The following is a 57,671-nucleotide window of genomic DNA, read 5'->3' on the forward strand; positions in this document are numbered from 1 at the left end:
GCACTGGCTTTCCAAACACCCTGTTGAGTTCTCAAAGAACAACCACACACCATCCGAACCCCCAAAGGGCCCATCCGGAGGCAACCGCTCCAGCCCGCCACTCTCGCGTCAGGCACTTTTATTACTTTACCTCACCGTCTCCGCCGTGTCAAACCGTTTGTCCCGGTCTGTCGTGCTTCGCACGGTTCAGCTCCCGCTGAGCACGCACGAGGTTGCCCGCGTGTGTGTTCCTCGGATTTGGCAGACCGGCCGCCCGCGGTCTCCCGCTGGCTCGCCCGGTTCCTGCCGGCTGTTACCTTACCCGGCCGGTTTCGCCGCACCAAATCGGCCTCTCGGCGGACTCGGCGGGCACCGCCCGCCCGGCGACTCGAAAGTGAAGCTTCTTGTCGCCGGTGCCGCTTGGATCGGGCCTCAGGACTTTCGCCCTGTTTGCCCCGTTCCGCGCTGGCAGAGAGAAAGTTACGCGGATTCGGGTTCGCACGTCAAATCGAGCGGCTGCGGCCCCCGTCACACCCGCCCTCCGGGTGGCTGGGCAGGCGCAAGCTGCGGCAACCGGCACCGCACCCCGGGAACTTCGAGGGATACAACCCCAACCCTGCCGGCAATTCGGGCTAAAAACCGATTATCGGCTAAACCGGCCACTAGTCTGCGTACGGGTGACGACCTGAGGTGAATGCGAAGAGACCAGGAGGGGGATGGGTCCATGACGGTGCAGACCAGACTCATCGTGAACGGTCAGGACCGGGAGTGGACGCTCGATGCCCGAACGACGCTGCTGGACGCGCTGCGAGATCACCTTGGCCTCTACGGCACGAAGAAGGGGTGTGACCATGGGCAGTGCGGCGCCTGCACGGTCCATGTCGACGACCGGCCCGTGGTGGCCTGTCTGACCCTCGCCGCCCAGGTCGCCGGCGGTGCGGTACGGACCGTCGAGGGGCTCACGGAGTCGCCGGGCGACCTGCATCCGATGCAGCAGGCGTTCCTCGACTGTGACGCGCTGCAGTGTGGCTACTGCACCCCGGGACAGCTGATGTCGGCGATTGCCTGTGTTGACGCGGGCTGCGCCGGGTCCACCGACGAGATCCGCGACTTCATGAGTGGGAATCTCTGCCGCTGCGGTGCCTACCAGGGCATCGTCGAAGCGGTCGCCAGGGTTCACGCCGCCGGTCAAGGGCGGTCCTGATGCGAGCCTTCACCTACACCCGGGCGCGCTCCGCGGCGGAGGCGGTATCGACGTTCGCCACCTCCCACCGCGACCAGCCCCACTACCTCAGTGGTGGCACGACCCTCGTGGACCTGATGAAGCTCGACGTCGAAGCCCCCGGTCTGCTCATCGACCTGACCGACGTCCCGGACCTCGACTTTGTCCGTAGGGAGCAGGGTGACCTGGTCATCGGCGCGCTGACCCGGATGAACGACGCCGCCCACCACCCGCTGGTCGCTGCCAGCTGCCCGGTGCTCGCGGAGTCCCTCCTGGCCGCGGCCTCCCAACAGTTACGGAACATGGCAAGAATCGGCGGCAACCTGCTGCAGCGCACCCGCTGCGGCTACTTCCGATCGGTCGAGTTCTCGTGCAACAAACGTCAGCCCGGGTCGGGGTGCTCCGCGATGGAGGGCGTCAACCGCCACCACGCCGTCCTCGGTACCAGCGACCACTGCATCGCCCTCTACCCCGGTGACCTGGCGGTGGCGCTGACCGCGTTCGACGCGAACCTCTCCGTCCTCGGACCCGACGGCACCCGCACCATGTCGATCCATGACCTGTTCGTGCCGCCGGGCGACACACCGCACCGGGAGACGACCCTCGAGCCCGGCGAGTTCATCACGGCCGTCCGGGTGCCGATGACACCGGCGGCGCAGTCGTCCAGCTACCAGAAGGTGAGCGACCGGAGTTCGTACTCGTTCGGCCTCGCATCGGCAGCCGTCGGGCTCCACCTCGACGCGGGGGGCACCACCAGCGAGGTACGGATCGCCCTCGGTGGTGTGGGCACCGTGCCCTGGCGGGCACGGGAGGCCGAACAGGCACTGACCGGAACACAGCTGGACGACGCGGCCATCCGTACGGCGTTGGAGCCGGAATTCCGGTCGGCCCGCACCACGCCGCAGAACCACTTCCGGGTACGGCTGGCTGTGGAAACCGTACTCGAGGCCGTCGCGGCGGCCCAGCAGAGGATGGGATGAACGCCATGGCCTGGATCGGCTCCGACCACGTCCGCCACGACGGCGCAGAGAAGGTCCGCGGCGAACCGATCTACGGTGCCGACCGCGCGGCCGCGGCGATGGCGTACGCGGTCCCGGTCAGTGCGACCGTGGGGCGCGGTCGGATCACGACGATCGAGACCGCCAAGGCGGAACGGGTACGGGAGGTGCTCACGGTACTCACGCACGAAAACCTGGATCGCCTGCACCCGTCCGACTTCTCCTTCGGGTTGGGGGGTGCGAGCGAGAGCTTCCAACCGATGCGGGACAACGTCGTGGCCTACCGCGGTCAGCCAATCGCGATTGTGGTGGCGGAGACCTTGGAGGCCGCAGCGGAAGCCGCGGCGTTGGTAACCGCCCGCTACGACGTCGAACCGTTCGCCGTGGAGCTCGACGACCCGGGGGGCGAGCGGGTCGACCAGGCGGAGGCGGTGCCCGCGTTTCCCGTGGTGGAGATCGGCGAGGGTGACCGGCTACTGGACCAGGCGCCAGTTGTGGTTGACGCCACCTACCACTCCCCCGCGCAGCACCACAACGGGCTGGAGCTGCTGTCCACCCTCGCCCAGTGGCATGAGGGATCGCTCCTGATCCATGAGGGCACTCAGGCGGCGGGACGCGTCCGGCACGCGCTGGCGACGCAGATCGGACTCCCGATGGAGTTGGTCCAGGTCGTCTCGCCCTCCCTCGGTGGCGGCTTCGGCCAGCGCACCGGTCAGGCGTACAGCACCACCCTGGCCGCCCTGGCCGCCCGGCGGGTCGACCGGCCGGTGATGCTGATCATCCCGCGGTCCGCCGTCTTCCACAGCGTGCACTTTCGGGCCGCGACCCGGCACCGGATCCGGCTGGGTGCGCGGGACGACGGCACGATCACCTCCCTGGTGCACGAGGCATTCGCGCAGACATCACGCCATGACCTGATGCCGTTCTGGGGGCCGCAGGTCTCGGGGAGCATGTACGGCATCCCGAACTTCCGCGGCACCACCACCCTGGTGCGACTCGACACCCAGACGCCCGGCTACATGCGGGCGCCGATGGAGATGGCGACGATGTTCGCGCTGGAGAGCGCCCTGGACGAACTCGCCGAGCGGGTGGGCGTCGACCCGGTAGAGCTTCGGCGACGCCACGACACCGCCACCGACCCGGCGACCGGCAAACCATTCTCCTCGCGGCGGCTCAAGCAGTGCCTCGATCGGGGCGCCGAACGATTTGGCTGGTCGGAACGCGATCCGGCGATCGGGTCGATGCGCGGCGACGATGGCAGCCTCATTGGCTGGGGCGTGGCGACGGGTTGCTATCCCGGCCTCGCCTCCGCCGCCGGCACGCACGTACGGCTGTGTGACGACGGCACGGCGGAGGTCGCGATCAGCGGACACGAGATGGGCCAGGGCATCCGCACCGTGGTCGCACTGACCGCGGCCGACTCCCTCGGCCTGCCGCCCAGCGACATCCGGGTAACCGTTGGCGACACCCGGGTCGCTCCCCAGCCAGAGACCGGTGCCTCGTGGGGAACCGCCTCCGCCCTGCCGGCCATCCGGGAAGCTGCCATCGGGATCCGCGCCCAGCTGCATCAGATCGCCGCCACCCGTGGCGAGCCCGTCGCCAACGTCGACGTCAGCGAGTGCCGGCTGGCGGAGGGACGGCTGGTCGGCCCAGACAACACGGGGCCACTCATAACCGGGCTCCTCAGGGCCGCCGGCCTCCCCTCGGTCGTGGCCCCCGGGCAGTACTTCGCCCCAGGGCGAAGCCCGACCGAAGCACCCGACAGCGCCACGGCGCCGATGAGCGCGGTGATGGCGGACGTCGACAACGCCCGGGTGGGCCCGGTCTTTCCCGACTTCGTCACCTGCTCCTACGTCGCCCACTTCGTCGAGGTCCGCGTTGGTCCGCGGATCCGTCGACCGCGGGTCACCCGGATGCTGTCGGTCATCGACTGCGGGCGGGTGATCAGTCGGCGCACCGCCACCAGCCAGGCCCTGGGCGGCCTGGTGTGGGGCATCGGCACCGCGCTCCGCGAGGAGAGCACCGTGGACCCTCGCTTCGGCGGGTTCCTCAACACCAACCTGTGCGACTACCTGGTTCCGGTGAACGCCGACGTACCCACACTCGACGTCGACTTCATTGACGAGCCGGACCCGTTGTTCAGCGCGTTCGGTCTCAAGAACCTGGGCGAGGTCGTCCATGTCGGTGCGGCAGCGGCGATTACCAACGCCATCCACCACGCGACCGGGGTCCGGGTCCGGAGTCTGCCCGTCCGCATCGAGGATCTCATGACGGAGCCTGCTCCGTAACGGCCCGGGGCTTGTCCACACCGCGTTGGGCCGCTCGCCGCGGGCCCGGCAGGGAGTCTGATGACAGCGGGGATCAGGTATATCGCGCCGACCCTACGGCGGTGGTGTTCGGCCGACCTCTCCTTCGCGATGGCCGTGGTCGTCGGGGTGACGAGGAGCGCGCCGTGCCCGGTCGGGACGGTGATGGCCAGCTGCGCCACCGGCGAGGTCGCCGGTGGCGTGGCCGGCGGGTGTATCGACGGCGCGGTCCTCACGGCAGCCCAGGACGCGATCCGCTCGGGTCGGGTGTACCGGAACCGCTACACCCACCAGAGCGACGGCTCGCCGGTGCTCGGCCTCTCCTGTCGTAGTGAGATCGACGTGGTGGTGCTGCCTGCGGCGGTGGAGGTCATGGCACCGCTGCTCGATCGGTTGCTGGCCAATCGGACGGTCGGTTCCGCTCTGGTGCTACCCACCGGCCCACGGGCGGCGCTGCTGGTGGCAGACCCGGACGGGTTGTGGGGATCATCGGGCGATCCGAGGGTGGATGAGCTGGTGGCACGCCGGCTCCGGGAGCGGGTATCCACCGGGGCGGGGCAGGTCGAACACATCGGAGCGGGGCAGATCGAACGCATCGTCGACGGCGACGGGCGGCCGATTGACGTCCTGTTCGTCAGACACCAGCCAGCGCCCCGCATGGTGCTCTACGGGATGAGCCCGGTCGCCCGAGCGATGAGCCAACTCGGGCGTTTCCTCGGCTTCGAGGTGACCGTGTGTGATCCCCGGCCCGTCTTCATGCGGGCAGAGCACTTCCCGGACGCCCACCAGGTGGTCTGTGACTGGCCGCACCGCCACCTGCGCAGCATCGAGGCTGACGCCCGGAGCGCCATCGTGGTGCTCAGCCATGATGATCGCCACGAGACCGAACTGCTGTCGCTGGCCCTACGGGGGCGCGCCGGCTACGTCGGCGTGATCGGCAGTCGAGAAACGCACCGTGAGCGGCTGCTCCGGCTCACCGCAGCCGGGTTGACCGAGGACGAACTCGACCGGCTGCGGGCGCCCATCGGCCTCGACCTGGGCGCCCAAACTCCCCAGGAAACCGCCGTGTCCATCTGCGCCGAGATGATCGCGGTCGCCGGCACCGGGGGCACCGGTCGGCCCCTGACCTACCTGGCTGGCCCCATCCACAGGCGTGCCGACGTCCCGGTCAGCTGAGCATGCGGAAACGACGGCATGGCCCGGCCTACTCACCGGCGGACTCAGGGCCGGTAGCCGCGGGCCCGGTAGACGCAGGCCCGGTAGACGCAGGGCCGGCGGACACGGGGTGCACCGGCCGCGACACGGGGTGCACCGGCCGCGTCGCGGGGCTGCTACTCGCCGCGGGAGCGGGGCGGCGGTACGGCGGGCCGAAGGCGCTCGTGGCTTTCCGGGGCCAGCCCCTGGTGCTGCGGAGCCGAGACGTGCTGGTGGCCGCCGGCTGTGCTCCCGTACTGGTCGTGGTGGGGGCGCGGGCGGAGGCCGTGACCGAGTTGGTCCGCTCGGGCGTGGTCCGAAACCCGGCGTGGCCGACCGGCATGGGTTCATCGCTGCGGGCGGGGTTGGCTGCGTTGGAGGTAACGACCGCGTCGGCTGCGGTCGTGACCTTGGTTGACATGCCGGGGGTGGGAGTCGAGGCGGTACGCCGGGTGGCCGCCGCCGCCCGGCCCGATGCTCTGGTGGTCGGGGGCTACCACGGCGGCCGGTGGGGGCACCCGGTACTGCTCGGGCGTGCGCACTGGGCCGGCGCCGCCGCGAGCGCCACCCGGGACCGGGGCGCCCGGGACTACCTCCGTCAACACCGTGACACCGTCACGGTCGTCCCCTGCGCCGACGTGGCCGATGCCCAGGACCTCGACGTGCCCCCGAAGATCCGGCGTTGACCCGCCGACACCCGGCTTCGGCTGGGTCATGCCACCGTCCTCGGCGGCCGCCGCCCCCGGCGCAAGCGCGCTCCCTCAACCGACGTCGGCCCGGTAGAAGACGTACCGGCCCAGTCGGGCTCGGCCGTAGCCGTTCTCCCGGACCCCGGTCAGCCCGGCTTCGACCAACGCGGACAGGGCCCGATCGGGCAGGCTGTCCCCGGTCCGACCAGAGCGGTGGGCGTGACCGCCCTCGTGTCCGGGAAGACTGCCGTCGATGTCGGCTACATGCAGCTCGCCGCCGGGGCGCAGCACCCGCCGGACCTCACTCAGCACTCGCACCCAGTCCGCTTCGTCGATGTGATGCAGCATGAACGAGGAGAGCACCCGATCGACGCTGTCGTCCGACAACGGCAGGTCATCGGCGAACGCCCGCTCGTACTGGATCTGCACCTTGCCCCGGGCCGCCTTGCGGCGGGCACGGCGCAGCGCGGCGGGATCCGGATCGATGCCCTGCGCGTCCACCTCCGGGTGGCGGCGCTTGAGCGTCCGCAGCAGATCGCCGGTGCCGCAGCCGATCTCCAGGACTCGTTGTCCCGGCCGAAGATTCGCACGCTCCAAAAGCTTCTCATGAACCCGGCCGATGCCGATAAAGCGGGCGAACGGATCGTAGAGGGGCAGCAACCATTGCTTGCCCATGGCGGGCAGATAGGCCCGATTCTCGGAATGGGAGTTGGGCTGTCCGGTCATGGCACGCTCCGGTAGTAGCGGAACTCGGTCGTACTCTCAGCCTCATGGACAGCGAAGCTGCGGACAATGGCGGAACTGTGGACAGGATGCGACGGAACTTTGCTCCCCCGTCCCGCCAGGTCGGTGTCACCGGGCAGGGCGTGCCGGTCTTCGGCTTCGGCCACGTGCCCGGCATCGCCCCGGTCGCGGTAGCCCACCACCCCCACGGCGAGCCCTTCCTCGACCTCGCCACCGTCGGCGCCCACACCCACGACTTCCTGGTGCTCTGCTACGCCCACGTGGCTCACGGGACGGTACGCATCGACGAGCGCACCTGGACAGTGGCCGACGGCGACCTCTTCGTCATCGCACCAGGGCAGGTAGTCACGTCCGGCGATCCGTTTGCGGAGGTCACCAGCGACGGCTGGACCGTCTGGTTCCCGGCCGACGTGGTCCGGCCCGGAATGCCCGGCGCCTACTCATCCTGGCGGACACACCCGTTGCTCTTCCCGTTCGCGCAGGGCGGCAACCGGGCCCAGCGGCTACCGGTCCCACCGGTCGACCGGGCCGGCCTGATGGAGCGCTTCGCCGCACTCGACACCGAGCTCCGGGCCCGCCGCGACGGTCACCAGGCGGCCGCCCTCGCCCATCTGACCCTGCTGCTCGTGACCGTGGCCCGCTTGTCGACCGACCTCGCCGACCACCTACGCTGCGCCGACGAACCGCTGCTGGCGGCCGTCTTCGAGGCCATCGAGGCGCGCTACCACCAGCCCATCTCCCTCGCCGACATCGCGGCCGACCTCGCGCTGACCACCGGCTACCTCACCACCGCCGTGCGTCGCAAAACCGGCCGAACCGTTACCCAGTGGATCACCCAGCGCCGGATGCAGCAGGCACGCCTACTGCTCACCGAGACCGACCTGGCCGTCAGCACGATCAGCCGCCGGGTTGGATACCCCGACACCAGCTATTTCAGCAAACGCTTCCGCGCCCGCCACGGAGTCACCCCCACCCAGTGGCGGGACGCCACACCGCCCGCGGGGTGACGTCAACCCGCGCCGCACCACCCTGCGGGGTGGCGACCGGCATCACTCGTCCGACGGCGCCAGGACGACCGAGTCGATCCAACCCAGGGCCGCGATGGCGGTAGGAAACCCACAGGTGGTGATGGCCGCGAGCGCGACGGCTCGCACCTCGTCCACGGTCGCACCGTGCTGAAGGGCCTTGCGAACATTGGAACGCACCGCTCCCTCCGCCTCGGCCCCAACCGCCACCGCCAATTTGATCAGCCGGTCGGTCCGGTCGTCGAACGAGTTGCGCTCCCGCACCGTCCGCGCCAGCGCGCCCTGCGCCTCCGCGACATCCGGAAAGCGTTCCAGGAACTTCACGTAGACATCCGGAAGATACTGCTGCTGCATATCACCCTCCGCTACCGCCCGATATTGACACATTAGCCCTGGCCCGTGGCCACCGTGGTCCGAGGACGTATCCAGGCAGAACTCACGCCTCGTCGGCCGCCGCGTCGGTGGCGCCTCTGATCGAGGCGCCACCACCCGCGGGGTCACCGCTGGGCCGACGGCTCCCGGGCGGCGTCCCGTACCTGCTCCGGTGCGGCGGTCGCCGTCGGCGCCGGCCCGCGCCGCCCGCGGTAGACCACATACGGACGCCACAGGTACGCCAGCGGCGCCGACCAGACGTGTACCAGTCGGGTGAACGGCCACAGCGCCAGGAAGAGGAAACCGCCGATCGCGTGCAGTTGGTAGACCAGGGGAGCCCCGCTCATCAGGGTGGGGTCCGGCTGGAACCAGAAGATCCCGCGGAACCAGACGGCGATCGTCTCCCGGTAGTCGTAGCCCCCACCGAGCAGGTTGACCCCGACCGTGGCGATCATGCCGAGCGCCACCATGGCGGCGAGCGCGGCGTAGAGCACCTTGTCCATCCGGCTGGTCACCCGACGGACCCGACCGTTGATCATCCGCCGAAGGATCAGCAGGACCAGGCCGGTCATCAGCATCAGGCCGGTCACCGTACCGCCCAGGACCGCGGTGAGGTGGTAGACGTGCTCACTGATCCCGATCTTCTCGGTCACCGACGCGGGCACCAGCAGGCCCATGACGTGCCCACCAGCAACCCCGAGAACGCCGAGGTGGAACAGGGGCGAGCCGAGCCGCAGCAGGCGATTCTCCAGCACCTGGCTGGTGTGCGTGGTCCAGCCGAACTGGTCGTGGCGCCACCGCCAGACATGCCCGGCGACGAAGACCACCAGACACAGGTACGGCAGGACGGTCCAGACGAGGTTGGTCATCGCGATGCCTCCGACGGGGAACAGGCGGGATAAGGGGCAAGCGCGGCAGCGTGCAGGTCCGGGCCGTCGCCGAGAGACTCCAGGCCGACCGTCTCCACCGGCGGTCCGTCAACGGCGAGCGCCGCGATGGCGGCCCGGTCGGCGTCGGTCAGCGCCGGCAACACGGCGCAGACAACGTCCAGCAACAAGCGGTAGGGGGTGTCGCAGTCGGTCAGGGCGGCGCGGAGCAGTTCGATGCCCTGCCGATGCTGCCGCAGGGGTGCCTCCCCCTCGCCCGGGCCCACGGTGGCGGCGTACTCCAGCACCACCGGCAGCAGATCCGGCAGCTCCCCGTCCGCGAGTCGCAGCCCGTGCGCCCGATATCGCTGCTTGAGCACCAGCAGTGCCATTCCCCGCTTACGGGTGTCCCCGTGCAGGTAGTAGGTGAGGTAGAGACCAGAGCGGCGGCGCAGGTCGAAGGTCTGCACGAAGTGCTGCTGTACGTCGATCGGGGTGTTCTCCAGCAGCCAGTCCAGGAACCCGTCGATCTGCTCCCGCGCCTGGGGCGCCTCGATCCGCGCGGCGGCGCCCCGAAGCTCGGCTCCGGCGCCGAGCAGTTCGTCATCGGGGTAGGTGAGCAGCAGCGAGACCAGCTCGAAGATGCGGGCCCGGTCGGTCGCGGCGGTCATGCGCCGCCTCGCAGCGGGTTGATCGTGAAGCCACGCCGGCCGTCGGCACGCCGGGAGAGCAGCCCAGGCCGGCCGGGACGAACCTGCTCGCCCTCGACCAGGTGGAAACTCTCCGCGGAGGCCTGCGTGGTCATTCCCGGGCCGCCCTCGCAGTCCAGCGCGCAGTCCTGGTTCGCGGTGGCCTGCGCTTCCAGCGCGGCGGCATCCCTGCTGTACGCGGCCGGGACCACGTAGCGCTCGTCGTACTTGGCGATGGCCAGCAGCCGGTACATGGCCTCGACCTGCTCCGCGGTCATCCCGATCCCGTCGAGCAGCTCGTCGGCGACGGTACCGTCGAGGGTACGAGCGCGCATGTAGGAGCGCATGGCCGCCAGCTTCATCAGAACCCCGGCGGTTGCCTCCACGTCACCGGCGGTGAAGAGCTCGGCCAGGTACTCCACCGGAATCCGCAGCTCCCGGATGGTGTGGAAGATGTCGTCGGCGTCGGTGTCGTCCCGGCCGGCCTCCCCCACCGCGTCCAGCACCGGCGACAGCGGCGGGACGTACCAGACCATGGGCAGGGTCCGATACTCCGGGTGCAGCGGCAGCGCCACCTTGTACTCGCTGATCAGCCGCCACACCGGGGACCGTTCGGCGGCGTCCAGCCACTCCTGCGGCATGCCGGCGGCCCGGGCGGCCTCCCGTACGGCCGGGTCGCTCGGGTCGAGGAAGACCGCGCGCTGCGCGTCGAGCAGGTCGTGCTCGTCGGTCACCGAAGCGGCGGCGAGCACCGCGTCCTCGTCGTAGAACACGATCCCCAGGTAGCGCAGCCGACCCACGCAGGTCTCGGAGCAGATCGTGGGCTGCCCCGCCTCGATCCGCGGGAAGCACAGGGTGCACTTCTCCGCCTTACCGGTGCTGTGGTTGACGTACACCTTCTTGTACGGGCAGGCGGAGACACACATCCGCCAGCCCCGGCAGCGGTCCTGGTCCACCAGGACGATGCCGTCCTCCTCCCGCTTGTACATCGCGCCGGAGGGGCAGGCCGACACACACGCCGGGTTGAGGCAGTGCTCGCAGATCCGCGGCAGGTGGAACAGGAAGGTCTTCTCGAACTCGAACTTCACCCGCGCCGCCGCCTCCGCCGACATCCGGGCGAGGTTCGGGTCACCGGTGCCGTGCTCGTGGGTCCCGCCGAGGCTGTCCTCCCAGTTGGCCCCCCAGGTGAGGGCCATCGGCTCGCCGGTCAGCGCGGAACGGGGCTGCTGCACCGGGGTGTCCTTGAGCCCGGCGGGGGCGTTGGCCAGGATGTCCTTGTCGAAGGTCGCCGGCTCGTAGTAGTCGTCGATCGAGGGCAGATCCGGGTTGACGAACAGCCGGCTGAGCCGCTTGACCCGACCACCGGAGCGCAGCTTGAGCCGGCCCTTCTCGTCCAGCTGCCAGCCTCCGTGCCAGCGGTCCTGATCCTCGTAGTGCTTGGGGTAGCCGATGCCCGGCTTGGTCTCGACGTTGTTGAACCAGACGTACTCGGTGCCGTCCCGGTTGGTCCAGGTCTGCTTGCAGGTTACGGAGCAGGTGTGACACCCGATGCACTTGTCCAGGTTCATCACCATGGCGACCTGCGCTCGGATCCTCATCAGTACTCCACCTCCTGGTCGCGGCGGCGGATCACCGTGATCTCGTCGCGTTGGCTGCCGATCGGGCCGTAGTAGTTGAAGGCGTAGGTGAGTTGGGCGTGTCCGCCAGCCAGGTGGGTGGGCTTGACCAGCAGCCGGGTCAACGAGTTGTGGTAACCACCCCGGCGGCCGCTCTTCTCGGCCTTGGGCACGTTGATCGTCCGCTCCGGCGAGTGGTACTGGAACACCGTGCCCTCCGGCATCCGGTGGCTGACCACCGCCCGGGCCACGATGACCCCGTTGCGGTTGTGCGCCTCGACCCAGTCGTTGTCCCGCACCCCGACCTTGGCGGCGTCCGGCACGCTCATCCAGATCACCGGCCCACCCCGCGACAACGCCAACATCAATTCGTTGTCGTGGTACATCGAGTGGATAGACCACTTCGCGTGCGGGGTCAGGAAGCGTACGGTGACGCCGCCGTCGACGAACTCACCCGGGGCACCGAAGTGCCGGGCCATATTCAGCGGGGGCCGGAAGCCCGGCAACTGCTCGCCCAACTCCGCCACCCAGTCGTGCTCCACGAAGAAGTGCTGCCGACCGGTGATGGTGTGCCACGGCTTGAGCCGCTCCACGTTGAGGGTGAAGGGCGAGTAGCGACGGCCGCCCTTCTCCGAGCCGGACCACTCCGGGCTGGTGAAGACCGACTGCGGTGCCCGCTGGGTGTCCGCGTACGTGATCTGGTCGGTCTCGTGCCCGGCGATCAGATCCGCGAACGGTTGCCCGGTCCGCTGCTCCAGGGCCGCGAAACCGGCCGCGGCGACCCGCCCGTTCGTGGTGCCCGACAGCGCCAGGATCGCCTCGCACATCCGGTCGGCGGTGGCCAGCGACGGCCGGCCGGCACACGGCCCGTCGGGGACCACCCCGTTTCGCTCCCGCAGGTACGCCACCTCCGCGGTGACGTCCACGGTGAGCGCCTTCGTGCTGGTGCCGAGCCGGTCCAGGAGCGGGCCGACAGCCCGCATCTTCGCGCCGATCTGGGCGTAGTCCCGCTCGATCTCGATGAGCTTCGGCATGGTGGAGCCGGGGACCGGCTCGCACTCGCCGGCCTTCCAGTCCCGCACCCGCCCGCTGGGCATGGCCAACTCGTCCGGGGTGTCGTGCTGCAGCGGCGCGGCCAGCACATCCCGTCGCACCCCCAGGTGGTCGACGGCCAGCTCACTGAACCGGTCGGCGAGCGCCAGGAAGGTGTCGTAGTCGGAGTGGGCGTCGGCGGGCGGCTCCACCGCCGGGCTGAACGCGTGCACGAACGGGTGCATGTCCGTGGTGGAGATGTCGTGCTTCTCGTACCAGGTCGCGGTCGGCAGCACCACGTCGGCGTGCAGACCGGTGTTGGTCATCCGGAAGTCGATCGCCGTCAGCAGGTCAAGCTTCCCGGTCGGCGCCTCATCCCGCCACACCAGGTCCCGGGGTCGGTGCTCCGGGTCGCACTCCGAGGCGGTGGCGGTCGAGTCGATCCCCAGCAGGTGGCGCAGGAAGTACTCGTTGCCCTTGCCCGAGGAGCCGAGCAGGTTCGCCCGCCACAGGGTGAGGCAGCGCGGGAAGTTCGCCGGGTCGTCCGGGTCCTCCGCCACCGACCGGAGCCGACCGGCCTTCAGCTCGGCGACGATGTGCTCCTGCACCGTCACCCCGGCCACCGCCGCCTCGTCGGTGAGGTCGAGGGGGTTGCGGTTGAACGACGGGTGGCCGGGGCTCCAGCCCATCCGCTGCGCGGCGGCGACGGTGTCGGCGAAGGCCATCCCCGCGAACCGGCCGGTGCCCAACGGGGAGGAGAGCTCGTCGACCGGGACCCGCTCGTACCGCCACTGGTCGGTGTGCAGGTACCAGAACGGGGTGCTCGCCTGGTGCCGCATCGGCCGTTGCCAGTCGAGCCCGAAGGACATGTGCTGCTGGCCGGTGATCGGCCGGGCCTTCTCCTGCCCCACGTAGTGCGCCCAGCCACCGCCGTTGACGCCCTGGCAGCCGGTCAGGGTGACCAGGGAGATGAGCGCCCGGTAGCTCATGTCGGAGTGGAACCACTGGTTCGCCCCGGCACCCAGGACGATCAGCGACCGCCCCTGGCTGCGCTCGGCGTTGCGGGCGAACTCCCGGCCGATCCGGGCCGCCACCGCGGCCGGCACCCCGGTGATCCGCTCCTGCCAGGCCGGGGTGTTCGGCGAGTCCGGGTCGTCGTACCCCGTCGGCCACTGCCCCGGCAGGTCGCCGCGGCGCACCCCGTACTGTGCCAGCACCAGGTCGTAGACCGAGGTGACCAGCTGCTCGCCGACCCGGATGGCCGGTACGCCACGGCTGATGGTGGCCCCGCCCTCGGTCTCCCCGACGTCGAAGCGGGGCAGGTCGACCTCGATCGCCTCGTCACTGCGGTCGAGCAGCCCGAGCGCGGGCAGCACCTCGCCCAGGTCCAGGTTCCAGCGCCCCTCGCCGGCCTCCCCGTACCGGAAGCCCAGCGACCCGTTCGGCACGACCAACTCGCCGGTGCGCTCGTCGACCAGGACGGTCTTGTGCGCGCCCTCCTCCTGGCCCAGGTCCGCCGCGGTGAGGAAGCGGTCGGTGGTCCACCGGCCGTCCGCGGTGGGTCGCAGCGTGACCAGGAACGGCAGGTCGGTGTAGCGGCGGATGTAGTCGGCGAAGTAGTCGACCGTGCGGTCCCGGAAGAACTCGGTGAGTACGACGTGGCCCATCGCCATCGCCAGCGCGCCGTCGGTACCCGGGTGCGGGGCCAGCCAGTCGTCGGCGAACTTGACGTTGTCGGCGTAGTCCGGGCTGACCGCGACGACCTTCGTCCCCCGGTAGCGGGCCTCGGCCAGGAAGTGGGCGTCCGGCGTACGGGTGACCGGAATGTTCGAGCCCCACATCATCAGGTAGGTGGAGTTCCACCAGTCGCCGGCCTCGGGTACGTCGGTCTGGTCGCCCCAGATCTGTGGCGAGGCGATCGGCAGGTCGGCGTACCAGTCGTAGAAGCTCAGCAGGGTGCCGCCGAGCAGGGCGTGGTAGCGGGTGCCGGCGGCGAAGGAGGCCATCGACATCGCCGGAATCGGCGAGAAGCCCACCACCCGGTCCGGTCCGTACGTCTTCGTGGTGTACACGTGCGCGGCGGCAACCATCGTGGTCACCTCGTCCCAGCTGGCCCGGACGAAGCCGCCACGTCCCCGCTGGGTCTTGTAGGCGCGCGCCTTGAGGGGGTTCTCCACGATGTCGGCCCAGGCGGACACCGGATCACCCAGGCGCGCGAGCCCGTCGCGGAACATCTCGGCCAGCACCCCGCGTACGTAGGGGTGGCGCACCCGGGAGGGCGAGTACTCGTACCAGGAGAAGGAGGCGCCGCGGGGGCAGCCGCGCGGCTCGTAGTCCGGCGAGTCCGGGCCGGTGGTCGGGTAGTCGGTGGCCTGGTGTTCCCAGGTGATCAGGCCGTCCTTGACGAAGACGTTCCACGAGCAGGAGCCGGTGCAGTTGACGCCGTGGGTGGAGCGCACCACCCGGTCGTAGCGCCACCGGTCGCGGTAGAACCGCTCCCAGTCGCCGTCGTCCACCTGGTGCAGCGTCCGGCCGTGGTCACCGACCGCCTCCCGGCGGAGGAAGCGCCGAGCAGCCAGCAACGGCGCCGCGCCGGGGACCTGGTCCGTCGCAGGATCATGAGCTTCTGGCGGGCGGTGCGCTGACACGTGGGCACTCCTCCGGCGGCGAGCGACAACGCGGGGGCTGTCGGCGGCACACGGCAGTGCGCCACGTCTACCAGGGTTCGCGAAATCAACCGCCAGATCGGGAGGCTGCGGTCCCGACCCGTCGGGACCAAGGTCCCGGCCACCCCGCTATTCGACCGGGTGGAGTGCGACCGACGGGACCTGCTGCCAGCCAGACGGGGAAGAAGGTCCCTACCCGCTGCTGATAAACGACAGCAGCCTTGGGTAGACAGTCGCGCCAGTGACGCTAGCGCCGACCTCCTTCTACCGCTGATCGAGGAATTGCCGTGTACGTCAAACCCGCTCCAGACGACCCGACGCCGGAAACGGCGGCCGAGCAGAACAGCCGTAACGATCGTGGGCGTACCCGGGTCCTGACCCTGTCCACCATCGGCTTCACCGTCATGTTCGCGGTGTGGCTCATGTTCGGCATCCTCGGCAAGCCGATCAGCGAGGAGTTCGGGCTCTCCGAGGTGCAGCTGTCCTGGATCATCGCCGCCGCCGTGCTCAACGGCTCGCTCTGGCGGCTCCCCGCCGGGATCGTGGCGGACCGGATCGGCGGACGCCGGGTCATGACCGCGATGCTCCTCGTGACCGCGGTCGCCTCATTCCTCGTATCCCTCGCCGACTCGTACGCGATGCTGTTGGTGTTGGCGTTCCTGGTCGGTTTCGCCGGTAACTCCTTCACCGCGGGTATCGCCTGGAACTCCGCCTGGCAGCCGCGGGAGAAGCAGGGATTCGCGCTCGGCCTCTTCGGCGCCGGCAACGTCGGCGCCTCCGTCACCAAGTTCATCGGCCCGCCGCTGATCGCCGGTACCGCCGGTGCCACCTACCTCGGCGTCATCGAGGGCGGCTGGCGGCTGGTCCCCGTCGTCTACGCGGTGTTGCTGCTCATCCTCGCGGCGGCTACCTGGTTCCTCACGCCGCGTCGGGATCGGGTGCCGAGCCACGGCACTCCGCTCCGCGCGCAGCTCGTGCCGCTCAAGCAGCTGCGGGTGTGGCGCTTCAGCCTGTACTACGTGGCGGTGTTCGGTGCCTACGTGGCGCTCGCCGCGTGGCTGCCGACCTACTACATGAACAACTACGACGTGTCCCTGCAGACCGCGGCCTACCTGACCGCCCTGTACATCTTCCCCGCCTCGCTGCTGCGACCGGTCGGCGGATCGCTCTCCGACCGCCTGGGTGCCCGTCGGGTGATGTACTGGACATTTGGCCTGATGCTGCTAAGCACGGGCATTCTGATGATGCCTTCGGGCCACATCGTCGTCAACCACCCCGACGGCAGCCAGACCACCCACCTCGCCTACCAGCTCGGCATCGTGCCCTTCACCCTGCTGGTCGTCCTGCTCGGCTGCGCCATGGGCATCGGCAAGGCCGCGGTCTACAAGCACATCCCGGAGTACTTCCCAAGCCAGGTGGGAGCGGTCGGCGGTCTGGTCGGCATGCTCGGCGGCCTCGGCGGCTTCTTCCTGCCCCCGCTGTTCGCCTACACCAAGGCCTGGACCGGGCTCCCGTCGAGCACCTTCCTGGTCCTGTTCGTGCTCACCCTCATCTGCGCGATATGGATGCATCTCACCGTCGTGCGCATGCTGCACGGTGAATCACCGCAGCTCGCTGACCACTTCGAAAAGCCCGACTTCACGAACCGATCGGCCGCGCCCGCTTCGGCGGCGACCCGTGCGCCCAAGGAGACCCACGAATGAACACCACGAGTTCCACCCGGAGATCCGGGAACCGCGAGTGGCTGGAATCCTGGAACCCGGAGGATGCGGACTCCTGGGACAAGGGCTTGGCGTGGCGGACCCTCTGGATCAGCACCTTCACGCTGACCCTCTGTTTCACCTCGTGGTTCCTCGCCTCGGCGATCGCCCCGAAGCTGACGAACCTCGGCTTCGACCTCAGCACCAGCCAGCTCTACTGGCTCACCGCCATGCCCGGCTTGGCCGGCGGTCTCATGCGCCTGATCTGGATGGTGCTGCCGCCGATCATGGGCACCCGGAAGATGGTCACCCTGACCACCGTGCTGCTGCTCCTGCCCGTCCTGGGCTGGGGAATCTTCGTTCAGGACCCGTCCACGCCGTTCTGGGTGCTGCTGTCGCTGTCGTTCCTCTCCGGTATCGGTGGCGGAGCGTTCTCCGGGTTCATGCCGAGTACCTCCTACTTCTTCCCCCGCCGACTCCAGGGCACCGCGCTGGGCGTCCAGGCCGGTATCGGCAACTTCGGCGTCTCGCTGGTCCAGCTGCTGACCCCGTGGGTCATCGGCTTCTCGCTGATCGGCTTCCTCGGCAGCTCCCGGCCAATGGCCACCTCGCCCGGCGAACCCGCCCGGGATGTTTGGTACCAGAACGCGGCGTACATCTACATCCCGTTCATCATCGTCGGTGCCGTGCTCGCCTGGACCATGCTGCGGTCGGTCCCCGTCAAGGCGAACATCCGGCAGCAGTTCGACATCTTCCGCAACGCCGACACGTGGTGGATGACGCTGCTCTACATCATGACCTTCGGTACCTTCGCCGGACTGTCCGCCCAGTTCGGGCTGCTGATGAAGAACCTCTACGGTGCCGGCAACCCCGACATCGTGCAGGGCACCGGTGCCGCAGCACAGCTACTCGTGGACGGCTACTCCGTACCCGACCCGGTCAAGTTCGTCTTCCTCGGCCCGCTGGTCGGTGCCGCGGCCCGCGTCGCCTTCTCGCCGCTGACCGACAAGTTCGGCGGTGCCCGGTGGACCCTGATCTCCGGAATCGGCCTCGTCGTCTCCATCGGCTTCACCATCACCGCCCTGCAACCCGACACCAGCTCGGCCGCGGCGCTGGATGCCGGCTTCGACCGGTTCCTCTGGGGAATGCTCGCGATCTTCCTGTTCAGCGGGATCGGTAACGCGTCCACCTTCAAGCAGATGCCGATGATTTTCGAGCGCCGGCAGGCCGGTGGCGTCATCGGGTGGACCGCGGCGATCGCCGCCTTCGGCCCGTTCTTCTTCGGAATCGGCCTGACGCTCATGTCCCCGACCGCGTTCTACCTCGTCGGGCTGGTGTTCGCTGCCCTCTGCGTCGTCATCACCTGGCAACGCTACGCCCGCCCGGGAGCGCCCAAGCCCAGCTGACCATCCCGTCCCGCTCCAACCGACTGCGGACCTGGGGCGCAATTACGACCGGGCTGACCTCGTTGAAACCGGCAACGAGGTCAGCCCGGTTTCTTCTGTTCCCACCGATTGGCGCCCGGTGGCCCCGTGCCGGTCGGCCGGCCCGTGCCCCACCGGCGCGGTGTGACGCCGACCGGGTCCGCGCCACGCTGCTCGAGTACGACCCACGGAACGTCGCCGCGGCACAGGCCCGAGCAGCCGCGGCGAACCTCGAGTCGGTGACCGTCCGCCAGGCCGACGCCGGCGACCTGACCTCCTACCGGGACGCCGTGCCCGCCGACCTCGTCCTCATGGCCGGAGTCCTGGGCAACATCAGCGACGCCGACATCCGCGCAACTGTCCGCGTGCTGCCGCAGCTCTGCGCGGCCGGCGCCACGGTGGTCTGGACCAGGAGTCGACGACCCCCCGACCTGACCCCGGACATCCGCACCTGGATGTCCGCCGCCGGGTTCGCCGAGCGAGAGTTCACCGCTCCGGAAGGAGAGCTCTTCTCAGTCGGGGTCCACCGCTTCACGGGCACCCCGCAGCCACTGACCACCACCGGTAAGTTCTTCCAGTTCCTCTTTTGAGCAATGGCGAAGCCGGCTGCTTTCCGGAACCGCCAGGGCCGGTCGGGAGCCGCGACGGTCTCAGACCAGGGTGATCCAGTAGTCCCAGAAGCGGTGCAGGATCGCGGCGACGATGAACGCGAACCAGATGACGAGGACCAGGCTGTGGTAGAGGGCGACGTGTTCCGTTGCGCGTCGCAGCGCCCGCGGGAGGACGGTCGCGTTGTCGCGCAGGGTCTGCAGCGTGGTGTAGAGGAAGATCGGAATGGTGACCGCCCAGACCACCATGCAGTACGGGCAGAGCGTGCCGATCACATAGAGGCTCTGGTAGATGAGCCAGTGCACGAAGACGACACCGAAGGTGACGCCCCCCTGCAGGCCGAGCCACATCCACCGCGGGAGGCCTGCGGTGGCGAGCAGGACGACGCCGAGCGTGGTGACCACGGCGAACCCTGCGATGCCGAGGAGCGGGTTGGGAAATCCGAACACCGCGGCCTGCGGAGTGCTCATCACCGAACCGCAGGACAGGACCGGGTTGATGCTGCAGGTGGGGAGGTACCCGGGGTCAGCCAGCAGGTTGATCTTCTCGATGGTGAGGGTGGCGGCGGCGAGCAGGCCGACACCACCGCCGACGGTGAGGACCCACCCGGTGACGACAGTCAGGAAGTGGCGCTCCGCGGAGGTGGTGACGGGTTGATCGACGGTGGCGGTCGTCATCCGGCCAGGGCAGTGTCGATCATGGTGACCAGATCGTCCTTGTGCAGGTCGGAGAGGGGCTCCCCGTTGAGGAAGAAGGTGGGGGTGCCCTGCACACCGACGGCCTCACCGTCGGTGCGGTCCTTCGCCACCCGGGCGGCGGTGGCGGGGTCGTTCAGGTCGCGCTGGAAGCGGTCGATGTCCAGCCCGAGGGTACGGGCGTAGTCGAGGAAGACCTCGGTCTGCGGCTCCTCCTGGTGACCCCAAACGTCCTGGTTCTCGAAGAGCAGCTGGTACATCTCGGCGAAGCGGTCCTGGTTGGCCGCGGCCTCCGCGGTGCGCGCGGCGAGCTCGGCGTTGGGGTGGCTGGAGATGGGGAAGTACCGCACCACGAAGGTGATCTGCCCCTCGTAGTTGGCGAGGATCTCCTTGACCGTCGGGTACACCGCCCCGCATGCCTCACACTCGAAGTCGAGGAACTCCACCAGGGTTATCTTGCCGTCGGGAGCGGAGGTCAGTCGGTGGCTGTCCTCGCGGACCAGCACCGTGGGTTCGACCGTGCCACCGGTCGTCTCCACGCTGGGAATCGCGTCCGGGCGGTTGAGCGCCAGCACGCCGACCGTCACCAGAATCAACGCCACCACCGCGGCAAGGGTAAGCCGGATGTTCCTCGTCATATCTCCGTCTCCTGTCGGTCTGTCCGATCCCGCGGCGACCGCCCTGAGCAGGCGAGACGCCGGAGGCAAAGGTACCGGGCGCACCGCCACGGATCACTGTGATTCACCTGTTCGGCACGGAACGGGCAGGGCCGCACCGAGCGGCGAGGCCCTCCGGACCACGATCCGGCTCGCTGACGCCCGCGGCGAGGCGGCCCAACCACCCACTCACCGGCGAACCTGCCGATCGCGGTCGGCCAGATCCGCCAGCATCCGGTTGTACGCGGCCAGCTCGGCGTCCTCGCGCCCTTCGGCTTCGGCGCGGTCGGCGGCCCGGTCCCGGCGGCGGGCCTCCCGCTCGTCGGCCTTCATCCACTGGCGCATCAACGCGCCCAGCACGACGACGGTGGGCAACTCACCGAAGGACCAGGCGATGCCGCCAGCGGTGCGTTGGTCCTCCAGGGGGGTGGCGCCCCAGGGGCGGTCCAACGCGATCCACCAGGTCTCCGCGATCAGAGTGGTGGACTGCATGAGCGTGACGCCGAGGAAGGCGTGCAGCACCATGCTGATCAGGACCAGGATCAGTTTCAGCGGATGTGGGATGCGGCGCGGCGCGGGATCAACGCCGATGACGACCCAGAAGAACAGATAGCCGGCGCCGAGGAAGTGTCCGACCATGGCCAGGTGCGCGGCGTGTGAGCGCAGTGCCAGCTCGTACAGGCCGGTGAAGTACATCAGGTAGAGGCTGGCGACGTAGATCACCAACGCGACCACCGGGTTGGTCAGGAAGCGCGAGAGCCGTGAGTGCAGCGCGACCTGCAGCCACTCGCGGGGGCCCGGCCAGCGCGGGTCGGTCGACGGGGCCAGGGCGCGCAGCGCCAGGGTGATGGGGCCGCCGAGCGCGAGCAGAATCGGGGCGATCATCATCAGCAGCAGGTGCTGAATCATGTGGATCGAGAACAGCAGCGGCCCGTAGCGGGCCAGACCGCTCGAGGTGGCCACGATGATGAGGGCACAGCCCACCAGCCACATGGCGGTACGGGAGACGGGCCAGGCGTCGCCGCGGCGGCGGAGCCGCCACACCCCGGCTGTGTAGAACCCGGCGGCGGCCAGCGCGGCCGCCATGATCAGCGGCTCGGGCAGCCAGGCGGTGGCGAGGTTGCCGATGGTCAACGGCGGCGGCATCGGGAAGCCGAGTAGCGCGGTGGCGAGGTCCTCCGTCTCCGCACCGATGGGTGCCGGGGTGCGGGACAGCGCGACCGAGGTACCGATCGCCGCGGCGAAGAGCAGCGTTTCGACGACCGCGACCCGCAGGAACGGCCCGCGCCGACCTGCCGCCAGGGCCGGCAGGGCCCGGCGACGGTGGGCCAATCCCGCGGCGGCGATCGCGACGAGCGCAGCGGCCTTGATCAGAAGCACCTGCCCGTAGCGGGTGCCCAGCAGGTCGGCGGCGCTCGGAAGCCGAACAGCGGCCGACAGCAGCCCGGACAGGCCCACCGCGGTCAGGCAGCCAACGGCGAGGGGGGAAAACCTGCGTACGGCCCGCGCCAGGTCGGCGGTCGTGCCGCGACTGGTCACGGCCAGGGCGAGCAGGCCACCGGCCCAGATGGTGACCGGCAGCACGTGCAGGAGCAGACCGGAGACCGCCAGCTGGTGGTCGCCGCTGGCCGCGGCGTGGCCGGTGAAGACCGGCGGCACCAGGGCACCCAACGCCAGCAGCAGGGCGGTCAGCGCGCCACCGGGTCGCAGGCTGGTCGCGGCGACCAACGCCACGGTCAGGGCCAGGGCGCCACTGAGTGCCAGGGACTGCCCGAGCGGGACGGCGGTGGCGAAGTGAAGCACCCCCGACAGGGACAGCACCTCCGCGGCGGGGAGGCCGAACAGATCGACCATGGTGTAGCTGACCGCAACCGCGGCCGCCGCGGCCCAGACCGAGGCCGCGCCGGCGGCAGCGCGCATGCGGCGGTAGCCGATCGGGGACAACCGCCCACCCTCGTCCCGGGGCGAGAGCACCACCGCCGCCAGCAGCAGACCGACCGTGGCGACCGCGCTGACCTGCATGCCCAGCCGGGAGGCCGGCAGCAGCCAGGCCGTGGTTGGTCCTGGGTCCGGCAGCCCGGGCGGGGCCTCCGCGACGGCACCGCCACCCCACCACAGCAGCACCGCACCGACGGCGGCCGCCACCAGCACCGTCCCCGCCGACAGCAGAAACGGCCGACGCCCAACGGCGGCGAGCGCCATCACCGGGTCGCCAACCGACGCGGGTGGCGGGGGACCGGCCGGAGACCGGCGACTACCTGCCAGACGGCGGCCCGTCGGGTGGTCAGGCTGGATGGGCGGTTCACGAACAGCTCCCAGGTAGATGGCGGAATATCAGGTAGTCGGCCGGTTGCGCCCGCTGGTTCCCAGGAGCAACGCAGATCACCACCCGCTCCCGTGGCAGACAGCGTCCGCGTCGGCCGACTCCGCCGGTTCGGCCTGCAGGGTGGCGTGCGCGATCGCGAAACGATCCTGCAGCAGCCGCCGGGACCGGGCCAGCACTGCGGCGAGATCGGCATCACGCTCGAGAGCCAGGTGCGCCGAAGCAACGTCCATCCCCGAGGTTAGCGTCCATACGTGCAGGTCGTGCACGTCGGCCACCCCGTCCACGGCGAGTAGCGCCGCCCGCACGGCGGAGATGTCCAGATGTGCCGGCGCGGCCTGTACCAACACCCGCAGCGCGGCTCGGCCCAACTGGTACGCGCGGGGCAGGATGAACAGCCCCACCGCCACCGCGATCAGCGGATCGGCGTACCACCAGTCGGTCACGGCGATCACGACCGCGGCGACGATCACGCCGACAGAGGTGAACAGGTCTCCCAGAACCTCCAGGTAGGCGCCCCGCACGTTCAGACTCTCCTGCGAGCCCGCCCGCAGGAGGAAGAAGGCGACGACATTGGCCGCCAGGCCCGCTACCGCCACCGCCAGCATCGGGCCCGCCAGCACCTCCGGCGGCTGGCTGAACCGACGTACCGCCTCGACCACCACGTAGCAGGCCACGGCGAACAGCAGGACGGCGTTGGCCAGCGCCGCCAGCACCTCCATCCGATAGAGCCCGAACGTTCGCTGGCCAGACCGGGACGCCCTGCTGGCGGCGGTGATCGCGGCCAGGGCCATGCCGATACCGAGGACATCGGTGAACATGTGGCCGGCGTCGGAGAGCAGCGCCAAGGAGCCGGTCACCACCGCCGCGACCGCCTCCACGACCATGAAGGTGAGGAGTAGCCCGAAGGCCGCCCAGAGCCGACCCCGGTGCTTTACACCGGCCCGCGCCGCTTGTTGACCGTGATCGTGCCCCGCGCCCATCCGCCTCTCCCTTCTCGCCCGCCAGTGCCACGCCGAACATATGCTTACATGACTATACATGCAAGTGTGGCAGGCATCACCCGCTACAACCCGCGAGCTCCATCGAGCGGACGAACACCCGCCCCGCCAGGGCGGACCGCACCCGGGATAACGAGCACCGGAACAGCCGGCAGTTTTCCTCAACCTGGGTTGATGCTGTTATGTGCCATCGCATCCAGATATTCCGCTGACCCACCAACGCATGCGCCCAACACTGAAAAAGAGCGATATAGCCGCTGAAACGAACTTCGGGTGAGGGCAGCATCGAACCCCCGCCCGCCCTGGCACGGGGATTCCCCGCCCACCCTGGCACGGGGAATCCCGCACGAAAGGTAGGGAGAGCCCCAAGCCCGCAGGCAGGGATTCCCTACCCGAATGTGGCGGGCCAGCCGCCATGACGAACGCCTTTCGCTGGCACCAGAATTAGGCCAGGGGCAGCACATCTGCGAGGAGCTGAGCGGCATGGGCGGTGGCACCACACAGCGTCGGCCGGGTCCGCCAAGGCAGCGACCCAGCACGCCCGTACCAACATCGACCGACCTGCCGGCGCAGTACTCGCTGGCGAAAATCCTGGGAATCTGGGCGGCCGCCGCCCTACCCATGGGCCTGGGCTACTGGGTGATTACCCCCGTAGTCGCAGACGGCCCCTACGACACCGTGGTATTGGCAACCAGCACGCTCGCGGCCGGCCTGGTCTGGCAGTTCGTGCTGGCAATGTTGATACTCCGGCGTGAGGAGAAATCAGTAGGCCCCTCCGCCATGGCCCGCCGGCTGTGGCTACAGGTTCCCAGAGACCCGGTGAACGGTCGGCCCCGCAAGCGCCTCCTCTGGCTGCTGGCGCCACTGGGAATCGCGTTCGTACTCAATATGATGTACCTGGCGCCGGCGATTCAGAACCTGCAGCAGCACCTGCTACCCGGACTGGCCCCACTGCCATTCCAGAACGCCGAAACGCTGTTCTCGACCGAAGTTGCCCCGCGAATGGAAGGAGCCTGGTGGTTCCTTGCGCTCTTCCTGACGCTCAGCATCTTCAATGTCTTCCTCGGTGAGGAGTTTATCTTCCGCGGAATCCTCCTACCCAGGATGCAAGGCGTGTTCGGGTCAGCAGACTGGTTCGCCAACGGCGTCCTGTTCGGCCTGTACCACCTACATCAGCCCTGGACTGCTGGCGGCATCATGCTGACCAGCGGGCTAATCATGTCCCTACCAGTAAGGCGCTATCGGAGCATGTGGCTCTCGGTCATTCCGCACTCGATCCAAACGGTGATCGTGTTTGGGATGCTGCTCGGCCTCATGCGGGGCACGGCCTGACACCACGACTCCACCACGACCCGACCCAGGACATGCGGCAGGGCAACCGACGTAGCCGGGGCAACAGCGCCCGGCCACCAACACCTTTCCACCTGGGGAGGCTTGGGGACCTGCCCCCGTCCCGGGGCAACAGTCCCCAAGCCTCGATCGCACGCGTGGCAGCCCTTCGCGTCGACCAGCCGAAGTCACCGCAACCGTGATCCCGCAAGCCGGAGGGCGCTCGCACCGGCTCACCCCGCGCCTCCGGCGCAGTGTTGACGAGGGCGGAGACAGAGTCAGTTAGCGGGAATCGTCACCAGGTCGGCCAACGGCTTCTCTGTTGCATCTTCCCTCGGCCGGGAGAGGTAGAAATCGGCATACAAATATCCCGCACTCTCCATGTCGGCCGGATCGACGCCCCGCGCCGCCAACTCCGCCATCGCCCAATCCCGTTCGGTGTCGTCGATAAACCGCCGCTGCCGAACAGACTGGTCCGCCTTCTCGGTCACGAGCCCGTACTGCGCGAGCACGTCCGAAATCGGCTCATAATCGTACGTCCGAAGGCAGAACGCGGCGACCCAGGGCGGAGCCTCTGTGCAGGTGAGTAGCCGTTCGAACGTCCGCTCGGTGACATAGCCAATGCCACCCGTGGTCGTGATGAGGTCCACCTCCGACATCTTCTTCGCCAATTCTGACGACGGCTTTGTCGCCTCCAGGTTCTCGACAAAGGCATCGTCGAGCGCACCGACCGCCACCCCGTGCCGAGTAGCATTCTCGGCGACGTCCAAACCGATGACGTGCGGGGCGTCTGGCCGGGCCCGCTGACCCAGAAATTCGTTCTCGGCGCGGCGCACCTGGTCCACGGTGCGCCCGTCGTCATTGGCGCCCTGGTAGTACGTGTACACGTCGTCCAGCTCAAGATCGGTCTTGGTGAGCACCCCGACGATGCCATAGGAGCAGCACACGTCGAGCACGGTGGGGCGATAGCCGTCACCCCACGGTTGAGCATCGATCAGCTGGTTGAATACGGTAGCCCCATGCTGCGGGATCTCGTATTTCAACCGGCGCAGGTTGGCGTAGTACGCGCCGGGCGTCTCCTGGTTGTAGATTCCGCTGAAGTTGGCCTTACCGGACTCGTCGGTCAACGCTTTGACTCCCTTTACTCCGGATGCAAACTCAGGGCTCAAACACAGCCTCCGACCTGCGGCGGCCGGAGGCAACGGGTGCTACACCGGTAGGATATGGTGAATTCGTAGATTAGCCAAGCCGGCAAATCAGACAACCTACTCCAGCCACGGGGTTACGTAGTGTGGTGATCCCCGTGAGATCGCAGGTAGGAACGGGTATGGCGCGCGAGTACGTCGCGCGGTGTCGCTGATTGTGATCGGGGACAGTGACGCGTCGCAGTACTCTCCGGCGTCACTCTCCGGCGTCCTTTCCACCGGACGAAGCCGCAGACGACTCGGGCCAGCGGCACCCAGGGCGCGGCCACTCGGTACCGCTGGCGTCCTAACCCGTCGGGTCGAGGAGAGTGTCGATCCTGCCGACCGCGTTCGCCACGCCATCCTCGGTCGCGAGGCTCCGCCCCAGCTTGACCGCGGCGGCCCGGATGTCGGCGTTGGTGGTGACCGTACGGATGGCGGTAGCCAGGCGCTGCGGGGTGAGCTTCCGCTGCGGTATGGGCGCGCTGCCCGCGCCGAGCGCGAACACCTGCCGGCCCCAGACGAACTGGTCCAGGAGAAACGGGCAGATCACCGAGGGCTTGCCAGCGCGTAGCGCCGCCGCGGTGGTGCCGGCCCCACCGTGGTGCACGACGGCGGACATCCGTGGGAAGAGCCAGTCGTGTGGGGCCTGGGTGAGGTGCCAGAGGGTGTCTGCCGACCCGGTGCCGGACGGCTCGGTCGCCGCCAGTCCACCCCAGCCGGTGGCCACGATGCCGCGGACACCGGCCCGGCGCAGCGCCTCGCCGACGAGGCGGGCGAGTCGGCGCGGGTCGCGCCCGGCCATGCTGCCGAAGCCGACGTACACCGGTGGGTCGCCCGCCTCGATGAAGTCGACCAGGGCGGCCGGGGGCTGCCAACGGGTGGCCTCGTCAAGGAACCAGTAGCCGGTGAGATGCGCGTGCCCGGGCCAGTCGGCAGGACGCGGCAGGACGTGCTCACTGATGCCGTGCAGCACCGGGATCGGCCGCCCGTCGGGGAGCCGGGTGGTCAGCGCGGCACCACGGGCCTTCGGGAGCCCGAGCGTGTCGCGGCGAAAGGTGTTCACCATGCCGTCGTACATCCGGTATCCGGCACCGGCGAGGCGGTAGGTCAGTCGGTTGTACCACCGGCCGAGCGGCAGTTCGGGCAGCCCGACGAGGGGGAAGTCACCGGTCGGTACGGCGACCGGCACCGGCAGCGCCAGGACTACCGGTACGCCGAGCTTCTCGGCGATGTGCGGACCGGCCAGCACCTTGGGGTGGTAGACGACCAGATCTGGCTTGGCCTGTCTGGCTGCTGTCCAGGCATCGGTCAACAACCTCCGGTTGATCGGGTTCGCCTGCCGGGCCAGCCGGAGATTGGTCTTGACCGCCCCGAGCAATCCGGTGGTGTCCTCCATCGCGGCCCGGCCCGCTGCCGAATCCAGCAGCTGCAATATGTCGTCACTGAGCTCGCCGTACGCCAGACCCTGTTCGGTGACGAACGACCGGAATCGGGCGCAGGTGGCCAGGGTGACGTCGTGACCGGCCGACTGGAGACCTCTGCCGAGGGCCACGTACGGCTGGACATCCCCTCGTGACCCTACGGTGATCACCAGGATTCGCATCCTAACCGTCCTTTCGCGCTTGTTGACGGAACTCCTCCATCAGGGCGGGGGTGCGCTCGATCATGAAGGTGTAGAAGTCGCGGGTATGGCGTAACCGGCTGGCCTCGGGTGCCGCCGCATCGCCTACCAGATCGATCCCGCGCTGCATCAAGTCGATGAAAACCCGCATCTTTTCGGTCGGGTCGAGGGCACGGGCGAAGGCGTCCGGATGCATCTCGTACGCGTGCCCTCGGCCCGGGCTCGGCACCCGCCGGACCATGCCGGACTGTTCCAGCACCCGCATGCCGGTGGACACCGAGGCCTTGGAGAGCCCCATCGCCGCACCCAGCTGCGCGGTGGTCTGTCTCGGCGGGTCGCAGATGAGCAGCCAGCCCAGCAGCTTGCCGAAGGCGGGGGTGGTGCCCATCCGAGCAAGGACGACGCCGACCTCCTCGGCGTACCGCCGGCCAGCCTCCGGGTCCATCTGTTCTCCCTCCTGACACAAGCATCTTGAACATTCAGAATTTTCTAAATCTAGATACTAAAGGTCGTCCAGAAACCGGGGCCAGGGCGAAATACGAGAATTTCCACCAGGAACACATTCCCGAAGGAAGTGTTGACGACCCGCCCCACCTGGCTGCGGTTTAACAGTTGAAATCGAGCACTTCACCATGCTGCATCGGCACGCATCAGCCGGTATCGTCCCGGCTTATGGGACAGGAGATAATCGATCCCTCTGATATCCAGCAGGATTTCGCCCGGTTCTCGCTCCGCAGCGCGCTCCTCGTTCCCGCCTCGGCGCAGCAGGCGTTCGAGGTATTCACCGGCGCAATAACCGACTGGTGGGTCACGGAGTACACCTGGTCCGGCCCCGGCCTCCTGGCCACGCTGGGGATGGAACCACGGGCCGGTGGGATGCTGTACGAAATCGGCCCGCACGGCTTCCGCAACGACTGGGGCCGGGTGCTGGCCTGGACCCCGCCCCGCCGGCTCGTCTTCACCTGGCAGATCGGGGCAGACCGTGTCCCCGCGCCCGATCCGGCCCGGGCCAGCGAGGTCGAGGCGCTCTTTCGCCCCGACCGGTCGGGGCAGACCCGGGTAGCGGTGGAACACCGACACTTCGATCGGCACGGCCCGGCAGCGGAGGGCTACCGCCGGGCACTGACCGCTGGCTGGTCCGAACTTCTCGCTCGCTACGCGAGCGTGGTCGCGAAGCGCGCCCCCGGCTGAAGCACTGGCCCATCGCTTTCCACCAGTTTCAACACTCTGCGTAATCAAAGAATCCGGCCTGCCGGTGGGGATAACCGGAGTTATGGGCGTCTTGCCAGGCAAGCTACGCTGCGTAGCGTTACTTCGCCCGAGGAAGGACTGCGATGCTGATCCCACGCGCCACGCGAGCTGCCACCCTTGCCGCCTGCGCGACGCTCCTGCTCGCCAGCAGCGCGTGCGGGACCGACGATTCCGACGAGACCACCGCTACCGCGGTACGTCTCTACGGCACCGACAGCACCATGCTCAACTCGTTCCCCACCGAGTTGGGAGACCAGGCCAACCTGGTTGACGGGATGAAGGGGACCACGCCGCTGACGCCGCTGCCGGAGGACTTCAAGGACCGGTTGCTGTCGATCGAGCCCGACCTGACCAGCTTCGTCTATGCGGCGGAGGCCTACGACGCGGTACTGATCAGTGCGCTCGCCGCGCAGCTCGCCGGCACCACCGATCCGGCGGCTTTCGCCGCCCAGATCGTCGGAGTCACCAACGGCGGCGAACGGTGTGAGACCGCCGTGGACTGCCTCACGCTGGCCCAGGACGGGCAGGACATCGAGTACCGCGGCATCTCGGTCAGCCGAGGTGGGTTCACTGCCACCGGCGAGCCCTCCACCGCCAGCTACGCCACCCTGCACTTCGACGGGACGCAGATCAACGACGCCAAGACCGAGTTCGTCGGTGCGGGCTTCGAGTCCAACGCGAGCAGCACGCCGCCGCCGGAGACCGGGGCCGCCGACGAAGACGCGGAAGGCCCGCTGGTACTGGGGGGCCTGCTACCGCAGACCGGCGCCCTCGTGCTGTCCCACCCACCCCTCGCCACCGGCGCCGCCCTCGCGATCAAGGAGATCAACGCCGCCGGTGGCGTCCTTGGCTCCCCGGTTACCTGGATCGACGGCGATGACGGCACGGATCCGGCGGTGGCCAAGGCAACCGTGGCGAGCCATGCCGCGGCCGGCGTCCACGTGATCATCGGTGCCGGCGCCTCGGGCGTCTCGCGGGCGGTGCTACCCGACGTGATGCAGGCCGGGATGGTGCTGTTCTCCCCGTCGAACACCGAGGCGAGCCTCACCGATCTGGACGACGAGAACCGCTATTTCCGGACCGCTCCGTCAGACAGCCTGCAGGGCCGGGCACTGGCTGACGTCATCCTGCGGGACGGACCGCAGCGGGTCGCCATCGTGGCCCGTCAGGATGCCTACGGCGAGGGGCTACAGGAGATCGTCCGGTCCGAGCTGGAACGGGCGGGCATCGACGCGGGCCGGCTCAAGCTGAAGACCTACCAGCCGCCGGAGGGCGCCGAGGCCGCAACGGTGGACTTCACGTCCGTGGTCCGCGAGATCAAGGAAACCGGGTCCGACGCTGTAGTGATCATCGGCTTCAATGAGTCGGCCGGGCTGATCCGGGCCCTCGCCGACGCCGGGGTGCCGCTGCACAGCTGAGCCGCAGTCGGACGCTGGGCGGGGCCGCACCGAAACAGGGGTGCGGCCCCGCCCCCGCTATCCAGGTACCCCGCCCAGCCGGCTACGCACCCCGTCCAGTCGGCTACCGGCCCCGCACCGCTGCCGACATCACCTGGAGCTACGGCCGGCGCCGACGCTCAAGAAAATCGGTCATCCGGCGGTGCTTCTCCTCGTCCGCAAAGAGCACTGCCTGACTGACCAGATCCACGTGTGGATGCGCGGCGGCCGGAGCGTCCACGGCCAGCTTGGTCAGCCGCAACGCGAGCGCGGAGCCCTTCGCCACCTCGTCGAGCAGGGCGTGCGCCGCCGGCAGCAGCTCGGCCGGCTCGGCGACCACCTCGTTGACCAGACCGATCCGCAGGGCCTCCGCGGCATCCACCCGCCGGCCGGTGAAGAGCAGCTCCTTCGCCCGCGCCTCGCCGACCAGCGCCGGCAACCGGTGCGTCGCCCCCGCCCCGGCCAGGATGCCAAGCCGCACCTCGGGCTGCCCGAAAACGGCCCGCGACGTGCACACCCGCAGATCGCCGGCGTACGCCAGCTCGGCGCCGCCACCCAGGGCCGGCCCATCGACAGCTACCACGGTCGGCATCGGCAGCGCCCTGATCCGGGCGAAGACCGCCGAGTTGATCGCGGCGAGGGCATCCAGCCGGTCGCGCTCGCGGAGCTGTCCGATGTCGGCGCCCCCGGCGAAGATGCCCTCGGCGCCCCCGGTGAGCAGCAGCAGCCGCGGCCGGGCCTCCAGCTCGGCGCAGAGTGCGTGGAGCGCGTGGACGAGGTCAACGTCGATGGCGTTGCGCTTCTCTGGGCGGTCCAGCACCGCCACCACCCGGTCGGCCTGTTCGTCGATGCGCAGGCCCCTCACGCCTTCGCTCCGTTCTCCCACCGGTAGAAGCCCTGGCCGGACTTCTTGCCGAGGTGTCCGGCGGCAACCATCTCGACCAGCAGCGGCGGCGGCGCGAACCGCTCCCCGTACGCGGCCGCCAGGGTGCGGGCGATGTCGAGCCGCACGTCCAGACCGACCAGGTCGGTGAGCTCCAGCGGCCCCACCGGATGCCGGTAGCCGAGCACCATCGCCTTGTCGATGTCCGCTGGTTCCGCCACCTTGTCGGCGACCATTCGGATCGCCTCCAGACCGAGCGTCACCCCCAGCCGGGAGGTGGCGAAGCCGGGCAGGTCACGTACGACGACGGGATCCTTGCCCAGCCGAGCGGCGAGTGCGACCGCCGCGTCCGTGCTCTGCGGTGCGGTCCCCGGGCCGACCACGACCTCGAGCAACGTCATCGCCCACACCGGGTTGAAGAAGTGCAGACCGAGGAAGCGGTCGGGGCGGGTCAGCCCCTCGGCCAGCTCGGCGATCGAGATGCTGGAGGTGTTGCTGGCCAACAGCGCAGGGCGCAGGTGCTCGGCGTCGCGCAGCACGGAGCGCTTCAGGTCGACCCGCTCCGGGACGGCCTCGACCACGACCTCCGGGCCGGCGCTGACCTCAGTGAGGGCTCCCCGAACAGTCACCCGAGACCGGTTGGCGTCGGCCTGCGCAGCCGTTAACCGGCCGCGACCAACGGCCCGGTCCCACAGCTCGCCGAGGCGCGCCGCGGCGGCTTCGCCCCGGGCCGGATCGACCTCGACCAGGTCCACGTCGTAGCCGGCACCAGCCGCCACGTACGCGATCCCGAGGCCCATCGTGCCGGCTCCGATCACGACCCAACGGTCACCCATGGCGCCTCCTCCCTCCGGCGGTGACTCGGGGATCACCCGTGTTGTCCCGCCTACCCGTGTCGCTCGTCCCCGCGACCCTATTGGTTGGCAGGCATCGCGCGGCAGCCCGGCGCCGGGCGGAGGGAGGCTCCCGGGTGGACCGCGTCGCGCCAGCTCCACCACCAGCGCTGCGGTGCGCGGCACGCCGGTCCGACGCACTGCCCGGTCAACGGGCCGCGGGGTCGTATCCTGGCGGCGTGACCACGCTGGACCGACTCGCGACCGAGAAATACATCCTGCTCACGACCTTCCGCAAGGATGGCCGTGCGGTGCCGACCCCGGTTTGGGCGGTCCGTGACGGCGATGCACTCGTAGTCTGGACCGTTGCCAACTCCGGCAAGGTGAAGCGGATCCGGCGCAGCGGCGATGTGACCGTCGCCCCCTGCGATGTCCGAGGGCGCCCCCATGGTCCAACAGTGCCCGGCTACGCCGCGCTCGCCGACGCGGCGGGCACCCGGCGGGTCCGGGGCCTGATCAAAGAGAAGTACCGGGTGCTCGGCCGGCTCACCCTGCTGGGGAGCCGGCTACGCCGGGGCGAGCAGGGCACGATCGGGATCCGGGTCACGCTCAAGGACTGAGCCGCGTGCACCCGCAGAGCCCGACCGCGGGCTGAGCCGCGTCCACCCCATCGAAATGCCGTAGGGCGGTGGACAGATCGTCCACCGCCCTACCCACATTGTCCGCTGGTTCTCACCAGGTCAGTCCCCCTGACGCTGCTGTGGGATCTGCCCCTGCAGCAGCGCTCTGACCTCCGACTCCCGGTATCTGCGGTGTCCACCAAGAGTCCGAATCGCACTCAGCTTGCCGGCCTTGGCCCAACGGGTCACCGTTTTCGGGTCGACACGGAACATCGACGCCACCTCGGCCGGCGTGAGCAGCGGCTCCGGTTCGTGCGTTCGCGATGCCATGGGTCACTCCTCCACATGTATAGACATCGGCCGGGGTCCCGCCGGCCGACGCGTCTCCCATGGTCCGGCTAGTCCCCGATGTCCGACATGGGCCGAACGGCCGAACGTCCCTAGACGGACGGATGAACCATGCCCGATTTATTCCCCTTTAACATGACAGGAGGCACCATATCTAGCTTCATGATCACGGTTCGTGGCGAATCAAACGCGAAAGGTTCCCGGGTTGGCGAGGTGGAATCAACCAATTTGGCGTCAGTTGCACCGCTCAAGCAACTGCACCGCGCGCCACCGTGCCACCAGCTTGTCGTAGGCCGCTGATGCCTCCTCCGCCTCACCCCGAGACAGCCCGGCCAGGCCAGCGGCGACCAACTCCGGCGAGTCGTCCGCCGCGAGGGTCTCGTCGGAGAGCAGCGACACCAGCCCGCCGTAGTCCAGCTCCACCACCGACCGCGGATGGAACTCCTCCAGCCAGCGCGCGGCCTCCTCCACCGCCTCGGTGATCGGCGCGGCACCGACCGACTTCCGCAACACGGCGAGAGCCCGCGACGAGCGACGGCGGGCCTTGGAAATCTCCGTCCGGTACCGCAGTGCCCGCCGGCCGGGCTCGGTGACCTGGTGCCGCTCCACCGGCTCGAAGAGGACAAACCACCGCAGCGGCACGCCCCAGGTGGCGATCTGCTCGTGCACCCGGGGAACGCCGTGTTCCAGCACGCGCGCCCCGCTACGCCAGTCGTCAACCACCGCCCGGGCCTTCCCGGCGAGCACCGGCGGCACAAAGGCGTCCGCCAACACCGGAGGTACGCCATCACGCGCGTTCAGTGCCGCCTCGGCGACCCGGATGCGCAGGTTCCACGGGCAGACGAGCAGGGTGTCGTCAGCCTCCAGGACGTACGCCTCGTCCGGCAGGTTCGGCAGCCGCGTCCAACCCGCGCCGAGGGCCTCGATCACCGTCGTGAGCTGCCGGCCGGGCCCCTCCACCGGGGCGACAGCCCGGCCCTGCTCGACGTAACGCCGCCAGTATGCCTGGCGGTCCCGGTCGAAGGCGGTCAACGGTTCGTACACGCGCAGGTATGCGGCGAAGAGCGAGGGCACGGCGCGATCCTCCCACGAGTCGAATGCGAATCCCTGGTGGCACAGTTTCGCGTGCGCTCCAGAAGAGTCGCCGAGCGGCTGATCCCGCCGTACGAACGCACACGCTGGTGACGACGGAGACGATGTCGGCCGATACTAGGCTCAGCGGCACCGGCAGCATCCCGCCGGCGTCCGCAGGTCCGCGGCCCACAAGGCCGCACACCACACCAGGAGTGAGTCATGGGCGTATTCGCCACCACCGACGACCCCGGGTCGGTCGGCCACGAGCAGGTTCTGTTCTGCCAGGACAAACAGTCTGGCCTTCGGGCGATAATCGGCATCTACTCCACGGCGCTGGGACCCGCGCTCGGCGGCACCCGGTTCTACCCCTACGCGAGCGAGGAGGCGGCCCTCGCCGACGTGCTCGACCTCTCCCGCGGCATGGCGTACAAGAACGCCCTCGCCGGGCTGGACCTGGGCGGCGGCAAGGCCGTTATCTGGGGGGATCCCGAACAGCTCAAGAGCGAGGCGCTGTTGCGCGCCTACGGCCGCTTCGTGGCCACCCTGGGTGGTCGCTACTACACTGCCTGCGACGTTGGTACCTACGTCGCGGACATGGACGTGGTCGCCCGGGAAACCCGGTTCGTGACCGGCCGGAGCCGTGAGCACGGGGGCGCTGGCGACTCCTCGATCCTGACCGCCTGGGGCGTATTCCAGGGTATGCGCGCCGCAGCCGAGCACGCCTGGGGCACGCCGACGCTACGGGGCCGACGAGTCGGTGTGGCCGGCCTGGGCAAGGTCGGCAAGCACCTGGTCGGCCACCTCCTGGACGACGGCGCCGAGGTCGTGGCGACCGACGTGAACCCACGGGCCCTGGCCTGGGCGCGGACGAACCATCCGCAGGTGACGCTGATGGACGACGCCACTGCGCTGGCCGCCGCCGACATCGAGGTGTACGCCCCGTGCGCGCTGGGGGGCACGCTCAACGACGACACCGTTCCGGCGCTGCGGGCGAAGGTGGTTGCCGGGGCGGCGAACAACCAGCTCGCCCACCCGGGCATCGAAAAGCTCCTCGCCGACCGGGGCATCCTGTACGCGCCCGACTACGTGGTCAACGCCGGTGGCGTGATCCAGGTTGCCGACGAGATCGAGGGCTTCAACTTCGAACGCGCGAAGCTGCGAGCGACCAGGATCTACGACACCACGCGAGAGATCCTCAGGCTCGCCGATACCGAGGGGGTGCCGCCGGCGGTGGCCGCGGACCGGCTGGCCGAGCGGCGGATGGCTGAGGTGGGCCGGCTGCGGACAATCCTGCTGCCCTGAGCACGTCCCGGGGGCGGGCCGGGCTGGTTCCGCCCCTGGGCCGCCACAACGACGCGGCGCGGTTAAGCTGGATTCACGGTGATTCGCCTGCTGTTAGGGGCGCTCTCCGGATTGGCCCTTACCGAGTACACTGGGTGACGACCGGCCCGCCGCGACGCGCGGAGCCGGGCGACGGTAACCCGAGGTGCCGAACGATGACATCTCCATGTACCGTAAGAGCCACGAGAGATGCCTGACGTCATCGGGGCCCGCCTTCGGGCTGCCCCGCATTCTGTGCGAGGGGGTCGAGCCATGGGGCGCGGCCGAGCTAAGGCCAAGCAGACAAAGGTGGCCCGGGAGTTGAAGTACCACTCCCCGAACACCGACCTCGCCGCCTTGCAACGCGAACTCGGCGGCAGCCACAAGTCGGACCACGACTTCGACGACGACTACAAAGAGTATGTCGACGACGATGACGAGGACCACGTGGACGACGACCCGGACAACCGGGCTCGTCCCAACCGCTGACCCCTGGTCGCAACTGAGCACGCGGTCGATCCGCGTGCTCATGTCTGTGCCCATCGGTCAGCGGACCCCGACGGAGGCGGGGCGGGTCTCGGAGTGCCGGCAGTGGCTCCGAGACCCATCCCATTCGGCAGGGGTGGTGGAACACCGATGGAGCGTGGACGGCTCGGTGAAACCAACCAGTCGACTCCGCGTTACTCGGTGTAACCAGCCGACTCAGCGTGGACGGTTGTTCCAGTTATAGAACGTCGGGATGTTCTCGAAGTGGTTCCAGGCACAAACCGCGCTGGCGGAGCCACCTCCCGCCGCCTCCGCCCGTAACCGACGGGCCGCCTCGGCCTCGCGAAGCAACGTGGTGAGGTCGGCGCCAGCGGCGCGGACCCGATCGACCACGTCCTCCGAGACCGTGCCCGCCGTGCGCTCAGGTTGCTGGGGACCGGTGTCCTCGGGCATGCTCCAACACTCCCTCCAGTAGGCGGATCTTGCTGTTGCGGCAATGCTCGGTCTCCGTACCGTCAAAGCGACCCTGCTCGAAGTAGCGATTGGCCGCATGGCCACCGCCGCAGAAGCCGAAGTAGGAACACGACGCCCGGCAAGCCTCCACCCCGGCGAGGAACTCCCCGACCCAGGGTGTCTCCACGGCCTCGGCCAGGATCTTCGCCAACGGAGTGACCAGCACGTTGCCGCTGCTGAAGTCGCCGTACCGGGGGTTGGTGAAGCCCGCCAGTTCGGGCGAGAGCACGGTCACCGAACCGTCATGACCGACCGTGGGAATCGGATCCAGCCGGCGGGGCAGCACCTGCTCCTCGACACCGTCCAACACCGCGGCGACGTACCGCAGAGACCACTCGACCTCACGCAGATGGATGCGGGGGTTCCGGCGCCAGGCTGTCACCAACTCGGACCAGAAGGCCGCCACCGCAGCCGCGTCGTGACGGTTGGCCCGGGTATTGACCCCCTCCATCTCCTCGATGTTCACGCCCAACACGTCCGGGCCGAGCTCAAGGAAGAAGTCGTACAACTCGCGGGCGAGACCCGGCGCGGGGCGCCCCACCACGGCCAGCGCCGAAAACGGCAGCCCATGCCGCCGCAGTGCCTCGACCCCCCGCATGATCTGGGGGTACGCGGGACGCCCGCCCCGGTTGACCCGATCCGTGCTGCGCTCCCGCGGCCCGTCCACGCTGACACTCACCCGGACCCGGTGCTCCGTGAAGAACCGACACCAGACATCGTCGATCAGCGTCGCGTTGGTCTGGACGTGATGCTCGACCTCCGGCCCGAACGGGGCCATCAGTGCGGCGAGTAGCTCCGGCCCAGCGGCGAGTGGCTCGCCGCCGTGCCACACCACGGAGAAACGCCCGGCTCGCGCCCACGGGTTGACTGATGCCGCCACCGCCTCCGCCACGCTGACCGGCATCCGCCGGTCCGCGTGGCGGAGCGGGAGATAGCAGTACACGCAGTCGAGATTGCAGAGCGTTGTGGGCTGCATAACCACATAGGCTGGGACGGCAGCCAAACCGCGCATCCCACCTGTCGACTGCCCCCGTACCGCCATCGCCCTCCTCTGCCCTGCCGGGGCGCGCTACGACACCCCGGCGTGCCCCGGCGACGTTGCGGGGGTGCTCCTCAGGCTAGGCGGCGTCGACCACCCGGGTGAAGCCCTCGACCCGCAGACCGTCGGGATCGACGCGAAGCCCGGATCGGCAGTCCAACCGGGCACCGAAGCGATCAGCCACGGGTGTGCTGCCCGACCAGCTGGACATTGCCGGTGCCTTCGATGATCTCACCGGCCTGCCACGCATCCACGCCGCGGCCGGTGAGGGTGGCCAGCGCCCGGTCGGCATCCTCGGCGGAGACGATCGCGAACATGCCGACGCCCATGTTGAACGTCGCTTCCATCTCCGGGGCCTCAATCCGCCCCTTGGACTGCACCAGGTCGAAGATCGGCTGCGGCTTCCAGGTAGCACGATCGACCACCGCGTCCACGTGCTCCGGCAGGACCCGGACCAGGTTCCCCGGGATTCCGCCCCCGGTCACGTGGGCGAATACCCGGACCTCCGTCTCAGCGATCAGCTTCAGGCAGTCCTGCGCATAGATCTTGGTCGGGGTCAGCAGCTCCTCGCCAAGGGTGCGTTGCCGGCCAAAGTCCTCGATGACCACGTCCAGCCTCATCCGGCCGGCGCCAAGCAGCACGTGCCGGACCAGGGAAAATCCGTTGGAGTGTAGGCCGGAAGCGCGCATCGCGATCACGACGTCGCCGACCTCCACCCGCTCGGAGCTGAGGATTCCGCTCTCCTCCACCACCCCCACGCCGGTGGCCGAGATGTCGTACTCATCCGGCCGGAGGACACCGGGGTGCTCGGCGGTCTCCCCACCCAGCAGTGCACAACCGGCGTACCGGCAGCCATCGGCGATGCCGGCGCCGATCTCGGCCACCCGGTCCGGTACGACCTCACCGGTGGCGATGTAGTCGAGCAGGAACAGCGGCTCGGCACCGCACGCCACCAGGTCGTCCACGACCATGGCGACCAGGTCGATGCCGACCGTGTCGTGAATGTCGAGCTGCTGCGCGATCACCAGCTTCGTGCCGACCCCATCGGTGGAGGAGGCCAGGATCGGGTTCTTGTACTTCTTCGTGTCCAGCCGAAACAGGCCGGCGAAGCCACCCAGGTCGCCCATCACCTCCGGTCGTCGAGTCTGCTTCACCTTCGACTTGAGCAGCTCGACCGCGCGGTCGCCCGCCTCGATCGAGACACCGGCATCCAGGTACGAGGCCGAACGTTTGCGCACCGGACGCCCGGTGGCGTTGGTCCAGGGCTGGCGGTCACCGCCGGCACCGGTCTGGCTACTTCCTGCGCCGCTGCGCTCGGACACGTGGGTCACGGTTCTCCCCTTAGATGGTCCTGGTGCGAACCGGCGATAGCCGGGTTGCACCCGGGTGGTGCTACCGGATGTGGGTGGTCGGCTCTTCCGGGTCAGGGCGCGGCGCCCGCGCCGAGCTGAACGCGTCGCGGCCGCTCGGAGCGGCGACGAGCGGACTGACGTGCGGTTCGGAGGACTCGGCGGCGACCCGCCGACCGACCCCCTCCAGCACATGCTTGCCGATCAAGCTGTCAGCGGGCAGCTCGATCGGATACTCGCCGTCGAAACACGCACGGCAGAGCCGGCTCTTCGGTTGCTCGGTGGCCGCGATGAGACCGCTGAGCGACACGTAGCCGAGCGTGTCGGCGCCGATCGACCGCCGGATGCCCTCGTTGTCCAGGCCGTTGGCGAGCAACTCGGCGCGGGTGGCGAAGTCGATGCCATAGAAGCACGGCCAGGAAACCGGCGGCGAGGAGATCCGAACATGCACCTCCAGCGCGCCGGCCTCGCGGAGCATCCGCACAATGGCCCGCTGGGTGTTGCCACGGACGATGGAGTCGTCCACGACGACCAGCCGCTTACCCCGAACGTTCTCGCGTAGCGGGTTGAGCTTGAGCCGAATACCGAGCTGACGCAGCGTCTGCGACGGCTGGATGAAGGTCCGCCCGACGTACGGATTCTTCATCAGACCGGCCCCGAAGGTAATACCGGACTCGGCCGCGTAGCCGATCGCGGCGGGGGTGCCCGACTCGGGCACGGGGATCACCAGATCGGCTGATACCGGGTGCTCCCGAGCGAGCTGACGACCGATCTGTACGCGTGCCGCGTGCACGTTCCGGCCGGCGATCGTGGCGTCCGGGCGGGCGATGTAGACGTATTCGAAGAGGCAGCCCTTCGGCTCCGGTGCGGCGAAACGGGCAGAGCGCAGCCCATCCTCGTCGATCGCGATCAGCTCACCCGGCTCGACCTCGCGGACCACACTGGCACCGACGATATCGAGCGCGGCCGTCTCACTGGCCACCACCCAACCGCGCTCCAGCCGGCCCAACACCAGCGGGCGGACCCCATGGTGGTCACGGGCCGCGTAGAGCGTCGACTCGTCCATGAAGACGAAGCTGAACGCTCCCCGTAGCTGCGGCAACACCTCCAGGGCGGCGGCCTCCACCGACAGATCGGGTCGGCTGGCCAGCAGCATGGTCACCAGCGAGGTGTCGTTGGTGGCCCCGTCGCCGGCCAACGCCCGCTCGCCGGCCTCCCGCTGCAGCTCGGCCGTGTTGACCAGGTTGCCGTTGTGGGCCAGGGCGATCGTCGTGCCGGAAGCGGTGGAGCGGATGGTCGGTTGGGCGTTCTCCCAGGTGGAGGCGCCGGTGGTCGAGTAGCGCGCGTGGCCGATCGCCACATGACCGCGCAGGCTCGCCAGGGTCGGCTCGTCGAAGACCTGGGCTACCAGGCCGAGGTCCTTGTAGACCACCACGCCCGTGCCGTCACTGACTGCGATTCCCGCCGCCTCCTGCCCCCGGTGCTGCAACGCGTACAGCCCAAAGTAGGTCAGATTGGCGACCTCCTCGCCGGGGGCCCAGACCCCGAAGACACCACAGGCGTCCTGGGGGCCGGGACGCTGGGGGTCAAGGTCGTGGCTCAACCGGCCATCGCCTCGGGGCACCTGCCGCTCCCTCTTGCTGGACTGGCCAGGCGAATCACGGGATCCGCTCCCCGGCCGGGACCGCTTGTCGTCGCTGACAGTGTACGCGAACCCCTGCCTACACAGAAAGTCACGAAATCACTGCATCCTGTAATGGCCAACCCGATGTCACCTGCTAAAGCGGCAGGTACGCGGCCAGGTCCGCCCGGACCCCACTGACCCGTACGTGACCCTCGGCAACCGCTTCCGCCCAGGAGACACGTCCCGTCGCGACCCGCAGCCAGGTCTCCGGGTCGGTCTCGACCACGTTCGCCGGGGTGCCCCGGGTGTGCCGGGGACCCGGGACGCACTGCACCGCGCCATAGGGTGGGACCCGCACCTCCACCGATCGACCGGGCACCCGCTCCGCGAGCACGGTCAACAGGGCACGGACCGCCGCTCGGAGCACCGGACGATCGGGGGTACGCCCCTCGTCAAGCGCTGACAGCGCCGCCACGACGGCAGCGGTCCTAGCGTACGAAGGGGGCACAGCGGGACGATACGACGCGCGCGGGGCGGCTCACACACCGGCCCTGGGTCGCGCCGATCCGACTGGACAAGGCATAGTAGCCCACGGCGTATTCGTACCGTGATGATCCCCGGCCCGGCGACCGCCGGCCACCGGGAATCCAGTGGAAGGCGGTGGACGTGTCAACACACCGACGTGCCTGGAAGCAGCGGGCCGGTGTGGTCGCGGCGTTGCTGGTCGGCGCTCTGCTCACCGTCCCCGCCAGCCCGGCCTCCGCCGCCCCCGTGGTCAACAAGGTCTCGGCCTCACCGAGCCGGGTCGAGGCGGGCGGAAGCACTACGGTCAGCTACTCGATCGAGGCATCGGCCGACGATCCCGCGATCGTGACGGTGACAGCCAACAACGGAAAGCTCACCTGCACCACCGGCTGCGAGAGGGAAGTCAAACAGGGCGGGAGTTTTCAGGACACCTTCCGGCTGGCGGACGACGCGGCCGACGGAGAGGCCACGATCACCGTCACCGCCAAATCCAACGACGGCGAGGGCAGCGATACCACCACCGTCACCCTGGTCGGCAAGCCGGAGCCGCAGCCCAGCCCGAGCCAGCCCCCCCAGCCGCAGACGGTGAAGTCGGTCTCCGGCGAGGTGGTCAACCAGAACACCGGCAGCCCGGTACCGGGAGCCCAGGTCGTCCTCAAGGACTCCAAGAACAACAGGTTCGACACCAGCACCGACAACGGGGGAAACTTCCGGTTCACTGGCAGCACCCAGAACCCGATCGCCCCCGGCCAACTCGACATCGGCGCGAGCATCGACGATTTCGCCGCCACCAAGACCCTGCGTGCCTCCACCGGGCAGAGCGTCTCCGGCCAGCGGATCTCACTCAAGATCGAAGCGGCAACCCCGAGCCCCACCACATCATCGAGTGTCGAGCCGGCACCGACCGTGGGGGTGGAGGAGCAGACCGACGAGCCGATCGAAGCCGCCGTGGATGGCCCCGTCGCGGACGCCAGCAACGAGGAGTCCGGTGGCATCGGCTCGCTGCTGATCATCCTGCTCGGTGGCCTCCTCGTAGCAGCCGGCGTCGGCACCATGGTGCTGCTGTGGCTACGCCGCAAGGAGACTGACGAAGACGAGGCGGACGTCGCACCCTCCGGCGCGGCCACGGGTGCCGTCCCGGTTGCCCGCGGTGGCTACGGCGGCACCGACGATCAGACGCGGATCGTGAATCCGACCGCGGCAGCGCCGACGATGGTCGGCGGAAGCCCGTCCCTCGCCGAAGCTCCCACGATGATGCACAGTCCAGTGGTTGACGATGTCCCACCGGACCCCTACGGCGCTCCGCCGCAGCCCTACAACGCATCCGCTGGCCAGTCCAGCTGGGCCGACAGCGGCTACGGCGCCACCTCCCCCGCGTCCGGCGGCGGCTACGGCGCCACGCCCCCCGCGTCCGGCGGCGGCTACGGCGCCACGCCCCCCGCGTCCGGCGGCGGCTACGGCGCCAGCGACTACGGCATGTCCTCGTCGGCCGGGACCGGCTACCCTCCCGCCTCCGGCGGGTCCACTGGCTACGACGATCGGTACGACGAAGCGACCGGCCGCTATCAGACGGCCGCCACTCAGTACCCGGCACCGGCCGACCCGTACCCCACCGGGAGATACCAGCAGGACGCCGGCTACAGCCAGACCGAGCCCGCGTACGGGCAGGGGGCCCAGCCGGCCAGTGGCTACGACCAGCGGGGGGGCTACGGCGGCGGGTACGGCTACGACCAGCAGGGCGGCTACGGCGGGTACCACCAGGAACCACCCGCCCAGCAGGGCGGCTACGGCTACGACCAGCAGAGTGGCTACGACCAGCAGGGCGGCTACCACCAGGAACCACCCGCCCAACACGGCGGCTACCACCAGGAAACGCCCGCCCAGCAGGGCGGCTACGGCTACGACCAGCAGGGTGGCTACGACCAGCAGAGCGGTTACGACCAGCAGGGCGGGTACCACCAGGAAACGCCCGCCCAACACGGCGGCTACGGCTACGACCAGCAGAGCGGCTACGGCGGGTACCACCAGGAACCACCCGCCCAACACGGCGGCTACGACGACCGTGGGTATGGCCAGGGCGGCTACGGTAGTGGCTACGGGGAGCCGACGCAGGCCGATCGGACCCGGTCCGACGCTCCCCCGCCGGACCGGAGCGGTCGCCGGCTGGACTGGCTGGACGACTGACAGACGACTCACAACAGACTGATGCGGGCCACCCGAAACCGGGTGGCCCGCATCAGTCTGTCCTGGTATTTGCCGATCCCCTGCAGCAGAATCCGGCCCGGCTGAGATCAGCCGGGCCGGATCGCCTTACTCGGATCGGGTGCCGGAACCGGGCGGGGCCCGCACGGCAGGGGGTCACACCGGTTCGCTCGGTCCCCCCGACTCTGGCTCGGAGCTGGCGGCCGGCGAGGTGGCAGGTTCCGCTCCGCCGAAGAGGCGGGGCAGGGTGGCGCTGTGCGCCGCACGCAGCTCCGCCAGGCTGAGCCGGAACTGCCCGTGCAACTCCAGCGCACCACCCGCCGGGTCGGTGACGCCGATCCGCTCGCACGGCACCCCCTGCTCGTCGGCCAGCCCGGTGAACGCCTTCTCGTGCCCACGCGGCACCGAGACCAACACCCGGCCAGCAGACTCGCTGAACAGGAAGACGAACGGCATCGAACCGTCGGTGAACTGCTCCGGCAGCGTGATCCGGGCACCGACACCCCGGCGCAGGCAGGACTCGACCAACGTCTGCGCCAGACCGCCGTCGGAGAGGTCGTGCGCGGAGCTGAGGTGACCGCCCCGGGCTGCCACCGCAATCAGGTCGGCGATCGCCCGCTCGCGATCGAGGTTCACCTGGGGAGGCACGCCACCGAGGTGTTCGTGGGTGGCCCACGCCCACTCCGAGCCGGACAGCTCCACGTGCGTCTCGCCAAGCAGGTAGATCTGGTCGTGACCGTCGTCGCGCGGGACGAAGCCCATCGGGACGCGGTCGGCCACGTCGTCCAGCACGCCGAGGACGCCCACCACCGGGGTCGGATGGATGGCTGCCGCACCGGTCTGGTTGTAGAAGCTGACGTTACCCCCGGTCACCGGGATGCCCAGTTCACCGCAGCCGTCGGCGATGCCCCGGACAGCCTCGGCGAACTGCCACATCACGCCCGGGTCCTCCGGCGAGCCGAAGTTGAGGCAGTCGGTTACGGCGATCGGCTTCGCGCCGCTCACCGCCACGTTCCGGTACGCCTCGGCCAGCGCGAGCTTGGCGCCGTGGTACGGGTCGAGGCGTGCGTACCGGCCGTTGCCGTCGACGGAGAGCGCGATGCCGATGCCACTGCGCTCGTCAATCCGGATCACACCCGAGTCCTCGGGCTGGGCGAGCACGGTGTTGCCGAGCACGTACCGGTCGTACTGCTCGGTGACCCAGGTCTTGTCCGCGAGGTTCGGCGAGGCGAGCATGCGCAGGACCGTCTCCCGCAGGGCCTCCGGGTCACTCGGCCGAGGCAGGGTCTCCGCTCGGTCGGCCTGGAGCAGAATCAGGTCGGCCGGCTCCCGCATCGGCCGGTTGTACACCGGGCCGTCGTCGGCCAGCGAACCCGGCGGGACGTCAACGACCAGATGGTCTCGCCAGGTGACGACCAGGCGGCCCGGCTCCCCGTCCGCCCCGCGCGGGGTGACCTCGCCGATCGCGGTGGCGAGCACGCCCCACTTCTCGGCAGTCTTGAGCACCGCCTCCAGCTTCTCCGGCTCAACCACCAGCAGCATCCGCTCCTGGGACTCGCTGGCGAGGATCTCGTGCGGCTCCATCGAGGCTTCCCGCAGCGGGACCCGCTCGAGCCAGACCCGCATGCCGGTGCCCGCGGCGGCGGCGGTCTCGGCGAGGGCACAGGTCAGCCCGGCGCCGCCGAGGTCCTGGATGCCGACGACGAGCTGCTCGTCGTAGAGCTCCAGGCAGGCCTCGATGAGCAGCTTCTCGATGAACGGGTCGCCCACCTGCACCGAGGGGCGGCGCTGCTCGCTGCGCTCGTCGAAGGTGGCGCTGGCCAGCACCGACACGCCGCCGATGCCGTCCCGGCCGGTCTTGGCGCCCATCAGCACCACGACGTTTCCGTCGCCGGCGGCGGCCTTGTTCTGGAGCCGGTCGATCGGCAGTACCCCGACGCAGAGGGCGTTGACCAGCGGGTTGCCCTGGTAGCAGGGGTCGAAGACGACCTCGCCGCCGATGTTCGGCAGGCCGAGTCGGTTGCCGTAGCCGCCGACTCCGGCGATCACGCCGGGTAGCACGCGAGCGGTGTCGGGGTGGTCGGCCGCACCGAAGCGCAGCGGGTCCATCACCGCGACCGGGCGCGCACCCATGGCGAGGATGTCCCGGACGATGCCGCCGACGCCGGTCGCCGCGCCCTGGTAGGGCTCGACGAAGCTCGGGTGGTTGTGTGACTCGACCTTGAAGGTCACCGCGAGCTCGTCGGAGACCCGGACCACGCCCGCGTTCTCCCCGATGCCGGCGAGTAGCCGGTCGCTGGACGGGGCCTTCTCCCCAAACTGGCGCAGGTGCACCTTGCTCGACTTGTAGGAGCAGTGCTCGCTCCACATGATCGAGTACATGGCCAGCTCGGCCTGGGTGGGCCGCCGGTCAAGCACCTGCCGGATCCGCTGGTACTCGTCGTCTCGCAGACCGAGGTCGGCGTAGGGCTGAAGCTCGTCCGGGCTGTTGCCGGCGTGGGGGACGGTGTCCACGCCGCCGGCCCAGCCGACGATGTCGGCGTCCCGGTCCGGCGCAGCCGTCGCTCCGGTTGCCGCGGCGTCTGAGGTGTCCCGGGCCGGGTCCTGGGTGGTCATGACCTCTCCTTGTTACGCAGCGGGCCGCCCGTCGGGCGGGTGAGCCGACCGATGATGCCGCCTGCGGTCACGCCGCGGTCTCCACCAGGTGCTTGAGCGCCGAGGTGAAGAAGCCGAGGCCGTCCAGGGAGGGGCCGGTGAGCTCCTCCACCGCGTGCTCCGGGTGCGGCATGATGCCGACGACGTTTCCGGCGGAGTTGGTGATCGCGGCGATGTCCCGCTGGGACCCGTTCGGGTTGCCCACGTAACGGGCGACCACCCGGCCCTCGGCTTCGAGCTGGTCCAGCGTCGCGGTGTCCGCGACGTAGCAGCCCTCGCCGTTCTTGACCGGAATCAGCACCTCCTGGCCGGGCTGGAACGCGTTGGTCCAGGCGGTGCCGGCCGACTCGATGCGCAGGACCTGGTCCCGGTTGCGGAAGTGCAGGTGCTGGTTTCGGGTCAGCGCACCGGGCAGCAGGTGGGCCTCGCAGAGGATCTGGAAGCCGTTGCAGATGCCGAGCACCGGCAGACCCGCCCGGGCGGCGTCCACGATCGTCTCCATCACCGCGGCGAACCGGGCGATGGCGCCACAGCGCAGATAGTCGCCGTACGAGAAGCCGCCGGGCAGGACGACGGCGTCCACCCCGTGCAGCTGCGGGTCGGCGTGCCAGAGACGGACCGGCTCGGCGCCGGCGAGCCGAACCGCCCGCGCGGCGTCCCCGTCGTCGAGCGAACCGGGGAACGTGACCACGCCTACTCGGGCGGTCACGGTTGGGCGCCCACGGTCTCGCCATCCTCGGCCAGCCGGATGGTGAAGTCCTCGATGACCGGGTTGGCGAGCAGCTTGTCGGCGATCTCCCGGGTCTGGTTCAGATCTGGCTCCCCGGTGAATTCGATCTCGATCCGCCGGCCGATCCGGACCGAGGCGACATCCTCGACGCCGAGCCGAGGCAGCGCGTTAGCGACGGCCTGTCCCTGCGGATCGAGAATCTCCGGTTTGAGCATGACGTCGACGACGACGCGAGGCACTGGGCACTCCTGACTGTGTACGCAGTTGGGTGCCGACCCACAAGGGGCGAGCGCAGCCAGCCTACCTGGCAGATACCGCGCCGCCCGCACCGGCCGCACGCGGATTGGGCAATCTCCGACGCGGTTAAGGCGGGCACAAAGTCCGATGCCTTTCCGTTGTGATCTCGATGCGATTTCGTTGCCACCGACCACTTCGTTGACGCCTACCAAACGGAGCGATACCACCCGGAGAATGCAAGAGCTTCAATTTCTATCCCCGCAACCACCGCCGGTCTCATACCCGCCAGCAGATCGGTGTGACCAGCGGAATCAGCCTCCGGATGCGCGGGCGGTCTCGCGTACAACCGCTCCTGGATCGCCCCGGTTTCCGGTGTCCGACGGTTAGCGCCACCACGGCGCAGGTGGTCGGCCAAGCGCCAACCGTCCGCGCCGCGCTGTTTTTCACCATCCGATCAGGTGAACAAGGCCCACGTTCGACCCCAGCGCCGGCTGACAGCATCAGAACCGTGCTGGTCGTGACGACGGATCAACTACCCGGTTATGAGGTCCGCCAGATCCTCGGCGAGGTGGTCTCCTCGATGGCCAGGACCCGTAACCCGTACCGCGAGGGGGTGAAGAACCTCCGGGGCGGCGCGTACGACCCGATGGCGCCGGACAACCTCACCCGCTGGCGGGCCGACTCGGTGGCCCGCCTCGGCGAGGAGGCCCGCCGGCTCGGCGCGAACGCGGTGATCGGGATGCGGTTCGACAGCCGGGACTGCGGCGAGATGTGGATGGAGATCTGCGCCTACGGTACGGCGGTGATCGTGGTACCCAAGGTCGCCGACGTCATGCCCCCCGACCAGCCCCTGGTGGCGGCGGAGACCGCACACGAGCCGCAGATCACGCCGGAGCCCAGCGGCATCGGCGAGCCGGCCACCGCACCCGACCTGCGGAGCGCGGCCGAGACTCCCACCCCCGAACCCTGACCCACCGCCGTCCCCACCCGCGAGGACCGACGCCGGTGGCCCAGGGCGCGGGGCGGGGACAGCGGCGATCAGAGGATCGGCGGCGGGCTGTATCCGGCGGCACCGGGGTGGCGGTCGAGAACCGCCGCGACTCGCTGCACCACCGCCTGGACCTGGGCGGGGGCGGCACCGACGAAGGCCGTACGGTCGGCCACCAGGTCGGCGATGTCGGCGCGGGTCAGGTTCAGCCGGTCGTCGGCGGCGAGCCGGTCGAAGAGGTCGTTCTCGGTGGCGCCCTTCTCCCGCATCGCCAGCGCGACCGCCACCGCGTGCTCCTTGATCACCTCGTGGGCGACCTCCCGTCCGACGCCCCGCCGTACCGCCGCCACCAGGATCTTGGTGGTGGCCAGGAACGGCAGGAAACGCTCCAACTCCCGGTTGACCACGGCCGGGTACGCGCCGAACTCGTCCAACACGGTGAGGAACGTCTGGAACAGCCCGTCAGTGGCGAAGAAGGCATCCGGCAGCGCCACCCGACGCACCACCGAGCAGGAGACGTCCCCCTCGTTCCACTGGTCGCCGGCGAGCTCGCCGACCATCGACAGGTAACCACGAATGATCACCGCGAAGCCGTTCACCCGCTCCGACGACCGGGTGTTCATCTTGTGCGGCATCGCACTGGACCCAACCTGGCCCGGCTGGAAGCCCTCGGTCGCCAACTCCTGGCCGACCATCAACCGGATCGTGGTGGCCAACGCCGACGGCCCGGCCGCCACCTGGGCCAACGCCGAGAGCACGTCGAAGTCCAGCGAACGCGGGTAGACCTGCCCGACGCTGTCCAGCACCCGGCCGAACCCGAGGTGCTCCGCCACCCGACGCTCCAACTCGGCCACCTTGCCGGCGTCCCCGTCGAGCAGGTCGAGTTGGTCCGCGGCGGTGCCGACCGGGCCCTTGATCCCCCGCAGCGGGTACCGCCCGATCAGGTCGTCCAGCCGCTCGTACGCGATCAACAGCTCCTCCGCCACCGAGGCGAAACGCTTGCCCAACGTGGTGGCCTGGGCCGCCACGTTGTGCGAGCGCCCCGCCAGCACCAGGTCGGAGTGCTCGACGGCGAGCCGGGACAACCGGGCCAGGGTGGCGACCACCCGGTCCCGGATCAGCTCCAGGGAGGCCCGCACCTGCAGCTGCTCGACGTTCTCGGTCAGGTCCCGGGAGGTCATGCCCTTGTGCACGTGCTCGTGCCCGGCCAGCGCGCTGAACTCCTCGATCCGCGCCTTCACGTCGTGTCGGGTGACCCGTTCCCGCTGCGCGATCGAGGCCAGGTCGACCTGGTCAAGCACCCGCTGGTACGCCTCGACCACCCCGTCCGGCACGTCCACGCCGAGATCCCGCTGGGCGCTGAGCACCGCCAGCCAGAGCCGCCGCTCCATCCGGATCTTCTCCTCCGGGGACCAGAGGGTGACCAGCTCAGGGGAGGCGTACCGGTTGGCGAGCACGTTCGGGATCGTCGTCACGACCCTATTCTCCGGCACCCGGGCGCTACATCCGGTCCGGGGTGGCGATGCCGAGTAGGTACAGGCCCTGCCGGAGGACCCGGGCGGTGAGGTCACAGAGGGCCAGCCGGCTGTCGCGTACCGCGTCCTCGGCCCGCAGCACCGGGCAGGCTTCGTAGAAGCCGCTGAAGGTGGTGGCGAGGGTGTGCAGGTAGCCGGCGAGCCGGTGGAACTGCAGGGTCTGCTCGACGCTGGCCACCACGGCTCCGAAACCCGCCAGTTCGAGGGCGAGGGCGTGTTCGGCCGGGTGCCCGATCGTGATCGGGGCGGGGGTGAACCGCTCGATCCCGGCCCGACGAAAGATGGACCGGATCCGGGCATGGGCGTACTGCAGGTACGGGGCGGTGTTGCCGTCGAGGGAGAGCATCCGCTGCCAGTCGAAGACGTAGTCCCTGTTCCGGTCGGTGGACAGGTCGGCGTACTTGATGGCACCGATGCCGACCGCGCGGGCGACGTCAGCGACCTCCGTCTCGGAGAGGTCGGGGTTCTTCTGCCGGGCCAACTCGGCGGCCCGGGTCACGGCCTCGTCGAGCAGCCCGACAAGTTTGACCGAGTCACCGGTCCGGCTGCGCAGCATCCTGCCGTCCGAGCCGAGGATCGAGCCGAAGCCGAGGTGCTCGGCCCGCGCCGGTGGGCTCAGCCAGCCGGCCTGCCGCGCGACCGCGTACACCAGCTCGAAGTGCTGACGCTGGGGCAGGCCGACGACGTAGAGCAACCGGGTCGCGCCGAGGTCCCGGGTGCGGTGGCGGATCGCCGCGAGGTCGGTGGCGCCGTAGCCGTAGCCGCCGTCCCGCTTCCGCACGATGATCGGCAAGGGCTGCCCGTCCCGGCCGGTGAAGCCGACCGGGAAGACGCAGGCGGCGTCGCCGCTCTCCTGTAGCAGACCGAGCCGGTCCAGCTCGTCGGTCACCGGGGCGAGCCGGTCGTTGTAGTAACTCTCCCCGCGGAAGTCCCGCTCGGTCAGGAGGACGCCAAGCTGGTCGTAGACGGTGAGGAAGTACTTCTCCGACTCGGCGACGAGCAGCCGCCACAACCGCAGCGTCAGCTCGTCGCCCCGCTGCAGGGCGACCACCCGCCGCCGGGCCCGCGCCCGGAACGCGTCGTCGGCGTCGAACTTGGCCCGGGCCGCCTTGTAGAACGAGTCCAGGTCCCCGACGGACAACTCGTCGGCAGCCTCCGACTCACCCAGGTCGAGCAGGTGCTCGATGAGCATCCCGAACGGAGTGCCCCAGTCACCCAGGTGGTTGGCCTTGATCACGTGATGCCCGCGCCATTCGAGCAGCCGTACGGTGGCGTCACCGATCACGGTCCCCCGCAGGTGCCCGACGTGCATCTCCTTGGCCACGTTCGGGGACGAATAGTCGACCACCACCGTCTCCGTCGCGGCGCTGGGCGCGACCCCGAGCCGGGGGTCGACGGCCGCGGTCGACAGCAGCGTGCCGAGCGCCGGGTCGGCGACCGTCACGTTGAGGAAACCGGGACCCGACACCGCCACCGCCGAGCAGAGGTCGCCCAACTCCACCCGACCCAGCACCTCGGCCGCGACGTCCCGGGGCCGGCGACCAAGCCGACGCGCCAGAGAGAGGGCGGCGTCGCACTGGTAGTCGGCGTGCTGCGACCGCCGTAGAACCGGGTCAACCGGCGCCCCGGCCACCGCCGAGAACGCCGGTGCCAGCCGGTCCGCCAGCAACTTCTCAAGATTCATGAAAGGTACGCCAATCTCGGGGGAGCGGATCGACGACCAGGGTGTCCGGCGGCTCGATCCACCGGACACGAAGGGTCAACTCAGGCGGTCGAGGACGGGTCGCCGGAGTTCAAAGCTGGACACGAACCGGAAACTACCGAAACTCCGGCGCACCATCGACCGATTTCCGCCCGCGATGCGCCCGGGACTACCCCCGCTGGTTGTAGTGCAGCTCGTGCCGGTGGCTGCCCTTGACGAGGATCGACACCTCGACCGGTCTGTCGTCGCCCGATTGGATCACCCGTAGCTGGCGGAGCACCGGTACGTACGGCGGCAGGTCGAGCGCTTCGACCTCCTCCGTCGTGGGCATCCGCGCGGAGACCCGGTCCCGCGTCTGCCGCTGCGGGTACCCGAGATCCGCCAGCACCCGCGGGGCGCCACCCGGGATCTTGCGCCGCTCGGCGAGCTCCGTACCGCTGGCGATGGCCGCCGGGTAGTACGACCAGGACAGCTCGACCGGCTCGTCACCACACATGAGCAGCCGATGCCGCAGGACCGCTCGTTCGCCCGCACCGATCTCCAGTTCCCGCGCCACCTCGGCTGGCGGCACCACCTCTGCCACCGAGCGGAGCCGGTAGGCGTACCCGTCGGAGGTGGGAGCGAGGTAAGCCGACGCCGCCACCACCAGCGGTCGCCTCGGTCGGACGTAGACGCCCTTTCCCACCTCGCTGTAAACAGAGCCCTCCGCCTTCAGCGCACCGAGGGCACGCTGAACTGTCGCGGTGGCAGCGGAGTACTGCTGCACGAGCGTCGGGATCGACGGCAGCGCTGACCCCGGCGGCAACTCGCCGGACATGATGCGGGATCGCAAGTCTGCCGCGACCTGCTCATGACGGGGACGGCTGTCGGATCCACTCGCCATGTCCGCTGCTCCGCTCCGTCAGTCGATCGCCAGCTCATACCGGAGGCGTCGTTCATCTGGCCCGAAAAGTCGTCCGTCGATATCCTCCCGTACCTGCCCGGGACGATAGCCCACGTCAGCAAGGAGTCGGACGGGTCCGGCACGGCTGGCGTCAGCGTTCTAGGATCGCCGTTACACCCTGCCCGCCGGCGGCGCAGATCGAGATGAGCCCGCGGCCGCCGCCGCGCTCGTCGAGCAGCTTGGCCAGGGTCGCCACGATCCGGCCGCCGGTCGCGGCGAACGGGTGCCCGGCGGCCAGCGACGACCCGTTGACGTTGATCCGGCCCGGGTCGATCGCTCCGAGCGGGGCGTCCAGGCCGAGCCGGTCTCGGCAGAACTCCGGCGACTCCCAGGCCGCCAGGGTGGCCAGCACCTGCGCGGCGAACGCCTCGTGGATCTCGTAGAAGTCGAAGTCCTGCAGGGTGAGCCCGGCGCGGGCCAGCAGCTGGGGCACCGCGTACGCGGGGGCCATCAGCAGCCCCTCCTCGCCGGGCACGAAGTCCACGGCGGCCGTCTGCGACCAGGTGAACCACGCCTGCACCGGGAGGCTGTGCGCCCGTGCCCACTCCTCACTGGCGAGCAGCACGGTCGACGCACCGTCGGTCAACGGCGACGAGTTGCCGGCGGTCATGGTGGCCTGCTCGGCGTCCGGGCCCTTCGTGCCGAAGACCGGGCGGAGGCTACCGAGCTTGACCATGCTGGTGTCGGGACGCAGGTTCTGGTCCCGGGTCAGCCCCAGGTACGGCGTCATCAGGTCGTCGAAGAACCCCCGCTCGTACGCGGCGGCCAGCTGGTGGTGCGACCGCAACGCCAGCTCGTCCTGCGCCTGCCGGCCGATCTGCCAACGCCGGGCGGTACGGGCGGCGTGCTCGCCCATGGACAGGCCGGTGCGGGGCTCGGCGTTGCGGGGGAGCTCCGGCCGGAACGGCTGCGAGGGGCGCAGCCGGGTGGCGGTCCGCACCCGCTCGCCGAGGGTCCGGGCACTGTTCAGTTTGAGCAGCGTGCGTCGCATCTGCTCGTTCACGGCGAGCGGCGCGTCGGAGGTGGTGTCGACGCCACCGGCGATACCGACCTCGAGCTGCCCCAGCGCGATCTTGTTGGCGACCAGGATGGCGGCTTCCAGGCCGGTGCCGCAGGCCTGCTGGACGTCATAGGCGGGGGTGTGCGGGTCGAGCTTCGAGCCGAGCACCACCTCGCGGGCCAGGTTGAAGTCTCGGGAGTGTTTCAGCACGGCGCCCGCCACCATCTCGCCGACCCGCTGGCCGGCCAGGCCGTACCGGGCGATCAGCCCGTCGAGGGCCGCGCCGAGCAGGTCCGCGTTGGACGCCTCGGCGTACCGCGAGTTGGAGCGGGCGAAGGGGATGCGGTTGCCGCCGATGACCGCGACCCGCCGGATGTTCTGCACGTTTCCGCCTCCTCTGGGGGTTGCTCTCAACCTACTCGCCAGTAGGCTACGCCTATGACCGACAGGTACGCGAGCTTCGTCCAATCAGGGGTCGGCCGGGGTCTGGTCAAGCGCCTCGGGCTGCCCGACCCGCCCCAACTTCGCCGATACCGGAGCGGTGACCCCCTCATCCCCGGACCCGTCCTGTTCGACGCCGCCGCCGGTGGCCGGCTCGCCGGCAGCGTCGGCAAACTCCTGACCGCCGCCGGAGTCGAACTCCGCGACCCGGCCGATGTCACTCCCGGGGCCCGGCTCGGCGCCCTCGTCTACGACGCCACCGGCATCACCGACTCGACCGCGCTGCGCCAGCTCTACGACTGCCTACACCCGCACGCCCGCTCGGTGCTGCCCAGCGGCCGGGTGGTCGTACTCGGCACCCCGCCCGCCGAGTGCGCCACGCCTCGGGAGGCCACCGCGCAGCGGGCGCTCGAAGGGTTGACCCGCAGCATCGGCAAGGAGTTCGGCCGGGGGGTCACCGCCCAGCTGGTCTATGTCACCGACGCCGACGACCCCGGCACCGCGACCAGCCTCGAGGCCACGCTCCGCTTCCTGCTCTCCGGACGCTCCGCGTACGTCTCCGGTCAGGTGATCCGGGTCGGCGCCGGGCAGGCCGTGCTCCCGGCGGACTGGGACCGCCCGCTGGACGGCCAGGTCGTGCTGGTCACCGGTGCGGCGCGGGGGATCGGCGCGGCGCTGGCCCGGGTCCTGGCCCGAGACGGTGCCGAGGTGGTCGCCCTGGACATCCCGGCCGCCGGTGAGGAGCTGGCCACAGTGGCCAACGACATCGGCGCCACCGCCGTGCAGCTCGACCTCACCTCCCCGGACGCCCCGGCCCGGTTGGCCGATCACCTCTCCGCCCGCCACGACCGGGTTGACGTGGTGGTACACAACGCGGGCATCACCCGGGACCGAACCCTCGGTCGGATGGATGTTGACCGGTGGGACCAGGTGATCGATGTCAACCTCTCCAGCCAGGAGCGGATCAACGACCTCCTGCTGGAACGCGGGTTGATCCCGGCCGGGGGTCGGATCGTCTCGGTCTCCTCGATCGCCGGGATCGCCGGCAACCGGGGGCAGACCAACTACGCCACCAGCAAGGCCGGCGTGATCGGTCTGGTCGAGTCGCTCGCCCCGGTGCTGGCCGAACGCGGCATCAGCATCAACGCGGTCGCCCCGGGGTTCATCGAGACCCGGCTGACCGCCCAGATCCCACTGATGCTGCGCCAGGCCGGCCGGCGGATGAACAGCCTCGCCCAGGGTGGGCTGCCGGTGGACGTCGCCGAGACGATCAGCTGGTTGGCCTGGCCGGCCACCGGCGCGGTCAGCGGCAACGTGGTCCGGGTCTGCGGCCAGAGCCTGCTGGGGGCGTGATGGGAGGCCCGCAGGAGCCGTCCGACATCGCCCCGGCCACCCGGTCCCGGGTCCAGCTGGCGGCGCTGCCGACGATCGGTGCCCTCTACCGCCGGGCACTGCTCGGGGCGCTGCCCGGGACCGGGTCGCGGCGCGCCACGCAGCCCCCGGCGGTCGAGTTGGGGGTGGCCGGCATTGCCATCGACCGCAGGCACCTCGCCGACTACGACCGGGTCTGCGGGTTCCGGCTCACCGACCGGCTGCCGGCGACGTTCCCACACGTCCTGGGCTTCCCGCTGGCGCTGAGCCTGATGACCGCCCCGGACTTCCCGATCCCGCTCTCCGGTGTGGTCCACATCGGCAACCGGATCACTGTCCACCGCCCGATCGACGCCGCCGAGACGCTCGACTTCGTCACGTACGCGACGAACCTGCGCCCGCACGACCGGGGCCGGCTGATCGACGTGGTGCTGGTGGGCACCGTCGGCGGCGAGGAGGTGTGGCGGGGCGTCTCCACCTATCTGGGCCGGGAGCAGACGTCCGGCGGTGGCGAACGAGCCAGCCGGGGTGACCAGCCCCCAGCGCCGCACGCCTGGGCGCACTGGCGCCTCGGGCTCCAGCTCGGACGCGCGTACGCCCGGGTCTCCGGCGATCACAACCCGATCCACACCTCCCGGCTCGGCGCGCGGCTCTTCGGCTTCCGGTGCCCGATCGCGCACGGCATGTGGAGCAAGGCCCGCTGCCTGGCCGCGCTGGGGCCACGGCTGCCGGACGCCTACACCGTTGACGTGGCGTTCAAGCTGCCGGTGCCGTTGCCCACCACCGTCGCCTTCGGCAGCACCTCGGCGGGCGACTTCGCGCTGCGCGACCTGCGGGACCGCCCCCACCTCCTCGGCACGCTCCGGGAGCCGTGAGGGCACCTTCACCCTTCCTTTTGTGACGGAAGGGCCTCCTTTTCATACCGCCACCCCGAGCATGAGGAGATGGAGTCCGCGCTCGACCTGCTGCGGCAGCTGATCACCTCACCCGTGGTGTATCTGCTGCTGTTCGCGCTCACCGCGGTCGACGCGATCGTCCCGATGGTGCCGGCCGAGACGGCGGTGATCACCGCGGCGGTGCTGGTCAGCGGCGATCCGCCGGAGTTGGCGGCGATCTGGGCCGCCGCCACTCTCGGCGCGCTGGCCGGTGACCACGCCTCGTACGTGATCGGACGGGGCGGCGGTGCCCGGCGGCTCGCCCGGTTCCCGGCGGAGAGCCGGCGGAGAGCCAGTTCGGAGTGGGCCCGGCGGGCGTTGTATCGGCGGGGTGGGCTGGTCCTCACCACCGCCCGCTACGTCCCCGGCGGGCGCACGGCGGTGACCCTCACGATGGGCGCGGTGCGCTACCCACCCCGGTCGTTTCTGCTCTTTGACGCGATCGGCGCGGCGAGCTGGGCGTTGTACAGCGTGCTGTTGGGCTACTTCGGCGGGCTGGCGTTCCAGCAGGAGCCGCTGCTTGGCGTACTCGCCGGTCTGGCCCTGTCGCTCGGGGTGACCGGCCTGCTGGAGTTGACCCGGCGGCTACGCCGGCGCTCGGGTCGCCGGAAGGCCACCCACCGGTAACCGAGGACGCCGCCTCGTGCAGACCCGGGGGTGCCGCCCACCGGAGACCGATGGCGATCCGGAGGCGTCAGGAGGGGGTTTCGCCCCGTTTGTTGGGCGGGTGCCAGAGGGTCCCGGCGAGCAGTTGGGCAGCGCCCACCCAGGCGACGTTCATCATCCGGGTGGCGGTCTGCTCCGGGTCCGCCTCCGGGTGGTCGACCAGCCAGTCGGCGACTGACTCGGTCGCGCCGACCAGGGCGTACGCGACGACCTCCAGCTCGGTCTCGGTCACCTCGCGCCCCTCGCTGCGCAGGGTGTGTTCGAGCATCCCGACGACGACCTCGACAATCCGCCGCCGCAGGGCGGTGAGCTCCCCGGCGAAGGGCTGCTCGCCCCGGGCCTGCCGGTAGAGCACCGCCCAGCCGTCGCGGTGCGCGCCGACGAAGCCGAGGAAGGCTTGCAGACTCCGCCAGAGCCGCTCGTCGGCCGACAGGTCGGGCGCGACGACATCGGCGATGGCCTGCATCATCCGGGCGCCCTCGCGGTGCAGGCAGGCGACGAAGAGTTCCTCCTTGGTGCCCAGGTACGCGTAGACCATTGGCTTGGAAATGCCGGCGTCGTCGGCGATCTCATCCATGCTGGCCCCGTGGTAGCCCCGCCGGGAGAAGACCCTGACTGCGGCATCGAGCATCTGTTGCTCGCGGACGGCTCGGGGCAGACGGCGGAAGGTGGGGGTACTGGACACCCTTGCGAGCATACCTACTCGTGCGTAGGGTTACGCGCGAGTAGTCAAATTTCGGAAGGTGCGCCCCATGACTGACTTCGACCCGGCCAAGTTCGCGAACGTCGGACCCAAGGAGTTCGCCCAGCTGGTCAAGTCCACTCCCGACGACAAGATCACCGAGATGATGTCGGGCGACCTCCGCGGCAAGGTTCTCGACGAGGTCTTCGGCCGGATGCCGCAGCTGTTCCGCGCCGACCGGGCGGGCTCGACCAACACGGTCATCCACTGGAACATCACCGGCGGCACCGACGGCGGCACCGACACCTACGAGGTGGTCATCGCCGACGGCGCCTGCACC

General features: G+C 69.7%; 51 protein-coding genes (1 of these 51 running past the window's edge). 21 read left to right on the forward strand and 30 right to left on the reverse strand.

Annotation, left to right across the window (positions count from 1 at the left end; genetic code table 11):
• Positions 1–703 precede the first annotated feature (703 nt).
• From H0524_RS16220 to H0524_RS16240, 5 genes are read left to right on the forward strand one after another with little or no spacing between them, the layout of a single operon-like run.
• A complete protein-coding gene (locus H0524_RS16220; protein WP_180199394.1) occupies positions 704–1,183 on the forward strand; it encodes a (2Fe-2S)-binding protein in 480 nt (159 codons plus the stop codon).
• Entirely contained in the window at positions 1,183–2,181 is a 999-nt protein-coding gene (locus H0524_RS16225; RefSeq protein ID WP_180199395.1) for a xanthine dehydrogenase family protein subunit M, read from the forward strand. Before H0524_RS16220 ends, H0524_RS16225 begins: the two co-directional genes overlap by 1 nt.
• Entirely contained in the window at positions 2,178–4,487 is a 2,310-nt protein-coding gene (locus H0524_RS16230; protein ID WP_180199396.1) for a xanthine dehydrogenase family protein molybdopterin-binding subunit, read from the forward strand. The genes H0524_RS16225 and H0524_RS16230 overlap by 4 nt, the downstream gene beginning before the upstream one ends.
• 60 nt (positions 4,488–4,547) lie before the next feature.
• The gene (locus H0524_RS16235; RefSeq protein WP_180199397.1) at positions 4,548–5,681 is read left to right on the forward strand and encodes an XdhC family protein; all 1,134 of its coding nucleotides are present in this window, start codon (positions 4,548–4,550) and stop codon (positions 5,679–5,681) included.
• A 2-nt stretch (positions 5,682–5,683) separates the two neighbouring features.
• Positions 5,684–6,385: an NTP transferase domain-containing protein gene (locus tag H0524_RS16240; RefSeq protein ID WP_180199398.1), complete on the forward strand. Its 702-nt coding sequence runs from the start codon at positions 5,684–5,686 to the stop codon at positions 6,383–6,385.
• A 75-nt stretch (positions 6,386–6,460) separates the two neighbouring features.
• On the opposite strand, the gene H0524_RS16245 is transcribed toward H0524_RS16240, so the two are convergent.
• Positions 6,461–7,114 carry a class I SAM-dependent methyltransferase gene (locus H0524_RS16245; RefSeq protein WP_180199399.1) on the reverse strand — a complete coding sequence of 218 codons (654 nt, stop codon included), beginning with the start codon at positions 7,112–7,114 and terminating at the stop codon, positions 6,461–6,463.
• 140 nt (positions 7,115–7,254) lie between these two features.
• Here H0524_RS16245 and H0524_RS16250 point away from each other — a divergent pair, with 140 nt between their 5' ends.
• The gene (locus H0524_RS16250; protein ID WP_180199449.1) at positions 7,255–8,139 is read left to right on the forward strand and encodes an AraC family transcriptional regulator; all 885 of its coding nucleotides are present in this window, start codon (positions 7,255–7,257) and stop codon (positions 8,137–8,139) included.
• A gap of 42 nt (positions 8,140–8,181) precedes the next feature.
• On the opposite strand, the gene H0524_RS16255 is transcribed toward H0524_RS16250, so the two are convergent.
• The 5 genes from H0524_RS16255 to H0524_RS16275 form a co-directional block, all read right to left on the reverse strand.
• The gene (locus tag H0524_RS16255; RefSeq protein ID WP_018217961.1) at positions 8,182–8,511 is read right to left on the reverse strand and encodes a carboxymuconolactone decarboxylase family protein; all 330 of its coding nucleotides are present in this window, start codon (positions 8,509–8,511) and stop codon (positions 8,182–8,184) included.
• A 143-nt stretch (positions 8,512–8,654) separates the two neighbouring features.
• A complete protein-coding gene (gene narI / locus H0524_RS16260) occupies positions 8,655–9,398 on the reverse strand; it encodes a respiratory nitrate reductase subunit gamma (RefSeq protein WP_180199400.1) in 744 nt (247 codons plus the stop codon).
• Positions 9,395–10,066 carry a nitrate reductase molybdenum cofactor assembly chaperone gene (narJ, locus tag H0524_RS16265; protein WP_180199401.1) on the reverse strand — a complete coding sequence of 224 codons (672 nt, stop codon included), beginning with the start codon at positions 10,064–10,066 and terminating at the stop codon, positions 9,395–9,397. Before narJ ends, narI begins: the two co-directional genes overlap by 4 nt.
• Positions 10,063–11,682, reverse strand: a complete 1,620-nt coding sequence (gene narH / locus H0524_RS16270; RefSeq protein ID WP_180199402.1) for a nitrate reductase subunit beta — start codon at positions 11,680–11,682, stop codon at positions 10,063–10,065. The genes narJ and narH overlap by 4 nt, the downstream gene beginning before the upstream one ends.
• Positions 11,682–15,380, reverse strand: a complete 3,699-nt coding sequence (locus H0524_RS16275; RefSeq protein WP_180199403.1) for a nitrate reductase subunit alpha — start codon at positions 15,378–15,380, stop codon at positions 11,682–11,684. Before H0524_RS16275 ends, narH begins: the two co-directional genes overlap by 1 nt.
• A 305-nt stretch (positions 15,381–15,685) precedes the next feature.
• Between H0524_RS16275 and H0524_RS16280 the strand changes: the two genes are divergently transcribed.
• From H0524_RS16280 to H0524_RS16290, 3 genes are all read left to right on the forward strand, one after another.
• Positions 15,686–17,101, forward strand: coding sequence for a nitrate/nitrite transporter (locus tag H0524_RS16280; protein WP_180199404.1), 1,416 nt, complete (start codon positions 15,686–15,688; stop codon positions 17,099–17,101).
• The gene (locus tag H0524_RS16285; RefSeq protein ID WP_180199405.1) at positions 17,098–18,504 is read left to right on the forward strand and encodes an MFS transporter; all 1,407 of its coding nucleotides are present in this window, start codon (positions 17,098–17,100) and stop codon (positions 18,502–18,504) included. Before H0524_RS16280 ends, H0524_RS16285 begins: the two co-directional genes overlap by 4 nt.
• A gap of 257 nt (positions 18,505–18,761) precedes the next feature.
• Entirely contained in the window at positions 18,762–19,112 is a 351-nt protein-coding gene (locus H0524_RS16290; RefSeq protein ID WP_255436004.1) for a hypothetical protein, read from the forward strand.
• A 60-nt stretch (positions 19,113–19,172) separates the two neighbouring features.
• Here the strand turns inward: H0524_RS16290 and H0524_RS16295 are convergent, their stop codons facing one another.
• The 4 genes from H0524_RS16295 to H0524_RS16310 all read right to left on the reverse strand — a co-directional run bounded on the left by H0524_RS16295 (position 19,173) and on the right by H0524_RS16310 (position 23,788).
• Entirely contained in the window at positions 19,173–19,808 is a 636-nt protein-coding gene (locus H0524_RS16295) for a vitamin K epoxide reductase family protein (RefSeq protein WP_180199406.1), read from the reverse strand.
• Positions 19,805–20,464 (reverse strand): thioredoxin domain-containing protein, encoded by a 660-nt coding sequence (locus H0524_RS16300; protein ID WP_180199407.1) that lies wholly within the window; start codon positions 20,462–20,464, stop codon positions 19,805–19,807. Before H0524_RS16300 ends, H0524_RS16295 begins: the two co-directional genes overlap by 4 nt.
• Positions 20,465–20,671: 207 nt before the next feature.
• Entirely contained in the window at positions 20,672–22,684 is a 2,013-nt protein-coding gene (locus H0524_RS16305) for a cytochrome c oxidase assembly protein (RefSeq protein WP_180199408.1), read from the reverse strand.
• A 180-nt stretch (positions 22,685–22,864) separates the two neighbouring features.
• Positions 22,865–23,788 (reverse strand): cation diffusion facilitator family transporter, encoded by a 924-nt coding sequence (locus H0524_RS16310; RefSeq protein ID WP_180199409.1) that lies wholly within the window; start codon positions 23,786–23,788, stop codon positions 22,865–22,867.
• Between the two features lie 501 nt (positions 23,789–24,289).
• Here H0524_RS16310 and H0524_RS16315 point away from each other — a divergent pair.
• Positions 24,290–25,138, forward strand: coding sequence for a CPBP family intramembrane glutamic endopeptidase (locus H0524_RS16315; RefSeq protein ID WP_180199450.1), 849 nt, complete (start codon positions 24,290–24,292; stop codon positions 25,136–25,138).
• A 275-nt stretch (positions 25,139–25,413) separates the two neighbouring features.
• Here the strand turns inward: H0524_RS16315 and H0524_RS16320 are convergent, their stop codons facing one another.
• From H0524_RS16320 to H0524_RS16330, 3 genes are all read right to left on the reverse strand, one after another.
• Positions 25,414–26,262 carry a hypothetical protein gene (locus H0524_RS16320; RefSeq protein ID WP_180199410.1) on the reverse strand — a complete coding sequence of 283 codons (849 nt, stop codon included), beginning with the start codon at positions 26,260–26,262 and terminating at the stop codon, positions 25,414–25,416.
• A gap of 364 nt (positions 26,263–26,626) precedes the next feature.
• Positions 26,627–27,925, reverse strand: coding sequence for a glycosyltransferase (locus H0524_RS16325; protein WP_180199411.1), 1,299 nt, complete (start codon positions 27,923–27,925; stop codon positions 26,627–26,629).
• A 1-nt stretch (position 27,926) separates the two neighbouring features.
• Complete coding sequence (locus tag H0524_RS16330) at positions 27,927–28,388, reverse strand: GbsR/MarR family transcriptional regulator (protein ID WP_180199412.1); 462 nt, start codon at positions 28,386–28,388, stop codon at positions 27,927–27,929.
• A gap of 227 nt (positions 28,389–28,615) precedes the next feature.
• Between H0524_RS16330 and H0524_RS16335 the strand changes: the two genes are divergently transcribed.
• Positions 28,616–29,134: an SRPBCC family protein gene (locus tag H0524_RS16335; protein ID WP_180199413.1), complete on the forward strand. Its 519-nt coding sequence runs from the start codon at positions 28,616–28,618 to the stop codon at positions 29,132–29,134.
• A 143-nt stretch (positions 29,135–29,277) separates the two neighbouring features.
• Positions 29,278–30,612, forward strand: a complete 1,335-nt coding sequence (locus H0524_RS16340) for an ABC transporter substrate-binding protein (protein WP_180199414.1) — start codon at positions 29,278–29,280, stop codon at positions 30,610–30,612.
• 139 nt (positions 30,613–30,751) lie between these two features.
• Here the strand turns inward: H0524_RS16340 and H0524_RS16345 are convergent, their stop codons facing one another.
• Positions 30,752–31,495, reverse strand: coding sequence for an enoyl-CoA hydratase/isomerase family protein (locus H0524_RS16345; protein ID WP_180199415.1), 744 nt, complete (start codon positions 31,493–31,495; stop codon positions 30,752–30,754).
• The gene (locus H0524_RS16350) at positions 31,492–32,349 is read right to left on the reverse strand and encodes a 3-hydroxyacyl-CoA dehydrogenase family protein (protein ID WP_180199416.1); all 858 of its coding nucleotides are present in this window, start codon (positions 32,347–32,349) and stop codon (positions 31,492–31,494) included. Before H0524_RS16350 ends, H0524_RS16345 begins: the two co-directional genes overlap by 4 nt.
• A 236-nt stretch (positions 32,350–32,585) precedes the next feature.
• Here H0524_RS16350 and H0524_RS16355 point away from each other — a divergent pair, with 236 nt between their 5' ends.
• Positions 32,586–32,966, forward strand: a complete 381-nt coding sequence (locus H0524_RS16355) for a PPOX class F420-dependent oxidoreductase (protein ID WP_180199417.1) — start codon at positions 32,586–32,588, stop codon at positions 32,964–32,966.
• Positions 32,967–33,086: 120 nt separating this feature from the next.
• Here the strand turns inward: H0524_RS16355 and H0524_RS16360 are convergent, their stop codons facing one another.
• Both H0524_RS16360 and H0524_RS16365 read right to left on the reverse strand, forming a co-directional pair.
• Positions 33,087–33,296 (reverse strand): BldC family transcriptional regulator, encoded by a 210-nt coding sequence (locus tag H0524_RS16360; RefSeq protein WP_007073996.1) that lies wholly within the window; start codon positions 33,294–33,296, stop codon positions 33,087–33,089.
• A 252-nt stretch (positions 33,297–33,548) separates the two neighbouring features.
• Positions 33,549–34,388 carry a hypothetical protein gene (locus tag H0524_RS16365; protein ID WP_018816305.1) on the reverse strand — a complete coding sequence of 280 codons (840 nt, stop codon included), beginning with the start codon at positions 34,386–34,388 and terminating at the stop codon, positions 33,549–33,551.
• 219 nt (positions 34,389–34,607) lie between these two features.
• Between H0524_RS16365 and H0524_RS16370 the strand changes: the two genes are divergently transcribed.
• The gene (locus tag H0524_RS16370; protein ID WP_180199418.1) at positions 34,608–35,690 is read left to right on the forward strand and encodes a Glu/Leu/Phe/Val dehydrogenase; all 1,083 of its coding nucleotides are present in this window, start codon (positions 34,608–34,610) and stop codon (positions 35,688–35,690) included.
• 291 nt (positions 35,691–35,981) lie between these two features.
• A complete protein-coding gene (locus H0524_RS16375; protein WP_011904080.1) occupies positions 35,982–36,197 on the forward strand; it encodes a DUF3073 domain-containing protein in 216 nt (71 codons plus the stop codon).
• A 213-nt stretch (positions 36,198–36,410) separates the two neighbouring features.
• On the opposite strand, the gene amcA is transcribed toward H0524_RS16375, so the two are convergent.
• From amcA to H0524_RS16400, 5 genes are all read right to left on the reverse strand, one after another.
• On the reverse strand, positions 36,411–36,647 hold the full coding sequence (gene amcA / locus H0524_RS16380) for a multiple cyclophane-containing RiPP AmcA (RefSeq protein WP_180199419.1): 237 nt from the start codon (positions 36,645–36,647) through the stop codon (positions 36,411–36,413).
• On the reverse strand, positions 36,616–37,719 hold the full coding sequence (amcB, locus tag H0524_RS16385) for a cyclophane-forming radical SAM peptide maturase AmcB (RefSeq protein ID WP_304610814.1): 1,104 nt from the start codon (positions 37,717–37,719) through the stop codon (positions 36,616–36,618). Before amcB ends, amcA begins: the two co-directional genes overlap by 32 nt.
• Positions 37,720–37,922: 203 nt before the next feature.
• The gene (gene purM / locus H0524_RS16390; RefSeq protein ID WP_018727986.1) at positions 37,923–39,077 is read right to left on the reverse strand and encodes a phosphoribosylformylglycinamidine cyclo-ligase; all 1,155 of its coding nucleotides are present in this window, start codon (positions 39,075–39,077) and stop codon (positions 37,923–37,925) included.
• Between the two features lie 61 nt (positions 39,078–39,138).
• Entirely contained in the window at positions 39,139–40,719 is a 1,581-nt protein-coding gene (gene purF / locus H0524_RS16395; protein ID WP_180199421.1) for an amidophosphoribosyltransferase, read from the reverse strand.
• A gap of 154 nt (positions 40,720–40,873) precedes the next feature.
• A complete protein-coding gene (locus tag H0524_RS16400; protein ID WP_309225130.1) occupies positions 40,874–41,227 on the reverse strand; it encodes a sterol carrier family protein in 354 nt (117 codons plus the stop codon).
• 152 nt (positions 41,228–41,379) lie between these two features.
• Between H0524_RS16400 and H0524_RS16405 the strand changes: the two genes are divergently transcribed.
• The gene (locus tag H0524_RS16405) at positions 41,380–43,428 is read left to right on the forward strand and encodes a carboxypeptidase regulatory-like domain-containing protein (protein WP_180199422.1); all 2,049 of its coding nucleotides are present in this window, start codon (positions 41,380–41,382) and stop codon (positions 43,426–43,428) included.
• 174 nt (positions 43,429–43,602) lie between these two features.
• On the opposite strand, the gene purL is transcribed toward H0524_RS16405, so the two are convergent.
• From purL to purS, 3 genes are all read right to left on the reverse strand, one after another.
• The gene (gene purL / locus H0524_RS16410; RefSeq protein WP_180199423.1) at positions 43,603–46,062 is read right to left on the reverse strand and encodes a phosphoribosylformylglycinamidine synthase subunit PurL; all 2,460 of its coding nucleotides are present in this window, start codon (positions 46,060–46,062) and stop codon (positions 43,603–43,605) included.
• Positions 46,063–46,129: 67 nt separating this feature from the next.
• Positions 46,130–46,810: a phosphoribosylformylglycinamidine synthase subunit PurQ gene (purQ, locus tag H0524_RS16415; RefSeq protein WP_018727982.1), complete on the reverse strand. Its 681-nt coding sequence runs from the start codon at positions 46,808–46,810 to the stop codon at positions 46,130–46,132.
• Entirely contained in the window at positions 46,807–47,070 is a 264-nt protein-coding gene (gene purS, locus H0524_RS16420; RefSeq protein ID WP_180199424.1) for a phosphoribosylformylglycinamidine synthase subunit PurS, read from the reverse strand. Before purS ends, purQ begins: the two co-directional genes overlap by 4 nt.
• 401 nt (positions 47,071–47,471) lie before the next feature.
• Between purS and H0524_RS16425 the strand changes: the two genes are divergently transcribed.
• A complete protein-coding gene (locus H0524_RS16425) occupies positions 47,472–48,038 on the forward strand; it encodes a YbjQ family protein (protein WP_180199425.1) in 567 nt (188 codons plus the stop codon).
• 68 nt (positions 48,039–48,106) lie between these two features.
• Here the strand turns inward: H0524_RS16425 and purB are convergent, their stop codons facing one another.
• From purB to H0524_RS16445, 4 genes are all read right to left on the reverse strand, one after another.
• Positions 48,107–49,531 (reverse strand): adenylosuccinate lyase, encoded by a 1,425-nt coding sequence (purB, locus tag H0524_RS16430; RefSeq protein ID WP_180199426.1) that lies wholly within the window; start codon positions 49,529–49,531, stop codon positions 48,107–48,109.
• A 25-nt stretch (positions 49,532–49,556) separates the two neighbouring features.
• Positions 49,557–51,275, reverse strand: a complete 1,719-nt coding sequence (gene argS, locus H0524_RS16435) for an arginine--tRNA ligase (RefSeq protein ID WP_180199427.1) — start codon at positions 51,273–51,275, stop codon at positions 49,557–49,559.
• Between the two features lie 187 nt (positions 51,276–51,462).
• Positions 51,463–52,176, reverse strand: coding sequence for a GntR family transcriptional regulator (locus tag H0524_RS16440; protein WP_180199428.1), 714 nt, complete (start codon positions 52,174–52,176; stop codon positions 51,463–51,465).
• A 151-nt stretch (positions 52,177–52,327) separates the two neighbouring features.
• Positions 52,328–53,620: an acetyl-CoA C-acetyltransferase gene (locus H0524_RS16445; protein WP_180199429.1), complete on the reverse strand. Its 1,293-nt coding sequence runs from the start codon at positions 53,618–53,620 to the stop codon at positions 52,328–52,330.
• A 54-nt stretch (positions 53,621–53,674) separates the two neighbouring features.
• Here H0524_RS16445 and H0524_RS16450 point away from each other — a divergent pair, with 54 nt between their 5' ends.
• The 3 genes from H0524_RS16450 (at position 53,675) to H0524_RS16460 (ending at position 56,610) form a co-directional block, all read left to right on the forward strand.
• Positions 53,675–55,030 (forward strand): 3-oxoacyl-ACP reductase, encoded by a 1,356-nt coding sequence (locus H0524_RS16450; protein WP_180199430.1) that lies wholly within the window; start codon positions 53,675–53,677, stop codon positions 55,028–55,030.
• On the forward strand, positions 55,030–55,923 hold the full coding sequence (locus H0524_RS16455; RefSeq protein ID WP_180199431.1) for a MaoC/PaaZ C-terminal domain-containing protein: 894 nt from the start codon (positions 55,030–55,032) through the stop codon (positions 55,921–55,923). The genes H0524_RS16450 and H0524_RS16455 overlap by 1 nt, the downstream gene beginning before the upstream one ends.
• Before the next feature lie 69 nt (positions 55,924–55,992).
• Positions 55,993–56,610: a DedA family protein gene (locus H0524_RS16460; protein WP_180199432.1), complete on the forward strand. Its 618-nt coding sequence runs from the start codon at positions 55,993–55,995 to the stop codon at positions 56,608–56,610.
• 67 nt (positions 56,611–56,677) lie between these two features.
• Here H0524_RS16460 and H0524_RS16465 read toward each other — a convergent pair whose 3' ends face one another.
• The gene (locus H0524_RS16465; RefSeq protein WP_180199433.1) at positions 56,678–57,334 is read right to left on the reverse strand and encodes a TetR/AcrR family transcriptional regulator; all 657 of its coding nucleotides are present in this window, start codon (positions 57,332–57,334) and stop codon (positions 56,678–56,680) included.
• Positions 57,335–57,401: 67 nt separating this feature from the next.
• On the opposite strand from H0524_RS16465, the gene H0524_RS16470 reads away from it, so the two are divergent.
• On the forward strand, positions 57,402–57,671 hold the 5' portion of the coding sequence (locus H0524_RS16470) for an SCP2 sterol-binding domain-containing protein (protein ID WP_180199434.1). It continues 183 nt past the right edge of the window; only the first 270 of its 453 coding nucleotides appear in the window; the start codon lies at positions 57,402–57,404; its stop codon lies beyond the right edge, outside the window.

Origin of the sequence: Salinispora sp. H7-4, assembly GCF_013416675.1 — a bacterium.
In the GTDB taxonomy this organism is placed as follows: Bacteria; Actinomycetota; Actinomycetes; order Mycobacteriales; family Micromonosporaceae; genus Micromonospora; species Micromonospora vitiensis.

What these genes read in the sequence shown, in the direction of transcription:
- H0524_RS16330 (WP_180199412.1), bottom strand. Translation starts at nt 28,388, where the DNA reads ATGGACCCGGAGGCTGGCCGGCGGTACGCCGAGGAGGTCGGCGTCGTC.
- H0524_RS16230 (WP_180199396.1), top strand. Translation starts at nt 2,178, where the DNA reads ATGAACGCCATGGCCTGGATCGGCTCCGACCACGTCCGCCACGACGGC.
- H0524_RS16460 (WP_180199432.1), top strand. Translation starts at nt 55,993, where the DNA reads ATGGAGTCCGCGCTCGACCTGCTGCGGCAGCTGATCACCTCACCCGTG.
- purL (WP_180199423.1), bottom strand. Translation starts at nt 46,062, where the DNA reads ATGACCACCCAGGACCCGGCCCGGGACACCTCAGACGCCGCGGCAACC.
- H0524_RS16325 (WP_180199411.1), bottom strand. Translation starts at nt 27,925, where the DNA reads ATGCGAATCCTGGTGATCACCGTAGGGTCACGAGGGGATGTCCAGCCG.
- narJ (WP_180199401.1), bottom strand. Translation starts at nt 10,066, where the DNA reads ATGACCGCCGCGACCGACCGGGCCCGCATCTTCGAGCTGGTCTCGCTG.
- H0524_RS16335 (WP_180199413.1), top strand. Translation starts at nt 28,616, where the DNA reads ATGGGACAGGAGATAATCGATCCCTCTGATATCCAGCAGGATTTCGCC.
- H0524_RS16360 (WP_007073996.1), bottom strand. Translation starts at nt 33,296, where the DNA reads ATGGCATCGCGAACGCACGAACCGGAGCCGCTGCTCACGCCGGCCGAG.
- H0524_RS16245 (WP_180199399.1), bottom strand. Translation starts at nt 7,114, where the DNA reads ATGACCGGACAGCCCAACTCCCATTCCGAGAATCGGGCCTATCTGCCC.
- H0524_RS16240 (WP_180199398.1), top strand. Translation starts at nt 5,684, where the DNA reads ATGCGGAAACGACGGCATGGCCCGGCCTACTCACCGGCGGACTCAGGG.
- H0524_RS16375 (WP_011904080.1), top strand. Translation starts at nt 35,982, where the DNA reads ATGGGGCGCGGCCGAGCTAAGGCCAAGCAGACAAAGGTGGCCCGGGAG.
- H0524_RS16350 (WP_180199416.1), bottom strand. Translation starts at nt 32,349, where the DNA reads ATGGGTGACCGTTGGGTCGTGATCGGAGCCGGCACGATGGGCCTCGGG.
- H0524_RS16450 (WP_180199430.1), top strand. Translation starts at nt 53,675, where the DNA reads ATGACCGACAGGTACGCGAGCTTCGTCCAATCAGGGGTCGGCCGGGGT.
- argS (WP_180199427.1), bottom strand. Translation starts at nt 51,275, where the DNA reads ATGAATCTTGAGAAGTTGCTGGCGGACCGGCTGGCACCGGCGTTCTCG.
- H0524_RS16455 (WP_180199431.1), top strand. Translation starts at nt 55,030, where the DNA reads ATGGGAGGCCCGCAGGAGCCGTCCGACATCGCCCCGGCCACCCGGTCC.
- H0524_RS16370 (WP_180199418.1), top strand. Translation starts at nt 34,608, where the DNA reads ATGGGCGTATTCGCCACCACCGACGACCCCGGGTCGGTCGGCCACGAG.
- H0524_RS16295 (WP_180199406.1), bottom strand. Translation starts at nt 19,808, where the DNA reads ATGACGACCGCCACCGTCGATCAACCCGTCACCACCTCCGCGGAGCGC.
- H0524_RS16225 (WP_180199395.1), top strand. Translation starts at nt 1,183, where the DNA reads ATGCGAGCCTTCACCTACACCCGGGCGCGCTCCGCGGCGGAGGCGGTA.
- H0524_RS16255 (WP_018217961.1), bottom strand. Translation starts at nt 8,511, where the DNA reads ATGCAGCAGCAGTATCTTCCGGATGTCTACGTGAAGTTCCTGGAACGC.
- narI (WP_180199400.1), bottom strand. Translation starts at nt 9,398, where the DNA reads ATGACCAACCTCGTCTGGACCGTCCTGCCGTACCTGTGTCTGGTGGTC.
- H0524_RS16305 (WP_180199408.1), bottom strand. Translation starts at nt 22,684, where the DNA reads ATGGCGCTCGCCGCCGTTGGGCGTCGGCCGTTTCTGCTGTCGGCGGGG.
- amcB (WP_304610814.1), bottom strand. Translation starts at nt 37,719, where the DNA reads ATGCGCGGTTTGGCTGCCGTCCCAGCCTATGTGGTTATGCAGCCCACA.
- H0524_RS16220 (WP_180199394.1), top strand. Translation starts at nt 704, where the DNA reads ATGACGGTGCAGACCAGACTCATCGTGAACGGTCAGGACCGGGAGTGG.
- H0524_RS16285 (WP_180199405.1), top strand. Translation starts at nt 17,098, where the DNA reads ATGAACACCACGAGTTCCACCCGGAGATCCGGGAACCGCGAGTGGCTG.
- H0524_RS16440 (WP_180199428.1), bottom strand. Translation starts at nt 52,176, where the DNA reads ATGGCGAGTGGATCCGACAGCCGTCCCCGTCATGAGCAGGTCGCGGCA.
- H0524_RS16340 (WP_180199414.1), top strand. Translation starts at nt 29,278, where the DNA reads ATGCTGATCCCACGCGCCACGCGAGCTGCCACCCTTGCCGCCTGCGCG.
- H0524_RS16300 (WP_180199407.1), bottom strand. Translation starts at nt 20,464, where the DNA reads ATGACGAGGAACATCCGGCTTACCCTTGCCGCGGTGGTGGCGTTGATT.
- H0524_RS16315 (WP_180199450.1), top strand. Translation starts at nt 24,290, where the DNA reads ATGGGCGGTGGCACCACACAGCGTCGGCCGGGTCCGCCAAGGCAGCGA.
- amcA (WP_180199419.1), bottom strand. Translation starts at nt 36,647, where the DNA reads ATGCCCGAGGACACCGGTCCCCAGCAACCTGAGCGCACGGCGGGCACG.
- narH (WP_180199402.1), bottom strand. Translation starts at nt 11,682, where the DNA reads ATGAGGATCCGAGCGCAGGTCGCCATGGTGATGAACCTGGACAAGTGC.
- H0524_RS16235 (WP_180199397.1), top strand. Translation starts at nt 4,548, where the DNA reads ATGACAGCGGGGATCAGGTATATCGCGCCGACCCTACGGCGGTGGTGT.
- H0524_RS16310 (WP_180199409.1), bottom strand. Translation starts at nt 23,788, where the DNA reads ATGGGCGCGGGGCACGATCACGGTCAACAAGCGGCGCGGGCCGGTGTA.